Below are 46,460 nucleotides of genomic sequence, written 5' to 3'. Positions count from 1 at the left end.
ACGTTGCATAGGTCGGGTCTCAGTCCAGGGCATAGCGAGTCTCCTCTTCTATGCCAGTTATAACTGTTACCCATGTATCCGGTCTAAAGTGTTACCTATGTTTCCGGTTTGTACCCTTCGCTTACCCGGCCTACGATTGAAAAGGAGACGCTTGCGTCTCCTTTTTTATTGCCACAACCGCCGCTTAATTAATCGATTCAATTCTAATTTCTACGCTTTCTGAAATGCCATTTTAAAATTTGGTATGACAGGTCACAGTTTAGTTGTATGACTTCTACCATATTCTTGCGCTGGATATAAAACATACTTCTGAACATGGACGTCAATCTGTGCTGGCAATTGATTCGCATGGTGAATTTTATCTTTAATCAAAAGAGAATCGTCTATGTTAAGAAGAAAACTGGCAGTAAGCGTTTTATCTTTCTCGTTACTGATGGGGTCTGCGGCGGCGATGGCAAAAACGGTGTTCATCGCTTCAGATGTACACCCGGCTGACTATCCGACCACGGCGGCGGTGATTCACATGGGTGAAAAACTCAGCCAACAAACCGACGGGCGACTGTCCATCCGCATGTTCCCAAGCGGGCAGATGGGCGATGAGAGCACCACGCTCGAGAAAACCCGTGCGGGCGCTATTGATATCCTGCGTGTTTCGATGGCCCCGGTCGGCGGTATCCTTCCTCAGGTGAGCGTCTTCAACATGCCGTTTGTGTTCCGCGATACCGACCATCAGCACAAGGTGCTGGATGGCGATATTGGTAACACGCTGGCCAAAGAGATCTCCGACAGCAACCTCGGCCTGGTCTTCCTTGGCTGGATGGATGCGGGCTCGCGTAGTCTGATCACTAAAAAACCGATCACCAGCCTCGACGATCTGAAAGGGGTGAAGATCCGTCTGCAAAATAACCCGATCGGCCTCGATACCTTTAAAGCACTGGGGGCGAACCCGATCGTCCTGCCGGTGGGCGATGTCTTTGCCAGCCTGCAAACCGGGGTGATCGATGCGGCGGAAAACAACGAGCCGACTTTTGATACTGAAAACTACGTGGTGGCCGGGACCAAATATTTCGATCTCACCGAACACTTTATGATCCCGGAAGTGCTCGCTTTCTCGAAGCGTAAATGGAGCAAGCTCTCGGCGGACGATCAGGCGCTGATCATGAAGCTGGCGAAAGAAGCACAGGCTGAAGAGCGCGTGCTGTGGGCGGACTACGTGGAGAAATCCAAGCAGCGCCTGCAAAGCCAGGGCGTCAAATTCCTTCCGGTCGACAAAAAGCCGTTTGTCGACGCCACTGCACCGGTTCGTGAGAAATACGGTAAGCAGTTCAGCGACTTAATGCAGCAAATTCAGGACACCAAATAATCCACTTCGCGGCAGGCCAGCGTGGGCTGGCCCGCCCGTTTTGATCTGGGGATAACAATGAAAAATTTCTATGTCCTGGTCATGGATGGCGTGTATCGGATCTGCATTTGGCTGTCAGGGATCAGCCTGTTATTTATGACGTTTATCTATCTGGTGGGGATCTACGCTCGCTTTCGTCCCGATCTTCCTGCCTGGCTGGACTTTCTGCCGCACGCGTCGACCAGTTGGCCGGAACCGCTGTCGCAGATCTGTATGATCACCTTCTCCTTTGTGGGGGCGGCGGCGGCCTATCGGGCAGGCAGCCATATTGCGATCACCATGCTGGTCGATCATATCAACCCGACAATGAAAAAGGGGCTGGCGGTGTTTGTCGATCTGGCGATGCTCGCCACCTGCCTGTTTATCATTCACTGGGGGATCATTGGCTGTATGGATGCCTGGGAGGACGTGGTGCCGTCGCTGCCGTTCCTGACCTCGGGGATCACCCACCTGCCGATTCCGCTGGGATCGTTCTTTACGCTGCTGTTCGTGGTCGAAAAAATGCTGTGCGGCCCACAAACGCACCGTGAACTGGTGCAGTTTGGCTCGCCGAAAGTCGGTCACTAAGGAGCGAACGCAATGGACTTAACGCTGATTATTTTTGTCATCACTTTCGTGACGCTGATGGCGATTGGTATGCCAGTGGCCTATGCTGTCGGCCTGACCGCCGTGGTGGTCACCGCCTTCGCCGACTTCTCCCTCGACGGGCTTATCATCACCATTTTCCACAGTACCGATAACGTTAACCTGCTGACCATTCCGTTCTTTGTCTTTGCCGGGGCGATTATGGCGGAAGGGGGGATGGCGCGACGGCTGGTGGATTTTGCCGGGCTGTTTGTTGGTTGGATCCGTGGCGGCCTGTCGCTGGTGAACATCCTCGCCTCGACGTTGTTTGGTGCGATTTCCGGATCGTCGGTGGCGGATACCGCGTCGATCGGATCGGTGCTGATCCCGGAAATGGAGCGCAAAGGCTACCCGCGCTCATTCGGTGCGGTGCTGACCGCCAGCGCCTCGGTGCAGGCGATCCTCGTGCCGCCGAGCCATAACTCGGTGCTGTTTGCTATCGTGGCGAACACCGCGGCGGTGACTATTCCGGCGATGTTCCTCGCCGGGATCATCCCGACGCTGGTGCTGTGCGTGACGCTTATCGTGATGTGCCTGATTGCTGCGCGTAAAAACAACTACCCGAAAGAGGAACGCGTCGAACTTAAGCGCAAGATAAAGATTGCCTCAGACGCCATCTGGGGGCTGATTACCATTGTGATCATCTCCGGCGGTATTCTCTCCGGCTTCTTCACGCCAACGGAGTCCGGGGCAATTGCCTGCGTGTGGGCGATGTTTGTCACCTTCTTTGTCTACCGCGAATACAAGCTTAAGGACTTCCCAAAACTGATTCACCGTACCATCAAAACCGTCACCATGGTGATGGTGCTGATTGCCTTCGCCGCCGCGTTTGGCTCGGTGATGACGCTGGTGGGCCTGCCGCAGGAGATCTCCGCCGCGCTACTGTCATTGTCGGATAACAAGTACGTCATCCTGTTGATTATCAACATTATGCTGCTGCTGTTGGGCTGTCTGATGGACATGGCGCCGCTGATTCTGATCCTGACGCCGATTCTGCTGCCGGTGGTGGTTGAGCTTGGCATCGACCCGGTGCATTTCGGCATCATCATGATGATGAACCTGGGGATTGGCCTCATCACGCCGCCGGTAGGTTCGGTGCTGTTCGTGGCCAGCGCCGTGAGCGGGCAGAAAATTGAGACGGTGGTGAAGGCCATGATCCCGTTCTACTGCGTGCTGTTCATGGTACTGATTATCATCACTTATATTCCAATGCTGTCACTGTGGCTGCCGGGGCGTTTCCACTAAGCCTGGGCGACGTGATTTTTTCGATACTGCAAGGGGGTCTCACCGATCCCCTTTTTAAATGAGCTAATAAAGTAAGTTACCTCAGAAAACCCCACCTGTGCGGCAATCTCGCTCACCGGCAGTACGCTGTGTAGCAGCAGTTCACAGGCGCGGCGCAGCCGAATAGTATTGAGATAATCGTGAATATTCTCGCCCGTCTCAGCGTGAAAACGGCGCGACAGATAGCTACGTGATTTCCCTAATTCCCGCGCTAGCGCGTCGAGGCTGAATTTCTGCCGATAGTTCTCTTCAATCCAGAACATCACTGAACTGGCGATACCGCGCCCGGCTTCCGGCATCTTTTCCTGGGCGGGCGGCAGCATATTGAACAGCGTCATCAGCATGCAGGTGATCTGTTCGGTGCTGAGGCCGGAGGCGTTGGACATACGGGCATACAGGCCGAACAGGTGATCAATATGCGCGTGCTGGTCGGCTAAATCTGCCACAAATGCTGGGCGGCCACGGGCTGAAAGTGCTTGTAAGCGCTGATGATTTTCCGGGAAGTGGCGCAGCAACGTCGCGATGGCGTGCTGATCGACATGGATAATCGTCCGCCGATAACTATCCTGCGCTTTTTCATCGACCATGATTTTATGCAGCGTGAACGGGGGGAAGAAAAAGAGCCTGCCGGGGCGCATGGTGTACTGGCGATTATCGACGATCACTACGCCAAACCCCTCTTCGACATAGAGAATTTCCAGACACTGATGCCAGTGCTGGTAGCGCACGGTATTGGCAAAAAGGCGGCTAAACGACGCCACGGCGTCATTCAGGGTGATCAGCTCCAGATGCTCGGCATTCCAGGACGAAGTCATGTGCAATAAATTTAAATTTTTACCGGGTTAATCTTACTACTAAACCACTGTTTTAAATTTTATCAAGCGGCGGTTCATCGAATGGTATCAGTTGTGACCGGGTTAACATTTCTCAGCCACCCCGATTCTCTATGCTTTAGCCACTTTCGAGGATGGGTAAATCAGGGGGCAGGACAGTGGCGGAAATATCAAAAATATTGTCATCACGACAGGACGTAGCGCAGACGCTGACGGCAATGCTGAGCGCTCTCGATAAACAGTTTCCCGACAACGTCGCGCAGTTCTCGCTGGGTAAAACCTGCGCCCACTACAGCACGGATATTGCGGAAATGGAGGGCTTATCGAGAGCGCTTTGGGGTCTGTTCCCGCTGCAGGCGGGTGGGGAAGCGGTGCCGTTTAGCGACAAATATCTCACCGCGATTAAGCTGGGTACTGACCCGCAAAGCCCATCCTATTGGGGCGAAACCGGGCCCTACGATCAGCGTCTGGTTGAGATGGCGGCTTATGGCCTCGGGCTTGCGCTGCTGCAGGACAAGCTGACCAATCATTTCAGCGCTGCCGAACAGGAAAACCTGCATCGCTGGCTGAATCAAATCACCGATGCCCAGATGCCGGACAGCAACTGGAATTACTTTGCGATTATCGTACAGCTGGGCTTTAAGCGCGCCGGGCTGCCGTATGACCAGGCCGCTATCGACCGTCGCTTCACGATGATGGAAGCCTACTATCTTGGCGGCGGCTGGTACTCCGATGGCCCGGGCCGCCCGAAAGATTACTACATCTCGATGGCGTTCCACTTTTACGGCCTGATTTACGCCACGCTGAACGGGGATGATGACCCAACGCGCGCCGCGACGCTGCGTGAACGTGCCTGCCTGTTTGCCAAAGACTTTATCTACCTTTCCGCCGCCGACGGGGCTTCAGTGCCGTTTGGCCGCAGCCTGACCTACCGCTTTGCGATGGTGGCATTCTGGAGCGGCGTGGCCTTCGCCGGGCTCGACGTCTTCTCGCCGGGCGTAGTGAAAGGCATTATCCTGCGCCACCTGCGCTGGTGGCTGGATCAGCCAATTTTCGATCGCGACGGTATTCTGACGTTGGGGTTCGCCTATCCGAACCTGGCGATGTGCGAAGACTACAACTCGCCGGGCTCACCGTACTGGGCGCTGAAGGTGTTTCTGATCATGGCGCTACCGGAGACGCATGCCTTCTGGCAGGCGGAAGAGATGCCGCTGGCGAGCCTGGCACCGGTACATGCGATTGTTCCCGCTCAGCAGATCCTACAGCACAGCGAAAACTCGCAGCATGTGGTGATGCTCACCTCCGGCCAGCTCGAGCTGAACAACTACGTGAACACCGAGGCCAAGTACACCAAATTTGCCTATTCCACGCGCTTTGGCTTCACCATCGAGCGAGGGCGCTACGGCATTAAGCACGCGGCCTGTGACTCGATGCTGCTGCTGTCGGATAACGATAACTACTGGCGCGGCCGCCGCGAATGCGAGAGCGTTGAGATGCTGGACGGCGCCATCTACTCGCGCTGGCTGCCGTGGCAGGACGTGCAGGTTGATACCTGGCTTATCCCATGCGGCGACTGGCATGTGCGCGTGCACCGGGTGAATACGGCGCGTCGTTTGCAGACGGTGGAGGGCGGCTTTGCGGTGATGAAAGCCGATGCGCAACTGACCGTGCGCCAGAGCCGGGTGAATGCTGCGAACGGGATGAGCGCGGTAGTGGATTTCTCGCCTCACGCCGTGCGCCTTGCCGACAGCGTGATTACCCCGCCGAACAGCAGCGTGATGTTTGCCGAGTGCGCGGCGATTCCGACGCTAGCGGGCGAGATAGCGCCCGGCGAACATTGGCTGTGCTGCGCGGTAGTGGCAAGCGGTCACCACAACGCAACGTTGCCCGCATTACCCACGCTGCACATTGAAAATAATACGCTGAACGTGACGGATAACGTCAGCGGGAAAATAACAACGCTGAATTTTTAACTCTCCGGATATAACAATAAACCGGAATACCTCCTGACAGACTCTGCATCATTATGTTGCAGAGTCTGTACCCCTACATCGTTTTGTCGAGGACCGTATGGAAAAAATATCGTCTACAAACAGACTGGAATATTACAAAATAAGCTCGTTTATATTTTTGTACTTTTTTACCTGGTCGGCCAGCATTGGCCTGTTTGCTATTTGGCTTGGGCAAAAAGCAGAACTCAGTGGCGCGGTGATTGGCACCGTGTTTGCCGTCAACGGTATATTCTCCGTTATCCTCAAGCCTATTTACGGTTATATTCTCGATAAAATTGGCATGAGTAAATATCTGCTCTATTTTGTAGTGGTGATGTCCGCCCTGATGGCGCCGTTCTTTATTTATGTTTACCAGCCGCTGCTGCTTTCCTACACCACCGTGGGGATTATTGTTGGTGCTATTTATCTGAGCTTCGCGTGGTATGCCGGCGTGGCGGCCTGTGAATCTTATGCCGATCGCTACAGCCGCCTGAACAGCATGGAGTTTGGTCAGATTCGTATGTGGGGTTCGCTCGGTTGGGCGGTGGCATCGTCCTTCTCCGGCCTGCTGTTTAATATCTCTCCGGCCTACAACTTTATTCTCGGCAGCGTGGCATCGCTGGTCATGCTGGCGGTGTTAATCAGCCTGAAAGTAGATACTGCAACCAGCAACGCCAGCGCGGTGATTTCGAAGGATAAAATTGTCCTGAAAGACGTGTTCGACCTGCTGAAAAGCAGCAAGTTCTGGGCATTCTGCCTGTATGTGGCCGGCGTGGCGTGGATGATGTTTGTCGCTGAGCAGCAGTTCTCGCGCTATTTCGTCACCTTCTTTAGCGATGTACATGAAGGTAACACCCTCTTTGGCCTGCTGGGTACCGTGCAGTCCGGCACCGAGTTCGTGATGTATATCTTTATGCCGATGTTCGTTAACTATATTGGCGCGAAACGCGGTCTGATTATTGTGGGTGTGCTGGTGGGGGCGCGACTGGTGATTTCCGGCCTATGCGAGTCGCATCTGCTGATTTCCGTGATTAAACCGCTTTACGGTCTCGAAATTTGTCTGCTGCTGGTCTCGGTATTTAAATATATTGCTGAGCATTTCGATAAACGCGTCAACGCTACCATGTATTTATTGGGTTACCAGGCCATGTTGTATATCGGTAACGTCGTGGTCTCTTCGCCGGCAGGTTTATTATACGACCGCATTGGCTTTGAAAAGACTTATATCATCATGGGTGGAATTGCACTGTTCTTTACGCTGATTTCAGCATTCACGTTATCTGCCTGTAAACGTCAGAATCATCGCCAGCCTGCACTTGATGTCGCTGAAAATGGTATTTCTAAATAAGCCTTACTGAATGAAGGAACCGAATATGTTAAACCCTATCGTTGAGGAAACCCTGCGCGAATTTCCGGGTGCTCCCGTTAATCTTCAGACGTTTAACGATGAGCTGTGCTCGGCGCGTAGCCATGTCCTTAAGCTGATTAGCCGTCATTTAACGGATTTCGGTGATAAATTCCCGGGCGAAGCCTGCGTGGACGGTTACTATCCGCTGACCGAAAACGTTGAATGGACGACCAGCTTCTGGACCGGGCAGCTGTGGCTGGCCTGGGAGATGACCGGCGAGGAGAAATACCGGGCGTTGGCAGAGCAGCACGTGCGCTCGTTCGGCCTGCGTATTGCCGGGCGCTGCGACACCAACACGCATGACCTGGGCTTCCTGTACACGCTCTCCTGCGTATCGGCCTGGCGTTTGACCGGTAATCGCGATGCGCGCGGCTTCTCTTTGCAGGCGGCGGAAGCCCTGCTGGAGCGCTTCCATCGTAAAGCGGAAATTATTCAGGCCTGGGGTGTGTTGACCGACCCGGAGCAGGCGGGGCGCATGATTATCGACTGCACCATGAACCTGCCGCTGCTCTACTGGGCGACGGAACAGACCGGCGATCCGCGATTTGCCGATGCCGCGCGCGCTCACGTGCGCCAGTCGGCGAAATATCTGGTGCGTGAAGACGCCTCGACCTACCACACCTACTACATGGACGTGCAGACCGGTGCACCGCGCTTTGGTAAAACCCAGCAGGGCTATGCCGACGACTCCTGCTGGTCGCGCGGGCAGGCGTGGGGCATTTACGGCTTTATGCTGAGCTTCATGTATACCGGCGACAGGGAGCTGATTAGCTTGTCGAAAAAGCTGGCGAACTACTTCCTCAACCGCCTGCCGGAAGACTATGTCTGTCATTGGGATCTGGCGCTGGTCGGCACCGATGCGCTGCGTGATTCATCCTCAGCGGCGATTGCGGTGTGCGGCCTGCTGGAACTGGTGAAGCATCTGCCGACCACCGATCCAGACCGCGAGCGCTATCAGCAGTGGGCGATGGGGATGATGTCGTCGCTGTCGAAGCACTATCTGATGGGCGTGGACGAACCGGGTACCGGCGTGCTGAAACATTCGGTGTATCACTTCGCGAGCGATAAGGGCGTGGATGAGTGCTGTAGCTGGGGGGATTATTTCTATGTGGAAGCGTTGGTGCGCATGACGCAGAGCTGGAAGCTGTACTGGTAAATCGATAACTACCTTTAACACGTAGCCTGGACGAGGTGCGTAAGCACCGACGCCGGGGATGTCCCCGGCGTCACTGCGTTCGGCCGGGCTACGTTCATGCGTCAGTCTTAAACGCCTGACTCCAGAATACGAATGGTCGTATCCAGCACATCGGCTTTCACCGCTTCGCTCCAGGCTTTCATGTGCGGCGTCTGCAGGTGCGCTTCAAGGTGCGCCACGCTTTCCCACACTTCAACCATCACGATAGAGTCCGGTGCGGTGGTCTGGAAGCTCACGTTTGCGGCGTGATCAACCATCGGCGCGTAGCCGTGGCAGCCGTCTTCTTTCAGCACGGTTGGGATAATTTTGGTGAGCTGATCCAGCACCGCCTGACGGTGATGTTGTCCTGGACGAGTACGGATTTCAGCAATAATGGTCAACATGATTAACTCCTTCTAATTCCAGGCTAACAGTTAAGCAAAAATCTTCCCAAGATGCTCGCGGTATTCTGCAACATAACGTGGAACGTCAGGCATTTTAATCACGTCGTTGGTGATAAAGGTCGGCAGCGCTTCCATTCCCAGGAACTGGTTGGCTTTGTGGAACGGCAGGTAAACGCCGTCAACGCCCACGCCGTGGAAGAACTGATCTTTATCGGTAAAGGCTTCCATTGGGGCGTTCCAGGTCAGGGACAGCATGTAGGTTTTGCCCTGAATCAGGCCACCGGAACCATATTTCTTGCTGGCGTCGGAGCGTGTACGACCATCGCTGGCGTACAGAGAACCGTGACCTTCGGTGAATACGTCATCGATATATTTTTTCACGGTCCATGGTGCGCCCATCCACCAACCTGGCATCTGCCAGATAACAGTGTCGGCCCACAGGAAGTTTTGTACTTCGGCTTTGACGTCATAGTCGCCGTCCGCGCGAACCACTTTAACATCATGCCCGAGGTCGCGCAGGTAGGTCTCCGCGACTTCAGTCAGGGTGTCGTTCAGCTGGCCGTTAGAATGGCCGAATTTTTTCGCACCGTTAACAATCAGAATGTTGCTCATTATAAATCCTCAAAAGTTGGCTTTTGAGGGGCATGATACTCGCCTTGCTGTAACGATTAAATGTGCAAAGTGTGCAAAGTCTTTTGCTGAATTAGCAATAATAAACTACCCACGAAGGGTCACTTCAAAGCCGCCGTCGGGGGCATTAGCAAAGGTTGCCGTCATGCCGTGCAGCGTCGCAATGCGCTGCACAATCGACAACCCAAGACCGCTGCCGGTTTCATCCTGCCCCGGCGGGCGATAGAAGCGCTCGCCGATGCGCGCCAGCGCTTCCGGGCTGATGCCCGGCCCGTTATCGCGGACGCTGAAACCGTGGTTGTCGAGCGTCACGTCCACCACGCTGCCCGAAGGGCTGTAGCGCACGGCGTTATCCAGCAGATTACGCACCAGCAGGCTCATCAGCAGCGGTTGGGCGGTGCGGGTGACCTGCTGAGCGTTCAGGTGCAGGCGAATCTCTATGCCGGCTTTTTGCGCGGTGTGGTAGATATCCATCACCGAGGATTGCAGCAGATCGCCGAGATTCACCGGCTGCACGTCCGCTAGTTGCTCCAGCGAATCAAGGCGGGAGAGGGTCAGCAGTTGCTCAACCAGGCGCGTGGCGCGGTCGATGCCCGCATGCAGCTGCATCAGCGCCTTTTGCTGGCTTTCCGGATCGTCCTGCGACAGCTGTGCCACTTCGGCCTGCACCCGCAGTGCGGTGAGCGGGCTGCGCAGCTCATGGGCGGCATCGGAGGTGAAGCGGCGCTCGCGAGTCAGCATATCGTGGATGCGGCGGAACAGCAGGTTGAGCGCGTCCAGCATCGGGCGTACTTCGTTTGGCACGCCGTGCGTATCCAGCGGCTCGCCGGAGTCTGGGTGGCGCTGGCGCAGGGTGCGGGTTATTTTTTTGAGCGGCGCCAGCTCGCGGCTAATCAACAGAATCAACAGCAAAAAGGTGACCGGCAGGGCAATCAGCCACGGCGTCAGCTGACTGGTGATGATATCCAGCGCCATCTCCTTGCGGTAATCCCACTCCTGGCCGACCACGATGCGGTATTTTTTATCGGCGGTGGTCAGCCATAAAAAGCGCCAGCTATCGTCATCGTTGCTCAGCGGGCCATCGTCAAAACCTTCGCGGCGATAGTTATAGGGGATGTACGGCCCGTTCTCACCGTCGTGCAGCACCATCTTGCCGTCGACGGTGTAGATGGCGAACGCCAGCGCGTCATCATCAAGATGCCCGTGTTTGACCTTCTTCGGCGCGCGAATCCACTGGCGTGAGGCGGGCAGGTCGGCGAAGTCCATCGCGCTGATGCGTTTGGCAAACAGCATTTGCTGAGTGTCGAACAGCTTATCCAGCTTGTCGGTGGTCTGCTTCCAGGCGATGACGCTGGCAAAACACCAGGCCACGGCGGAGAGCAGCATAAACAGCAGCGTCAGGCGAACGCGCAGGCTCAGGCGGCGGAACAGGTTCATTGGTCACCCAACGTGTAGCCGATACCGTGGACGGTACGGATAAAGTGGCTGCCGAGCTTGCGGCGCAGATGGTGGACGTGCACTTCAATGGCGTTGCTGGTGACCTCTTCATCCCAGCTATAGAGCTTCTCTTCAATCAGCTTGCGCGGCAACACGCGCCCGGCGTTGCGCAGCAACAGCTCCAGCAGGGCAAACTCTTTCGGCTTCAGTATGAGCGGTTCGTTGTTCAAGGTGGCGGTCAGGCGATTGGGATCCAGTTCCACCTCGCCGTGGCGCAGCACGCTGCTCGGCTGGCCGTGGGCGCGGCGAATCAGCGCCTCCAGCCGGGCGGCGACTTCAATCAGTGCGAACGGTTTGCAGAGATAGTCGTCAGCGCCTAAGCGCAGCCCTTCGACGCGCTGGCTCAGCGCATCACGGGCGGTCAGGATGAGCACCGGTTCGCGGCGGGACTTTTCGCGCCACTCGCGCAGAATATCCAGCCCGTCGATGCCGGGCAGCGTCAGGTCAAGGATCACCGCGTCGTAGGGGGCGCTGTAAAGCGCGATTTTGCCCTCTTCACCGCGGGTAAACCAGTCGATGCTGAAGCCCATTTTGCCGAGCCCGGTTTTGATGCCGTCGCCGATAAGCTTGTCATCTTCCACTAATAAAATGCGCATCTGCTGCTCCTTGCCTGCTGCTCTGTCTACCAAGTAAAGCGCGCCTGTACTGCCTATGTACAGCAATAATAAATCTTTTTTTGCCTTAAGAAGTTGTTAAGAAATGGTGGGTGTAATAGTGCTCATACACCACAAAAGGGAGAACAAATCATGAAGAAACTTGCTGCTATCGCCGCAATCCTGGCCTTGGCTTCTGCACCAGCATTTGCCGCCACTCAGGGCGGGTTTTCCGGCCCGTCTACCACCACGACGACGCAGACAGGCGGCTTCGTTGGCCCTAACGGCACCGTGACCACTGCGGCGAACGCCAAAACCATGCGTGATGACACCTGGGTTACGCTTCGTGGCAACATCATTGAGCGCGTATCTGACGATCTGTATATTTTTAAAGATGCCAGCGGCACCGTGAATGTGGATATTGATCACAAGCGCTGGAACGGCCAGACCATCACCCCGCAGGATGTGGTTGAAATCCAGGGCGAAGTGGATAAAGACTGGAACTCCGTTGAAATCGACGTGAAGCAGATCCGCAAAGTGAATCCATAATCCCCTAAGACTGCGCAAGATCGGTCAGGATTCACTGCGGCCAGGTGGGCAGAATGTCCCGCAAGGAGGCAGTGATGAGTGACTTATTAAGCGCGGCTTATTCCGAACGCCTGCGGCGCGTTTGCGACCACATTGAGCGTCATCTGGATGAGCCTCTCTCGCTCGAGGCGTTAAGCCGGATGGCGCACAGTTCGCCCTTTCATTTCCATCGGCAATTTACCGCCTGGAGCGGCCTGCCGCTGTATCGCTATATCCAGTGGTTACGCCTGCGCCGCGCCTCGTGGCGGCTGGCGTTTAACCCGCAGGATAAGGTTATCGATATTGCGCTGGATGCCGGGTTTCAGAACCCGGAGTCGTTCACTCGTGCCTTTAAAACCGCGTTTGGTCAAAGCCCACGACAGTTCCGACAAACCCCGGACTGGGCGGCCTGGCACCAGCGCGTTCCTAAACTGGCTTTACAGGAGCAGCACGTAATGGACGTGAAAATCGTTGAATTTCCGCAAACCAACGTCGCCATGTTGACCCATCAGGGGCATCCGGATCGGGTGAACGACAGCGCGGCAACCTTTATTGAGTGGCGACGCAGCACCGGGCTTTCGCCGGTGGCGAGCAGCCAGACCTACGGCATTGCCTGGCACGACCCGCAGACCACGCCACCGGAGCAGTTTCGCTTTGATATCTGCGGCAGCGTGTCTGGACCGATACCGGAGAACGCGTTTGGCGTGGTCAACGCTGAGATTCCCGGCGGGCGCTGCGCGGTCTTACGTCATCAGGGCTCGCTGGATTCGCTGTCTGACAGCGTTTGGTCTCTGTTCCGCGAGTGGCTGCCGGGCAGCGGCGAGACGCCGCGCGACTTCCCGGTCTTTTTCCAGTACCTCAACTTTGTCCATGAGGTGCCGGAACATGCGCTGCTGACGGATATTTATTTACCGCTTCGTTAACCGGCTCCCAACCTATCTCACGGTTTGTGACTCAGACCGTGAGATAGGGTATTATCTGCGGCAATATTGCCGTCCGAACGGTCAGCATGCAGATTGAGGATCCACTGTTAATGAGCGATATGGCAGAGCGCCTTGCGCTACATGAATTTACGGAAAACGCCTACTTAAACTACTCCATGTACGTCATCATGGATCGCGCGTTGCCGTTTATTGGCGATGGCCTGAAACCGGTGCAGCGCCGCATTGTTTACGCAATGTCGGAACTGGGGTTGAACGCCACCGCAAAATTTAAAAAATCCGCCCGTACCGTCGGTGACGTACTGGGTAAGTACCATCCGCACGGCGATAGCGCCTGTTACGAAGCGATGGTGCTGATGGCGCAGCCGTTCTCCTACCGTTACCCGCTGGTCGATGGCCAGGGGAACTGGGGGGCACCGGACGATCCGAAATCGTTCGCGGCGATGCGTTATACCGAATCCCGCCTGTCGAAATATTCCGAGCTGCTGTTAAGCGAGCTGGGGCAGGGCACGGCTGATTGGGTGCCGAACTTTGACGGCACCATGCAGGAGCCGAAAATGCTGCCTGCGCGCCTGCCTAACATCCTGCTGAACGGCACCACCGGTATCGCCGTCGGTATGGCGACGGACATTCCGCCGCACAACCTGCGCGAAGTGGCGAAAGCCGCGATTACCCTGATTGAAAAACCGCAGACCACGCTCGACGAGGTGCTGGATATCGTTCAGGGCCCGGACTACCCGACCGAGGCGGAAATCATCACCTCGCGCGCGGAAATCCGCAAAATTTACCAGAACGGCCGTGGCTCCGTGCGCATGCGCGCGGTGTGGAATAAAGAAGACGGTGCGGTAGTGATTACCGCGCTGCCGCATCAGGTTTCCGGTGCCAAAGTGCTGGAACAGATCGCGGCCCAGATGCGTAACAAAAAGCTGCCGATGGTCGATGACCTGCGCGACGAATCCGACCACGAAAACCCGACCCGTCTGGTTATCGTGCCGCGTTCCAACCGCGTGGATATGGATCAGGTGATGAACCACCTGTTCGCCACCACCGATCTGGAAAAGAGCTACCGCATCAACCTGAATATGATCGGGCTGGATGGTCGTCCGGCGGTGAAAAACCTGCTGGAGATCCTCACCGAATGGCTGGCGTTCCGCCGCGATACCGTCCGTCGTCGCCTGAACTACCGCCTCGAGAAAGTGCTTAAACGCCTGCATATCCTCGAAGGTTTGCTGGTGGCGTTCCTCAACATCGATGAAGTGATCGAGATAATCCGTCACGAAGATGAGCCGAAGCCGGCGCTGATGTCGCGCTTTGGCATCAGCGAAACCCAGGCAGAAGCGATCCTCGAGCTGAAATTGCGCCACCTGGCGAAGCTCGAAGAGATGAAGATCCGCGGCGAGCAGGATGATTTAGCCAAAGAGCGCGATCACCTGCAGGCGATCCTGGCGTCCGAACGCAAGATGAGCAACCTGCTGAAGAAAGAACTGCAGGCTGATGCCGAAACCTTTGGCGACGATCGTCGTTCTCCGCTGCGCGAGCGCGAAGAAGCGAAAGCGATGAGCGACCATGACATGCTGCCGTCCGAACCGGTGACCATCGTGCTGTCGCAGATGGGCTGGGTACGTAGCGCGAAAGGCCATGACATTGACGCTCAGGGGTTGAACTATAAGTCCGGCGATAGCTGGAAATCGTCGGTGAAAGGCAAGAGCAACCAGCCGGTGGTGTTTGTCGACACCACTGGACGCAGCTATGCCATCGACCCGATTACGCTGCCGTCCGCCCGTGGGCAGGGCGAGCCGCTGACCGGCAAGCTGACGCTGCCGCCGGGGGCGACCGTCGAGCACATGCTGATGGAAGGCGACGATACCAAACTGCTGATGGCTTCCGATGCGGGTTACGGTTTCCTGTGTACCTTCAACGACCTGGTCGCACGTAACCGTGCCGGTAAAGCGCTGATTTCACTGCCGGACAACGCGCACGTGATGCCACCGGTGGTCATTGAAGACGAGAGCGACATGCTGCTGGCGATCACCTCCGCAGGCCGCATGCTGATGTTCCCGCTGAGCGATCTGCCGCAGCTGTCGAAAGGTAAGGGTAACAAGATCATCAACATCCCGGCAGCGGAAGCCGCCAGCGGTGTCGATAGTCTGGCGCACCTTTACGTACTGCCACCACAGAGCACGCTGACCTTCCACGTGGGCAAACGTAAGATCAAATTGCGCCCGGAAGAGCTGCAAAAAGTGACGGGTGAACGCGGTCGTCGCGGCACCCTGATGCGTGGCCTGCAAAAAATCGATCGCGTTGAGATTGATTCACCGCAGCGCGCTTCGGCGGGCGACAGCGAAGAGTAATATATTTCCCCCGTCGTCAGGCGGGGGAAAAATTACCGTGAAACCGTTGTTAATTCAGCCGTTGCGATTAACAATACCCCTTTGCAGGGGTCTGCAAGTAACAAAGCCCTGTCCGGTCTATATATCCTGTCAGCACCCGTCTGATCGGTATCATTCTAAGTGGTTCAGGGTTCAGAGGACGCTATGCTATTTATTTTACGTGTCATTATTGTCGTCATTTATTGCATCCTGGTATGCATCTTTGGCTGCATCTATTGCCTGTTCAGTCCGCGTAACCCAAAACACGTCGCCACCTTTGGCCATATGTTTGGCCGTATGGCACCGGTGTTCGGTTTAAAAGTTGAAACCCGCAAACCAGCTGACGCGGAGCACTATGGCAACGCGATTTATATCGCCAATCACCAGAACAACTACGATATGGTGACAGCGGCGAATATTGTTCAGCCGCCAACCGTGACGGTCGGTAAAAAGAGCCTGGTGTGGGTGCCGTTCTTTGGTCTGCTGTACTGGCTGACCGGCAACCTGCTGATCGACCGTAACAACCGAGCGAAAGCGCACAGTACCATTGCCGAAGTGGCAGATGCCTTTAAGAAACGCAGAATTTCCATCTGGATGTTCCCGGAAGGTACCCGCAGCCGCGGCCGTGGCCTGCTGCCGTTTAAAACCGGTGCGTTTCACGCGGCTATCGCTGCCGGTGTGCCAATTATCCCGGTGTGTGTGTCGAATACTTCCAATAAGATTAAACTCAACCGCTGGAATAATGGTCTGGTGATTGTGGAAATGCTGGAGCCTATCGACACCAGCGCGTGGGGTAAAGATCAGGTTCGCGACCTGGCAAAACACTGCCGCGAAGTGATGAAGGCCAAAATAGACGAACTGGACCAGGAAGTGGCCCAGCGTGAGTCTGCGGGTAAAGCGTAATTTCTGCTGACGGCGTGGGTGAATGCCCGCGTCGCGGCTGTATTGCTGTTGGGAAAATGATTTCCCGCGTTTGATTTGTCAGTTTTGATGGAGCTTATATGTCACTCAGTCGGCGTCAGTTTATTCAGGCTTCGGGCGTTGCGCTTTGTGCCGGCACCGTGCCGCTGAGGGCACAGGCCGCAGGGAAGCAACCCGCATTGCCGGTGCCTCCTCTGCTGGAGTCTCGCCGTGGGCAACCGCTATTCTTAACGCTGCAGCGTGCGCACTGGTCGTTTACCCAGGGCACGCGCGCCTCCGTCTGGGGCGTCAACGGCCGCTATCTTGGGCCGACGATCCGCGTCTGGAAGGGTGACGATGTCAAACTCATCTACAGCAACCGTCTGACGGAAAACGTCGCCATGACCGTGCGCGGTTTGCAGGTGCCGGGGCCGCTGATTGGCGGCGCGGCGCGCATGATGACGCCAAACGCCGACTGGGCACCGGTGCTGCCTATTCGCCAGAATGCGTCAACGCTGTGGTATCAGGCCAATACGCCAAACCACATGGCCCAGCAGGTATATAACGGCCTGGCGGGAATGTGGCTGGTGGAGGATGAAGTTAGTAAGTCCTTACCATTCCCTAACCACTACGGCGTCGACGACTTCCCGGTCATTATCCAGGATAAGCGTCTGGATAACTTTGGTGCGCCGGTATACGACGAACCGGGCAGCGGTGGCTTTGTTGGCGATACGCTGCTGGTCAACGGTGTCCAGGGGCCCTATGTTGAAGTATCGCGCGGCTGGGTGCGTCTGCGCCTGCTGAACGCCTCTAACTCTCGCCGTTACTCGCTGCGGATGAGCGATGGCCGCGCGCTGCACGTGATTTCCAGCGATCAGGGCTTCCTGCCTGCACCGGTCTCCACCACGCAAATTTCGCTGGCGCCGGGTGAGCGTCGCGAAGTGCTGGTGGATATGACCAACGGCGATGAAGTGTCGATGACCTGCGGTGAGTCCGCCAGCATCATGGAGCGTATTCGCGGCTTCTTCGAACCATCGAGCATTTTGATCTCCACGCTGGTGCTGACCCTGCGCCCAACGGGGCTGCTGCCGTTAGTGACCGATAACTTACCGATGCGCATACTGCCAACGGAAGTGCTGAGCGGCACGCCGATTCGCAGCCGCGACATTCTGCTCGGCGACGATCCGGGTATCAACGGCCAACTGTGGGACCCGCAGCGCATTGATATCACCGCGCAACAGGGCACCTGGGAGCGCTGGACGGTTCGTGCCGATGCGCCGCAGTCGTTCCATATTGAAGGGGTGATGTTCCAGGTTCGCAACGTCAACGGTGCGACGCCGCTGCCGGAAGATCGGGGCTGGAAAGATACGGTCTGGATTGACGGTCAGGTTGAGCTGCTGGTCTATTACTCACAGCCGTCATGGCCGCACTTCCCGTTCCAGTTCTCCAGCCAAACGCTGGAGCTTGCCGACCGTGGTTCTATCGGGCAGATTCTGGTGAACCCGGCGCCGTAATCAAGAACCCCCGGCCGAGCACAGCGACGCCGGGGCACAAACCGCGCTAAAAATTCCCACTTCATTAGTAAGGCGAACGGGCTTATAATCCCCGGCCTTTGTCTATTTTTTTGCCAATTTTTTTCGGAAGCAATATGAGCACTATCTCCCTGATCCAACCGGATCGCGACCTTTTCTCCTGGCCGCAGTACTGGGCCGCCTGCTTTGGGCCGGCTCCGTTTTTGCCAATGTCACGTGAAGAGATGGATCAACTTGGCTGGGATAGCTGCGACATCATTCTGGTAACCGGCGACGCCTATGTTGATCACCCGAGCTTCGGGATGGCGATTTGTGGCCGTATGCTGGAAGCGCAGGGCTTCCGCGTGGGGATCATCGCCCAGCCAGACTGGAACAGCAAAGACGACTTTATGCGTCTGGGGAAACCGAACCTGTTCTTCGGCGTCACCGCCGGCAACATGGACTCGATGATCAACCGCTATACCGCAGACCGCAAGCTGCGCCATGACGATGCCTATACGCCGGACAACGTCGCGGGCAAACGCCCTGACCGCGCGACGCTGGTTTATACCCAGCGCTGTAAAGAAGCGTGGAAAGATGTGCCGGTTATCCTCGGTGGCATCGAAGCCAGCCTGCGTCGTACCGCGCACTATGACTATTGGTCCGATACCGTGCGCCGCTCGGTGCTGATTGACGCCAAGGCCGACATGCTGATGTTCGGTAACGGCGAGCGTCCGCTGGTGGAAGTGGCGCACCGCCTGGCTGCAGGCGAGCCAATCGCGCAGATCCGCGATGTGCGTAACACCGCGATCATCGTCAAAGAAGCGCTGCCGGGCTGGTCTGGTGTTGATTCAACCCGCATCGACACCCCGGGGAAAATCGACCCGATTCCGCATCCGTATGGTGAAGACTTGCCGTGTGCCGATAACAAACCGGTGGCACCGAAAAAGCAGGAAGCCAAAGCCGTTACCGTACAGCCGCCGCGCCCTAAGCCGTGGGAGAAAACCTACGTCTTGCTGCCGTCCTTTGAAAAGGTCAAAGGCGACAAGGTGCTGTATGCCCACGCTTCCCGTATTCTGCACCATGAAACCAACCCGGGCAGCGCCCGTGCGCTGATGCAGAAGCAGGGCGACCGCTATATCTGGATTAACCCGCCAGCGATCCCGCTCTCCACCGAAGAGATGGACAGCGTGTTCGCGCTGCCGTACCAGCGTATCCCGCACCCGTCATACGGCAAGGCGCGTATCCCGGCGTATGAGATGATTCGTTTTTCTATCAATATCATGCGCGGCTGCTTTGGCGGCTGTTCCTTCTGCTCTATCACCGAGCACGAAGGTCGTATTATCCAGAGCCGCTCCGAAGACTCGATCATCAACGAAATCGAAGCCATTCGCGATACGGTACCGGGCTTTACCGGCATTATCTCCGACCTGGGTGGCCCAACGGCCAACATGTACATGCTGCGCTGTAAGTCGCCGCGTGCCGAGCAGACCTGCCGTCGTCTCTCCTGCGTGTACCCGGAAATCTGTCCGCATATGGATACCGACCACACGCCGACGATTAACCTCTATCGCCGCGCCCGCGACCTGAAAGGTATCAAGAAGATCCTGATTGCCTCCGGCGTCCGTTACGACCTGGCGGTGGAAGACCCGCGCTATATCAAAGAGCTGGCAACCCACCACGTGGGCGGCTATCTGAAGATTGCGCCTGAACACACTGAAGAAGGGCCGCTGTCGAAGATGATGAAGCCGGGGATGGGCAGCTATCACCGCTTTAAAGAGCTGTTCGACACCTATTCGAAGCAGGCCGGTAAAGAGCAGTATCTGATTCCGTACTTTATCTCCGCCCACCCAGGCACGCGCGATGAAGATATGGTGAACCTGGCGCTGTGGCTGAAACAGCACCGTTTCCGTCTGGACCAGGTGCAGAACTTCTATCCGTCGCCGCTGGCGAACTCGACCACCATGTATTACACCGGCAAGAACCCGCTGGGTAAAATTGGCTATAAGAGTGAAGATGTGGTGATCCCGAAAGGCGATAAGCAGCGTCGTCTGCACAAAGCGCTGCTGCGCTATCACGATCCGGCTAACTGGCCGCTGATCCGTACGGCGCTGGAGACGATGGGTAAAAAACATCTGATCGGCAGCCGTCGTGACTGCCTGGTGCCTGCGCCAACATTGGACGAGATGCGCGAAGCACGTCGCCAGAACCGCAATACACGCCCGGCGCTGACCAAGCATACGCCGGTGGCGCACCAGCGTCAGACGCCAAACGGCATCAAAAAGCGTCCTAAACCCGCGTCCCGCTGAATTTAACAGGGCTACATTGGGTGGTAGCCCGGCCGAGCGCAGCGACGCCGGGACAGCACTTAAGCCATAAAAAAGCCCGGCAATTCGCCGGGCTTTTGACATTCATACTGCTTCACTTAACCGCCAAACTGGTCCGGATCCGGGCCTAAACGCTTACCCTGATCCAGCTTCGCAATCTCGCTCAGCTCATCTTTATCCAGTCGGAAATCCCAGACGGCAAAGTTTTCGGCAATGCGCGACGGCGTGACCGATTTCGGGATCACCACCAGGCCGCTGTCGAGGTGCCAGCGAATCACGATTTGCGCTGGCGTCTTACCGTATTTATCCGCCAGAGCGCGGATAATTTTCTGGTCAAATACCCCTTCACCACCCTGTGCCAGTGGGCTCCAGGACTCGGTCTGGATTTTATGCGTGGCGTTCCAGGCATTCAACTGACGCTGCTGCATCAGCGGATGCAGCTCAATCTGGTTGATGACCGGTGCGACGCCGGTTTCATCAATCAGCCGCTGCAGGTGAGGCACCTGGAAGTTACACACGCCGATGCTCTTAATCAGCCCCTGTTTTTGCAGTTCAATCAGGCTCTTCCACGCATCGATATAGTGATCGGTTGCGGGAACCGGCCAGTGAATCAGATACAGGTCGAGATAGTCCAGCTGCAGGTGCTCCAGGCTCTCCTGTAGGGCATCCGCCGCGCGGAGATGGGAGTCATTCCACAGCTTGGTGGTGATGAACAGATCCTCACGAGCAACGCCCGCGCTCTTAATCGCTTTACCGACTCCCGACTCATTTTTATAAGCGGCGGCGGTATCAATGGAACGGTAGCCCACCTCGAGCGCTTTATGAATCGCGGTGACGACTTCCTCATTCGTGGCCTGCCATACCCCGAGGCCGAGCTGCGGCATTACATTGCCATCGTGCAGTTTAATCACGGTTGGATGTGTCATGCATTTCTCCTTTTTACGAGCTTATCGGGGCAATACCCCGATAAGGTTTGTAGGATTAAGTCTGGTCGAAATATGCAAAAACGAAAGCTTGCTCGTCGTCTTTCAAGCCGCAGATGCGTTGTCTGCGCCAGCTCACCCCAGTCACTTACTGATGTAAGCTCCTGGGGATTCGCTGTCTTGACGCCTTTCTGCAGCTCGAAATCCTTAGCGCAAGAAACGGAGGGCTCTTAGCGTGCTGCTTCGTAAATACGACGGCTCACGTCCAGGGTAATATCCTGATTTTCACCCAGTTTGGTCATACCGTGTTCTTCGAGTTTTTTCAGCAGCGCAGGGATAGAGCTGCCGTCCAGACCGTAGTCGGACAGGCGAGTTGGCACGCCCATTTGTTCGAAGAAGCTGCGGGTCGCGGCGATAGCGGCATCGATGCGCGCATCGTCAGAACCTTCGGTAATGTTCCAGACGCGTTCTGCGTACTGCAGCAGTTTGGCGCGTTTGGTATCACGTTTTTCATTCCACAGAGCAGGCAGCACGATAGCCAGCGTTTGTGCGTGATCCAAACCGTGCATTGCGGTCAGTTCGTGGCCCAGCATATGAGTTGCCCAGTCCTGCGGCACGCCCGCACCAATCAGGCCGTTCAGCGCCTGAGTGGCAGCCCACATGATGTTGGCACGAACGGCGTAGTTTTCCGGTTCCTGCAGCGCTTTCGGGCCATCTTCAACCAGCGTCAGCAGAATGCCTTCCGCGAAGCGGTCCTGAATTTTGCCGTCAACCGGGTAGGTGACGTACTGCTCTACGGTGTGAACGAACGCATCCACAACGCCGTTAGCAACCTGACGCGGCGGCAGGGTGTAGGTGTAAACCGGATCCAGAATTGCAAACAGCGGCTGAACGTGTGGGGACATAAAGGCGCGTTTGTCACCAGTGGTTTTACGGGAGATAACGGCACCTTTGTTGGACTCAGAACCGGTCGCAGGCAGCGTCAGTACGGAACCCATTGGGATAGCGCTGGTGACGTTGCTGCCGTAGGTTTCCAGAATTTCCCACGGGTCGATGCTGGTATCGTAGTGTGCGGCGGCAGCGATAAACTTGGTGCCGTCCAGTACGGAACCGCCGCCAACGGCCAGCAGGAAGGTGACTTTCTCTTCGCGGGCGATTTTCACCGCGTTCATCAGCGTTTCATAAGATGGGTTTGGCTCAATACCGCCGAACTCCAGCACGTCCAGACCTTGCAGTGCGCTCAGCACCTGGTCCAGCACGCCGGTTTTTTTCACGCTGCCGCCGCCGTAGGTAATCAGTACGCGAGCGTCAGCGGGGATCTGAGCGCGCAGGTTTTCGATAGCACCTTTACCGAACAGAATGCGGGTTGGGGTATGAAGATCAAAATTAAACATTGCTCGTTCCCTATAGTGTGGGTGGAAAAAGAGGGCGGTGAGGGGTCATCGCCGAATGACATCATTGTGGTCTTCGTCGTCGTACCTCTCAATGCACATTTCTGCGATTGTCTTGCCCATTTCTCCATAGCTCTGGAGAAATGCGTTAAACAAAGCCACAATGACAGCGTTGGAAAAGGTACCTGGAGCCCTTGTTGATGAACCGTGAAGAGATCTGTGCGCTGCTGACAGAAAAGATTAAGCAGCTGAAAAATAACGAACAAAACCTGAGAACCTTGCTGCCGGATATTCAGCTTATCTATGGTACTCAGCCAAGCGGGCGCACGCCGGTAATGTATCGCCCGGGCATCGTGTTTCTCTTTTCCGGCTATAAGATTGGCTATATCAACGAGCGCACCTTCCGTTACGATGCCAACGAATATCTGCTGCTGACAGTACCTTTACCCTTTGAATGTGAAACTTTTGCGACCGAGGACGCGCCGCTGGCCGGATTACGCCTGGATGTGGATATTCTGCAGCTACAGGAACTGCTGATGGATATCGGCGAAGACCCGCTTTTCCATCCGTCGTCGATGGCGGAAAGCGGGATTAACTCGGCCACGCTCTCCGAAGAGATTCTCTGCGCCTCGGAACGCCTGCTGGACGTGATGGAGCGCCCGCTGGACGCCCGCATTCTGGGGAAACAGATTATCCGTGAGATGCTCTACCACGTGCTGACCGGGCCGCGAGGCGGTGCATTAATGGCGCTGGTTAGCCGCCAGACTCATTTCAGCCAGATTAGTCGGGTGCTCAAGCGTATCGAGAGCCAGTACACCGAAACGCTCAGCGTGGATCAGCTCGCTGCCGAGGCCAATATGAGTCTGTCGGCGTTTCACCACAACTTTAAGTCGGTGACCAGCACCTCGCCGCTACAGTATCTGAAGACCTACCGTTTGCATAAAGCGCGGATGATGATGGTGCACGACGGGCTGAAGGCCAGCGCCGCGGCGATGCAGGTGGGATACGAAAGCGCGTCGCAGTTTAGCCGGGAGTTTAAGCGCTATTTCGGCATGACGCCGGGAGAGGATGCGGCAAGGCTGCGGGGAATGTAATTTGTAGCTCGGGCGAGGCGTTTACGCCGACCCCGGGGTAGCCTGGAGGCCATTCCCGGCGTCGCGTTGCTCGGCCGGGCTACGAAATATTATGCGTCGCAATACTTCTTCTTAATCACCACTATCACCGTGCCCAGAAGCCCGGCAACCAGCAGGAAGATTGGCAGGATCATCAGGAAAGTCATTACCTGATCTTCATGACGTTTTACAAACGGGATCATGCTAATGGCATAGCCTAAGCTCGTCACCACGCCTACCCACAGCAGCGCGCTCAGCCAGTTAAACACCTGGAAACGGCGATTCGACAGGCCGGAGATACCCGCCATCGTTGGCAGCAGGGTACGCACAAACGCCAGGAAACGCCCCGCCAGCAGCGCCAGCAGACCGTGACGGTCAAACATACAGGTTGCGCGCTGATGGTATTTATCCGGCAGCTGCGCCAGCCAGCCTTTCACCACGCGGGTATTACCCAACCAACGACCCTGAATATAGCTCAGCCAGCAGCCGAGGCTGGCGGCTGCGGTCAGAATGGCAATAGTGGGGACGTAGCCCATCACGCCCTTCGCAATGAGCGCGCCCGCTAATAGCAGAAGGCTATCGCCGGGTAAGAATGAAGCGGGAAGCAGGCCATTTTCCAGAAACAGAGTGGCAAACATGACCAGATAAACGACCCCCACGACGTGCGGATTCGCCAGAGCAGCAAAATCGTGCTGCCAAAGCGCGGCGACAATATCTTGAATAACGACCATGAACATTCCTGTGGAACAGCGTTTTCGCTTATTGTACGCCCGAAAGATTAAGAACACCTTGATCGCGTGCGCAACAAATGAAGCCGCGCTGTCCTGATTTACTGACAACAACGCGGAAACGGTTTACGCCGACGGTGGTAAATCACTTCGGGGACCGACTGTTCTCAACATCGGTGACGCGCCTGACCGACGCATCAAAAACAGTACTAACCCACCCGATAGCCTGGGCTACCGGGCTGAGGCCATGTTACACGATGCGGGCAAATCCTGCCGCTAAATCCGCAATCAGATCGTCAACGTTTTCTAAACCGATGTGGACGCGTACCAGCGTACCGGTGAAATCGATTTTTCCTTCCGGACGAATGCTGGCGAGCTCGGACGGCTGATTCGCCAGAATCAGCGACTCAAATCCACCCCAGGAGTAGGCCATGCTGAACAGCGAGAAGTTATCGAGATAGTTTGCCAGCTCTTCATCATTGAGGTGTTTTTTGAGCACAAACGAGAACAGGCCGCTGCTGCCGGTAAAATCACGCTTCCAGAATTCATGCCCTTTACTGCCCGGCAGTGCAGGGTGGTTCACACGCTCAACCTGCGGCTGCTGTGCCAACCATTCGGCAACCTTCAGGCTGCTTTCATGATGCTGACGTAAACGCACGCCCAGCGTACGCAGGCCACGGCTGGTCATATAAGCGGTGTCGGCGTCGAGCATCTGGCCCATCAGGTAGGCATTTTCGCGCAGTTGCGCCCAGCAGCGTTCGTTAGATACCGCAGTACCGACCATCGCATCCGAATGGCCAATCAGGTATTTGGTGCCAGCCTGAATAGAAATATCGATACCGAAATCGAGCGCTTTAAACAGAACCCCCGCCGCCCAGGTATTGTCGATCATGATGATTGCTTCAGGCGCAACGCGGCGCACGGCGGCAACGATGGCCGGAATATCGTGCACTTCCATGGTGATAGAACCAGGGGATTCCAGGAACACAATTTTGGTGTTGGGCTTGATCAACGCGGCAATCCCTTCGCCGATCATCGGGTCGAACCAACTGGTGGTGACGCCCAGCTTACCGAGAATTTTGGTGCAGAAGTCCTGGCTTGGTTCATAGGCGGTGTTGGTCATCAGCACGTTATCGCCCTGTTCCACAAACGCCAGGATGGTGTTGGCGACCGCTGCCGCGCCGCATGGGAAAAGCGCGCAGCCAGCGCCGCCTTCCAGTTCACACATCGCTTCCTGCAATGAGAAGTGGGTGAGGGTGCCGCGACGGCCGTAGAACAGTTCGCCGTTAGCGCGGTTGTGGGTCGCATGTTTTTTGGCGGCGACGGTGTCGAACACCAGCGAGGAGGCGCGTTGAATGACGCTGTTCACCGATCCCTGAGTGTATTTTTTGCTGCGTCCGGCGTTAACCAGCGCGGTATCGAGGTGCTTGTCTGCCATTTTTTATCTGCCTATTTTTATACGTCTGGATGGCTAAATTAACACGATTGCGCGTGGGATCTACCGTTACCTGCGCGAACAGCAGAAAATTTTGCCAAAAAACCGGCTGAAAACTTTTTTACTGCGTAAGCGCAAGGAAAATAAGTGTGATTTGGGTCAATATGTAAATACTAATGAGAACTACTATCAATTCGACGATGTTTTGATATTATTGTGCTCAGAATTTGTGATTTATGTCCTGGAGATACACAGTGGGTAATAATTTGATGCAGGCGGATCTCTCCGTTTGGGGTATGTATCATCATGCCGACATCGTGGTTAAAGTGGTCATGATTGGCTTGATACTGGCATCCGTCGTCACCTGGGCTATTTTCTTCAGCAAGGGGGCTGAGCTTCTTTCCCATAAGCGCCGCCTCAAGCGCGAACAGAAACTGTTAGGCGAAGCGCGTTCCCTGAATCAGGCGAATGAAATCGCGGCTGCATTTGATGCCCGCAGCCTGAGCACGCAGTTAATCAACGAAGCGCAGAACGAGCTGGAGCTCTCTGCGGGTTCCGAAGATAACGAAGGCATTAAAGAACGTACCGGCTTCCGCCTGGAACGTCGCGTGGCGGCCGTGGGTCGTCATATGGGCCGTGGTAACGGTTTCCTGGCAACCATCGGTGCTATCTCCCCGTTCGTCGGTCTGTTTGGTACCGTATGGGGTATCATGAACAGCTTCATCGGCATCGCCCAGACCCAGACCACTAACCTGGCGGTTGTGGCGCCGGGTATCGCAGAAGCGCTGTTGGCGACCGCGATTGGCCTGTTCGCCGCGATTCCTGCGGTGGTCATCTATAACATCTTTGCGCGTCTGATTGGCGGCTTTAAAGCCAACCTGAGCGACGTTGCGGCGCAGGTTCTGCTGCTGCAAAGCCGTGACCTGGACCTCAGCGCCAGCGGCGTACATCCGGTGCGTACCGCCCAGAAATTACGAGTAGGTTAATGCCCCATGGCAATGCGTCTTAATGAAAATCTGGACGATAATGGCGAAATGCATGATATCAACGTGACGCCGTTTATCGATGTCATGTTGGTACTGCTGATTATCTTTATGGTTGCCGCGCCGCTGGCGACCGTCGATGTCAAAGTGAATCTGCCAGCTTCGTCCAGCCAACCGCAGCCTCGCCCGGATAAACCGGTCTATCTGTCGGTGAAAGCGGACAAATCGATGTTCCTCGGCAATGACCCGGTCACCGACGATAATATGGTGACGGCGATTGATACGCTCACGGAAGGCAAGAAAGATACCACCATCTTCTTCCGCGCGGATAAAACCGTGGACTACGAAACGATGATGAAGGTCATGGATACCCTGCACCAGGCGGGCTATCTGAAGATTGGCCTCGTTGGCGAAGAAACCGTCGCGAAAAAATAAGCATCCCGGATGGCGCGTTCTGCGCCATCCGTTATTATTCCCCCAGTAATATAATATTTCCCTTAAGTCTTATATATTCCAACTCGCTGTTAAATAAAATTAAGTACAACTTAATCTTAGCGATATATTTTTAACAATATAGTGGCTAGCAAGAAATAACCCCTCTACGCTTAATCCTGAACGCTAACAATAATATGACGTGAAATGACACCTGCGCGGGCGGAATATATCATGGCAATAATGACGTTTTGGCAGCCCAACGGGCTGTCTCAGGATCTGTTCTCTTTATCCTCCATTCGCCGCAGAGCGGACCGGCTGCTGATGACGCTGGCCTGGGTGATGTGGGGCGTTTCGCTAGGCGTCGGGGCGATGAACGATAACCTCAGCCTGGCGCTGCTGGCGGCTACGTTGCTTTCGGTGCTGGGCACATTGATGACGCTCCTTTTTCCCGGCAGATTAATTACCCGGCTGGTCTACGCCTTTATTATGATGGCCTATTCTGCGCTGCTTATTCAACTTGGCGGTGGTGAAACCGAATACCACTTCTCGGTGTTTGTATTGCTCTCTGCGCTGCTGGCATGGCGTGACTGGCGGCCATTAATTATGGGCGCGGCCGTTATTGCTGTACATCATCTGGTGTTTAATTATTTACAGGAATATGGCCTGTTTAATATTACCGTATTCATGCATACCGGGCTGGAAATGGTGGTGATGCACGGGTTGTATGTGGTCGCGCAGACGATATTTCTGGTGCTGCTGGCGGTGCGGATGGAGCAGGATGCCCGCTCGGCCAGCGAAGTGGCGAAACTGGCCTCGGTGATTAACCGCGAGTCGGGCTTCCTGACGCTTGAGCGTGATAGCAAAACCAGCCGCTCTCCGTTTGCCCGTACCTTTAGCCTGACGCTGGATGCGATGCGAAATACCCTTGAGCAGGTTAGCGGCAATGTTTCTGAACTGCTGGAGGCCTCCCAAACGCTACTCCAGCGCAACACTGCGCTCTCTGAGCGTACGGACAACCAGGCGCGTTCGCTAGCGGTCACCGCCTGCGCCATGGAACAACTCGCCGGGGCGGCGTCGCTCACCAGCGAGAAGGCCAGCGAAGCGCGGACGCTGGCGGAGCAGGCAAGCGGCGTAGCGCAGGAGGGCGGGGAGAATATTCGCTCGGCGATGGCGTCAATGGCGCATATCCGCGACGAATCGCTGAAAATCAACGGCATTCTTGAGCTTATCGACGGTATTGCCTTCCAGACCAATATTCTCTCGCTGAACGCCTCCGTTGAGGCGGCGCGGGCGGGGGCGCACGGCAAAGGCTTTGCGGTAGTGGCTGCCGAAGTGCGTACGCTGGCGCTGCGATGCGAAGAGGCGGCCCGCGATATCCGCCAGATGATTGCCACCTCCGTCGAGCGCACCCATCAGGGGGCGGAGCAGGTTGAACGGGCGGGGAAAACGATGGCGTCGATTATCAGCAATATCGACAGCCTGCAGTCCTGCGTCGATGTGCTGTTCTCAATGAGCGACCAGCAGAAAACCAGCGTGCTACAGATGAAAGGCAGTATTGCCACCATCGATGCCAGCGTGCAGGAAAATATCCAGCACGTGGCCCAGACTATTCAGGTGGCGCATCAGCAGCAGCGTCATACCGGCGAATTGAAGTCGGCAATTTCCGTTTTCCGCCTGGTGTAAGGTCACAAAAATGAAAGTGGTATGATAAATCATCCAGTTATGTGACAACTTCCGCAGTTGCCAGAAAACGTAATACCAGTACGAAAAATGACAATATGATTGTCTTAGGCATCCTCCTACATTGAAGCCTCTTCAATTCCGGAGGACATTCTCGTGGCAAATGACAGCAAATTGTCTATCGCAGAAAAGCTGGGATATGGCATGGGCGACGCCGCTTGCGGCATCGTCTACTCTTCTGTAACGATGTTTTTGACCTGGTTTTACACGGATATTTACGGCCTCTCCGCTGCGGCGGTAGGGGTGATGTTCCTGGTGACCCGCGTGCTGGACGCCATCACCGACCCGCTGACCGGCATCGTCGCCGACCGGGTTAAAACCCGCTGGGGCCACTTCCGCCCGTGGCTTATCTGGTTTGCTATTCCCTACGCGGTGCTGGCGGTGATGACCTTCACCACGCCCGCTTTTGGCGCTTCGGGTAAGCTGGTTTACGCCTACCTGACCTACACCTTATTGATGCTGTGCTACACCTTTATCAATATTCCTTACTGCGCGCTGGGCGGGGTGATCACCCGTGATGAAAAAGATCGTCTGTCGGCGCAGTCTTACCGCTTCACTATCTCTTCAATTGCCGGGCTGATGGTCTCGGTGGCAACGCTGTTCCTGGTCGATTATCTGGGCAAAGAGGACAAGCAGTTCGGCTTCCAGGCCACTATGGGGATTATGGGATTGATTGCCATCGTGATGCTGGCATTCTGCTTCTTCTCTACCAAAGAGCGCGTGGCGCCTGCGGTTGAGCATCAGGGGAGCATCCGTGAAGATCTGCGTTCGCTGCTGGCCAACGATCAGTGGCGGATCGTGGCGATCATTACCTTCTTCTCCAGTATGGCGGGCGTGATGCGCAGCGCCGCCACGCTCTACTACGCTACCTACCTGATGATGGGCGGCGTGGAGTCCGCGGCAGGTACGGCGATGAAGTCGGCCTTTGTTTCGACCAGCGTGGTCGGTACCATTATTGGCAGCATCGCCGCCGGCTGGCTAGCGAAGCGTTATCGCGCGGTTTCGCTGTTCAAAAATATCAACCTGCTGCTGGTGGCGGTGGGCGTGGTGATGTTCTTTGTGCCGCCAACCTGGCTGCCGGTGGTGTTCCCGCTCTATTTCCTCGTCGGCTTCTTCCACCAGATGTATCAACCGTTTAAGTGGAACATGATGGCCAACGCCGCCGACTACGGCGAGTGGAAATTTGGTCGCCGCATTACCGGTCTTTCCTATTCCGGCAATCTGTTTGCGTTGAAAATGGGCATGGCGGTAGCCGGTGCGGTAGTTGGCTTCTCGCTGGGGCTGTTTGGCTATCAGGCGGGCGTCAGCGAACAAACGCCGATGGCGACGATGGGCATCGTTGGATTGCTGACGCTCGGGCCATCGCTCTCTTACCTGGTGCTGTGGTGGCTGTCTCGCTTCTATAAGCTCGACGACCAGAAAATGGCGATGATTCAACGTGACCTCTCCGCTCGCCAGCAGGCAGGTTTCCCGGCGACAGTCGCAGAACCGCAAGCGGTTGACGGCGAATTGAGTAAAGCCTGAGGAGGGTGAGATGACGCAATCTGAATATCAGAACCCGATTCTGTGCGCAGACTATTCGGACCCGGATATCGTCCGGGTCGGGGATGACTTCTTTATGGTCTCCTCCAGTTTTAACCATATGCCCGCGTTGCCAATTCTGCATTCGACGGATCTGGTCAACTGGCAGATTATCAACCACGTTTTCGACGCGCTGCCGCTGCCGGGCTACGACGAGTATCAGCCGGGAAAAGGCGTATGGGCTCCGTCAATTCGTTGGCATGACGATAAGCTGTGGGTGTTCTTCAGCACGCCGGATGAAGGCATTTTCATGTGCCAGACCAACGATCCCTGGGGTCAATGGAGCGCGCCGCACTGCGTGCAGCCCGCGAAAGGCTGGATTGACCCCTGCCCGTTCTGGGATGACAACGGCGACGCCTGGCTGGTGCATGCTTTTGCCCATAGCCGCAGCGGCATCAAGCATAAGCTGCAGCTGTTTGCCATGTCGCCTGACGGTACTTCTCTTCTGGGCGAAGGGCGTATTATCTATGATGGCAGCTCCGATCAGCCGACGCTGGAGGGGCCGAAAGTCTATAAGCGCGGCGGCTGGTACTACATTTTCGCTCCAGCGGGCAGCGTGGAGACGGGCTGGGAAACCGTGCTGCGCGCCAGCAGTATGACCGGCCCGTGGGAGGCCAGAAACGTCCTGTTCCAGGGCGACACGCCGGTGAATGGCCCGCATCAGGGCGGCTGGGTGGAGCTGGACGACGGTGAATGCTGGTTTGTGCACTTCCAGGATGCTCACCTCTATGGGCGGATTGTTCACCTGCAGCCGATGCGTTGGGAGCAGGATGGCTGGCCGCGTATCGGTGAGCCGATGGGCGATGAAGGGGAAGGGCAGCCGGTGATGCGCTGGGCGCGTCCGACAAGCCTGCCGCCATCGCCGCGTTGCTTGCCGCAAACTGACGATAGCTTCACGCACGGCGTACCGGGCCTGCAATGGCAATGGCAGGCTAACCCGCATGCAGAGTGGCTGCTGCCGGGCAATGACCGCCTCAATTTACGCTGCTGTCCGCTGCCGCAGGGTGAGGATAAAGGCAACTTTTACTGGCTACCCAACCTGCTGCTGCAAAAATTCCCCGCCTGGCAGTTTATCGCCCGGACGTCGCTGACGTTGAACGCGGCGAAAAACGGTGATGCGGGCGGTCTGATTATCTACGGCGAGCGCTACGCGGCGCTGCTGCTGGAGAAACGGGACGGGCAGCATCAGCTGCTCTGGGTGACGGGATGGATGAGCGATGCCGGTATTGTGCGGGAAAGCCGTCAGGTTATCGCGCCGCTGAACGTTGGGACCTGCGAGCTAAGGGTTAGCGTGACCCGAGGCGGTATCTGCCGCTTCGCCTGGCGTGAGCCTGAGGGAAGCTGGCAGTCGGTGACACCCCCGTTTGCGGCGGGCAAAGGTAAATGGGTGGGGGCCAAAGTAGGTCTTGTCGCGCTGACGCTGGAAGCCGCTGCATCGCAGGGAATTTGTGGGTTTGACTACTTTGCGACGGATATTACCGGCTGATCCGGGCGTTTCTCGTCATCTTTATCGAGTTTAAGGATGACGTTGGAAGTCCGGTAGTCGCCATCGGCGAGGCCGCGGCTGATTTCAAGGGTCGCGGTTTCGCGGTGCAGCACATGCTGGTAACTGGCTTCGGTGTGGGCGAGGATTTTATCGCGCAGGTGCGGGTAACGCTCCATCACTTCACACAGCGCGGCACCGAAGATCTCTTCTTTGACCTGATAGGCGTAGATGTCGCGGCGATTCTTCCACTTCATTTTGACCAGCGCGGCGGTGAGCGGCACGGAAGGGTTGGAGATGCGACGACCCTCGGCGTTTTTGTCATCGCGCAGGGCCTGAAGGTTACGCTGCAGGAGCGTTTCGTCGCTTACCGGTTGGCTTAACGATATATTAGCCTGATTAACATCGACAAGTTTCATACTTACTTATCCGTTAAATTATAAAACAGCGGCGTGACTTTTTCCTGCGTCATTAAATTAAGCCAAATTTCATTGCCATTATCATTTATCTCCTGGGTTTTTAACTCAATAATTTGACTTAACTCCAGTGAGGAGATCTCCCCCTGAACAACCAGGTTATTTAGCATAAGGGCAAAGGCTTCAATTTTTGCAACGCGATATAATCTATCCTTAATATGACGATCGCGCTCTTCCAGCAATGGGTTACGTGATTGACCACCGCTTATCAATATCTCATCCTGCCAGTCTGCCAACGAAGCCTTTTCCGGCTCTGCCTGCGTGCTGGCCTTTACCTCCTGAGGCTCGCCGTCTACGGCAGAGATACAGAAGCGGGCTGGGATAAGGGTTTCAGCGATCATATACCTGTCATCTTTCGAATGGCTGGAAAGTGTTTTTTATTATAGTGAGGTTCGTTGACATTATCATGGTGCACTTTTAAAATCAAAAAAAGTGGAGAAAACCATGAGCGGTATTATTTATTTTGTGATGGTGTTGCTGCTACTCACCGCCGTTATTTTAATTTTTCTGTATGGTCAAAATAACGAATCGTCTGATACCAATAATGAAACCGTTACGCCTTTGGCCCCTGCGCCACTCAGCAAAGATGAAGGTGAAAATCATTTCGCCAGCCTGATGAGCAGTATCACCCCGGTGTGGTACTGGCGTATTAATCATGAGTATATCGACTTCCTGCAATCCACCATCAAGCGCATGTCGATAGACGAGTTAAAAGAGACACCTGGGCTGTTCGAAGCGCAGGATCGCTGCCGCAACCTCAACGGCGCGGTGTATGAGTATTATGATGAAATCAAACGTCGCTGCCTCAAAGGCGAGCGCGTTGCGCCGGTCGATCCAGTGGTGGAGAGCTTAAAGCAGTGTTACCAGGAGTTCGCTCACGAAGCTTATCCGGAACTGGTAGGGCTGGTGTGGCCTGACTATCGGCGTCCGTTTATTCGTCCCCATGATGTGTGATTACATCTGTTGTTATGATGTTGCATAGTTGCGATATACTAGGCCGAATTTGACTGACGAACAGGACATTATGGAACGTTTTCTGGAAAATGCGATGTACGCATCGCGATGGATTCTGGCCCCGGTCTACTTTGGTCTTTCGCTGGCGCTGCTGGCGTTATCCCTGAAGTTCTTTCAGGAGATCCTTCACGTTCTGCCGAATATCTTCAGTATGGCGGAAGCGGATCTTATCCTGACGTTGCTGTCGCTGGTGGATATGACGCTGGTGGGCGGACTGCTGGTGATGGTGATGTTTTCCGGCTATGAGAACTTTGTGTCGCAGCTGGATATCAGCGAGCACAAAGAGAAGCTCAACTGGCTGGGTAAGATGGATGCCACCTCGCTGAAGAACAAGGTTGCCGCGTCGATTGTGGCTATCTCTTCTATTCACCTGCTGCGGGTGTTTATGGATGCTAAGAACGTGCCGGACAACAAGCTGATGTGGTACGTGATTATCCACCTGACGTTTGTGCTGTCGGCGTTTGTGATGGGCTATCTGGATAGCCTGACTCGCGGGAAAAAATAGCCTTTCAGCATCCCCGGGGTCGGCGTGAACGCCTCGCCCGGGCTACCTTCCCTGTAGCCCGGCCAAGCGAAGCGCCGCCGGGGTTTGTTACTTATCTGACGACGCCTGCCACAAATTCAACTGCCCATCGGCGACATGCTTGTCAATCTGCGCCAGTTCCTCTGCCGAGAAGCTCAGGTTTTCCAGCGCCTTCACGTTCTCCTCAATTTGCTCCGGGCGGCTTGCACCAATCAACACCGAGGTCACGCGGTTGTCTTTCAACAGCCAGCTTAGCGCCATCTGCGCCATCGACTGACCGCGTTGCTGCGCCATCTCGTTGAGCAAACGCAGGCTGTTGAGATTGCTCTCGCTCAGCATATTCTCCGTCAGGCCGCGCGCCTTTTTCCCTTCCGTCTGCATACGGGAACCTTCCGGAATACCGTTCAGGTATTTACCGGTCAGCAACCCCTGCGCCAGCGGGGTAAAGGCAATGCAGCCAACGCCGTTGTGCTCAAGGGTATCCAGCAGGCCGCTCTTATCCACCCAGCGGTTAAGCAGGTTATAAGAAGGCTGATGGATCAGCAGCGGGATCTTCCACTCGCGCAATAGCTCAACCATCGCCTGGGTGCGTTCGGAAGAGTAGGAAGAGATGCCCACGTAGAGCGCTTTCCCGCTCTGCACCGCCTGCGCTAAGGCCGCGGCGGTCTCTTCCATTGGCGTTTTCTCATCGACACGGTGGGAATAGAAGATATCCACGTACTCCAGCCCCATGCGCTGTAGGCTCTGGTCGAGGCTTGCCAGCAGATATTTACGGGAACCACCGGAGCCATAAGGCCCTGGCCACATGTCGTAACCGGCCTTGGTGGAGATAATCAGCTCATCGCGATACCCGGCAAAGTCTTCCCGCAGCAGGCGACCAAAGTTCTCCTCGGCGCTGCCCGGCGGCGGCCCGTAGTTATTCGCCAGATCGAAATGGGTGATGCCGCAGTCAAAGGCTTTGCGCAGCAGCGCGCGCTGGCCGTCGAGGGCGCTGATATGGCCGAAACTGTGCCATAGGCCGAGGGACAGCGCCGGAAGCTGTAAACCGCTGCGGCCGCAGTAGCGATACTGCATCTGTTGGTATCGGGCTGGGTTTGCATGCCAGGCCATAAGGTCTCCTTCTCTTTTTATTTTGAAACACTGTTCCCAGCGTACTTTTTTTTGTGATGCACGCCCGTTGTGCCGATCACACTGTCATAGATGAGGATGAAAAATACGCGCTTTATTCCTCTTTAGGGGTAGCCCTTAAATAGCGCTAGCCACCGCTCAAAAAATCGCTATATAATTTTATATATAACGATTGAGGGCGTAGAGATGGACAACCATTTTGGCAAAGGGTTAATCGCGGGACTGAAGGCGCCATATGCCGACAGCGCGCAGAAAGTGGTCGGCTTTTGCACCGACTATAAGCGTGGTTTTGTGCTGGGCTTTTCGCACCGTATGTTTGAGAAAACCGGTGACCGTCAGCTGAGCGCCTGGGAGGCGGGGGTGTTGACGCGCCGCTACGGGCTGGATAAAGAGATGGTGATGGATTTCTTCAAAGAGCATGATTCCAGCACTACCGTTCGCTACTTTATGGCGGGCTATCGGCTGGAAGGTCAATAAAACCGGGTGCCAGGCACCCGGCTTTTCATCATGATTGCTGACGCTTGTCTTCGGTATGGGTATCGAAGTCACTGGCGTCATGACGCTCGTGCAGCTGTTCGTTCAGCGGGCCATTCGTACGGTTGACGATACGACCGCGCTTCACGCCCGGACGGCTGGCGATGTCCTGCGCCCAGCGCATCACGTTTTTGTAGCTCTGCGCATCCAGGAACTCATCCGCGCCGTACACATTCCCCAGCACCACGTTGCCGTACCACGGCCAGATAGCGATATCAGCGATGGTGTACTCTTCACCCGCCACGTAGCGCCCGCGCGCCAGTTGCTTATCCAGCACGTCTAACTGACGTTTTGCCTCCATGGTGAAGCGGTTGATGGCGTACTCAATCTTCACCGGCGCGTAGTTATAGAAGTGCCCAAAACCGCCGCCGAGGAACGGGGCTGAGCCTTGCAGCCAGAACAGCCAGTTCAGGGTTTCGGTACGCCCGGCCGGATCTTTTGGCAGGAAGTGACCAAATTTCTCCGCCAGATAGAGCAGGATATTGCCGGACTCAAACACGTGGGTTGGCGGCGTGGCGGAGTGGTCGCTGAGGGCCGGGATCTTCGAGTTCGGGTTCACTTCCACAAAGCCGCTGGAGAACTGATCGCCTTCGCCAATGCGAATCAGCCACGCGTCGTATTCTGCTTCCGTTACGCCCGCCGCCAGCAGCTCTTCCAGCATAATCGTCACTTTCTGGCCGTTTGGCGTGCCCAGGGAGTAAAGCTGGAGCGGATGATGGCCTACCGGCAGCGCTTGTTCATGGGTGGCGCCGGAAATGGGGCGGTTGATGTTGGCAAATGCGCCGCCGTTATTTTGATTCCATTCCCAGACTTTGGGTGGCTGATAGGTGTTCTCTGACATAATCGCTCGCCTTATTTTGATGATGTGTTGAGGTAGTGAAGTTTAGCAGCTTCAGGCAAAAATCCGTGCCGCCCAGACGCTGACATCGTCGCCGCTGCCCAGGTCTGGCTGGACCAGCCCATTAACCATAAAGGTTGGGGAGACGTGAATGCCGTTCTGGCGGGCATAACGTGCATGCCACTTAATCTCTTTTTGCAACTCCGGCTCGGCAAAGGCTTCGGCGAGCAGCACACCGCTATAGCGTTCAATGCGGGTAATAATTTCCCGCGGCGTGGTGTCCATATTCGGCCCGCTGCAGTGGTCGGTAAACTCAAATTCTTCGCGATGGTCGGCGACCGCTTTCATCACCTTGTGCGCTGCGCTTTTGCCGTCAGGCAGCGTGGAAGCGGCCAGAATGCAGCGCACAATCACCCCGGAGAAAAGATGCCACGGCTGTGACTGTAAGCGAATTTTGACGCTGACGTTCTCTTCGCCGACGAGTTCCAGCAGCGCGTCCAGCTTGTTGAAAGTCTTAACGGAAAACGGGCAGGTTGGCTCCAGGAACACCTCAAACGTGCGTGCGCCGTGGCCCCAGACCAGCGGTTGTGCCTGTAAACTCATGTGGACTCCTGATGGTTAAGTGTGCATTTTTCGGATGAATATTTTTGCCCCCGATGGGTCATCCTCGCATACACGGGTGTATGATTAATCCACTTTTGTTGGATTAATTTCAACGTGCGGGCGAGAAAATCGCACGGTATGTTTGAGGAAGGTTCATGAGCAAGGGAAGTACCAATAGTGACGCCCCATTTGGCACGTTGTTGGGGTATGCGCCGGGTGGCGTAGCGATTTACTCTTCAAATTACAGCAGCTTAAAACCGGGCGACATGCCTGATGACGCATCGTTTCGTAGCTACATCGACAACGAATACATGGGCCACAAGTGGCAGTGCGTCGAGTTCGCCCGCCGTTTCCTGTTTATCAACTACGGATTTGTCTTCACCGATGTGGGCATGGCCTACGAGATCTTTTCGCTGCGCTATCTGCGCCAGGTGGTGAACGACGCGATTCTCCCGCTTCAGGCGTTTGCCAACGGCTCCCGCCGTGCGCCGCTCGTCGGCTCTTTGCTGATCTGGCAAAAGGGCGGCGAGTTTAATGAAACCGGCCACGTGGCGGTGGTGACGCAACTGCTGGGCAACAAGGTGCGCATTGCGGAGCAAAATGTACTGCACTCGCCGCTGCCCGCAGGCCAGCAGTGGACCCGTGAGCTGACGCTGGAGGTCAAAGACGGCCACTACACGCTGCAGGACACCTTTGACGACACCACTATTCTGGGCTGGATGATTCAGACCGACGACGCACGCTACGGCCTGCCGCAACCGGCAATTGCCGGTGAAGCGCTGAAGCTTGGCGGAGCGCGACTGGAGAACAACGGTCAGTTTGAGGGCAAATGGCTGGATGAAAAAGATTCGCTCCAGCAGGCCTATATCGCCGCCAACGGTCACGTGATTAACGCCGATCCGTATCAGTACTTCACCATGACCGAAAGCGCTGAGCAGGAGCTGATCAAAGCAACCAACGAGATGCACCTGATGTATCTCCACGCCACCGACAAAGTGATGCGTGACGACAACCTGCTGGCGCTGTTCGACATCCCGAAAATCCTCTGGCCGCGCCTGCGCCTCTCCTGGCAGCGCCGTCGCCACGACATGATCACCGGGCGCATGGACTTCTGCATGGACGAACGTGGGCTGAAGGTTTACGAGTACAACGCCGACTCCGCCTCCTGCCACACCGAAGGCGGCCTGATCCTCGAACAGTGGCTGAAAACCGGCTATCGCGGTAATGGCCACAACCCAGCGGAAGATCTGCTGGGCGAGCTGGTGGGGGCGTGGAAACACAGCCAGGCGCGACCGTTCGTGCACATCATGCAGGACAACGATCTGGAAGAGAATTATCACGCCCAGTTTATGCAGCGCGCCCTTGAACAGGCGGGCTTTGAGAGCAAAATTCTCTATGGTCTGGACGAGCTGCGTTGGGATGCCGCCGGTCAGCTGATTGACGGTGATGGTCGTCTGGTGAACTGCGTGTGGAAAACCTGGGCGTGGGAAACCGCCATCGAACAGGTGCGCGAGGTCGACGAAGACGAATATGCCGCCGTGCCAATTCGCACCGGTAATCCGGATAATGAAGTGCGTCTGATTGACGTGCTGCTGCGCCCGGAAGTGATGGTCTTTGAGCCGCTGTGGACCGTTATCCCAGGCAACAAGGCGATTCTGCCGGTGCTGTGGTCGCTGTTCCCGAACCATCCGTATCTGCTGGATACCGATTTCGAAGTCAGCGAACACCTGGCAAAAACGGGTTATGCGATTAAGCCTATTTCCGGTCGCTGCGGCAGTAATATCGACCTGGTCAGCGGGAACGATCGGTTACTGGATCAAACCAGCGGTAAATTTGTTGATAGAAAAAATATTTACCAGCAACTTTGGTGCTTGCCAAACGTCGCAGGAAAATATATTCAGGTATGTACCTTTACCGTCGGTGGTAATTATGGCGGCACCTGTTTACGCGGTGACGAATCTCTGGTGATTAAAAAAGAGAGCGATATTGAACCGCTGGTGGTAATAAAAGATAAAGAATAAAGGCGAGTAGCCCGGACGAGGCGTTAAACACGCCGACTCCGGGGATGTTCCCGGCGTCGCGTTGCTCGGCCGGGCTACGGTAAAAGAAAGCCTGCAATAAACACAACAACAAGACAGAAAAGGAAATGAATATGCACGATCGGCGACTCGCCGTGCGCGTGGGTGAACTCAAGCCCTCCGCCGTCCGCGAACTCTTAAAACACAGTAAACTGCCCGGCGTGATTTCTCTCGGTGGCGGTATTCCAGCCCCGGAGCTTTTTGATACCGAAGGGCTGGAGCTGGCGGTGCAGAAGGTGATGAGCGAGCGCTTTAACGACGCATTCCAGTACGGTTTGACCGAAGGCTACCCGCCGCTGCGTCAGGCCGTCAGCGAACTGTGTCAGGCGCGCGGTGTGGCTTGCCAGGCAAGCCATGTGTATATCACCTCTGGCTCGCAGCAGTCGCTGGATATCGTGGCCCGTACGCTGCTCGACCCGGGCGATGCGATTGTCGTCGAACGCCCAACCTACCTGGCGGCGCTGCAGGTCTTCCAGTTGGCGCAGGCCAACATCCTGAGCGTCGATACCGACGACAACGGCATGCTGGTAGAGCAGCTTGCCGAACTGCTTTCCACCACTCGCGTGAAGGCCGTTTATCTGGTGCCAACCTTTGGTAACCCGGGTGGTAAAACCCTAAGTGATGACCGTCGTCGTCGCCTGGTGGAGCTGGCGAAGCAGCATGATTTCGTCATCATCGAAGACGATCCGTACGGTGAAATCAGCTTTACCGATGAAGTGCAGCGCCCGCTGTACCAGCATGCGGTAGAGCTGGGCTGTGAGGATCAGGTGGTCTACACCTCAACCTTCTCCAAAATTCTGGCGCCGGGCATGCGCATTGGCTGGATTGTGATGCCGGACTGGCTGGCGCAGCAGACGGTGATCGTCAAGCAAGCCGCCGATTTACACACCAATATGCTGTCGCAGGTGATAACCGCTGAATACCTGAGTCTGGGCCGTCTGGAAAACCAGATTGCGCTTATCCGCGAAGACTATCGTAAGAAGTGTGATGCGCTGGCCGACGCGCTGGAAAGCCGTCTGGGCGAGCATATCGAGTTCAGCCGTCCGAAGGGCGGGATGTTCCTGTGGGCGCGCTTCCGCTACCCGTTCGACACCATGAAGTGGCTGGAAAAAACGCTGGAAAACGGCGTGGTGTATGTACCGGGTGAAGCGTTCTACAACGATAATCCGGATACCCGTACCCTGCGTCTGTCGTACTCGACGGTATCGCAGGAAGGGCTGATGACCGCCGTGGAACGCCTGGCGAAATCACTGTAATCTGCTCTTACTCCGCGCTGAACGTTAGCGCGGAGTCACTTCTCTTATTCCTGGTCAGCCATCCGGTCATCAACCCAGATAAGCATTAGCGAGGCCAGAAAGGCCGCCGCCGCGGTACCCATAAATAACAACATACCCATATCCCGAATTATTCTTCTTATTATTCTGCTAATTCCGCAGCGTGATTATTGCTATCCGTGAGAGTTATTTTAATATCATGCGGGGCGCTGGCGAGGGTAAAGAAACTGTCGGCATCAATATCGAAATTAAGAATAATTTCCTTATATTTCCCGCAGGTAATTAATTCTTTCGCTTCACTAATACTGTTGGCTGTAATGGTAGACATCGTAGGACCCTATTAGAAAACTCAGAAGAAAATAAGAGCTAGCGCTTATCAGATCAACTACTTTTTCCTGGAGTCTTTATCAGATGAAATCCTGATGATGTTAACGGGCAAAAGATAATGTCTGATTTAACTTAAGCCGCAGATTTTCGTTTTAACGTGGCGCATTTCTCCGCTGCAATCCACCCGGATAAGAGCGCTATCTGCTACCAGAAGGGAACCACCCTCTAACCCGTTCATTGTAGGGCGGGCGTACCTCGTGAAGAGGAAATCTTTACGCCAGTGAACTTGCTACCGTATTCCCCATTGAAATTGGGTACAAAATAAGCGGTAAAAATGAGCAATGTCGTTCCAGGTGTAAGCGGCTATCAAGGGCCAGCGGGTGGATGGGGTGCGGTTAAAGCGGTGACTGCCTCGGTGTTTTCACAAAAGGCCGTCGCGCGCGATATCATCGCGATGTTCCGCATGAACCAGGTCAAAGGTTTTGATTGCCCCGGCTGCGCCTGGCCTGACCCTGGCCACCGTTCACCCATGGAGCTTTGCGAAAACGGCGTGAAGGCCGTTTCCTGGGAGACGACCAGTAAGAAAGCTTCCCCGGAATTTTTTCGCCAGCATACGGTGGCTGAACTGTGGCATTACAGCGACTATGCGCTGGAAAACATTGGCCGCCTGACCCACCCAATGAAGTACGACTCTGCAACCGATACCTGGCAGGCGGTGGAGTGGCAGACGGCTTTCGCGGAAATCGGTGAGCAGCTGCGCGGCCTGGCCTCCCCGGAACAGGTAGAGTTTTATACCTCCGGGCGTACCTCCAACGAAGCGGCGTTCCTCTACCAGCTGTTTGCCCGCGAATACGGCAGCAGCAACTTCCCGGATTGTTCCAACATGTGCCACGGGCCGACCAGTGCGGGCCTGACGCCCTCTATTGGCCTGGGGAAAGGCACCGTCGAACTCGACGATTTTGAACACTGCGACCTGGTGATTTGCATCGGCCACAATCCTGGCACCAACCATCCGCGCATGCTCACCACGCTGCGTGAAGTGGCGCAGCGTGGCGCCCGTATCATCTCTATCAACCCGCTGGCGGAAAGGGGGCTTGAACGCTTTAGCTTCCCGCAAAGCCCAACGGATATGCTCAAAGGCCACGCCACCACTCTCAGCAACGAATACTACCAGGTGAAAATGGGCGGCGATGCCTCGCTGCTCAAAGGGATCATGAAAGCGCTGATCGAGATGGATGAAGCCCGTATTTTGCTTGGCCAGGAACCGTGCCTCGACCGCGCGTTTCTGGCTGAGCATACCCACGGCTATCAGGAATTGTATGACGACCTGCACTGTTGTCGCTGGGCGGAGCTGGAACAGGACTCCGGACTGACTCGCAGCCAGATGGAAGACCTCGCCGACCGTTACGACAAATCGAACGCCACCATCATCTGTTACGGGCTGGGCATCACCCAGCACAAGAACGGCACGGAGAACGTGCAGCAGCTGGTGAACCTGCTGTTGCTGAAGGGCAATATGGGCAAGAAAGGGGCGGGGATCTGCCCGCTGCGCGGTCACTCTAACGTGCAGGGCGACCGCTCGGTAGGAATTAATGAAGCGGCGTCAGAGGAATTTCTGCTGCGGCTCGAAGGGCGCTTTAACATCAGCGTCTCTCGCAAACACGGTCGCTCCAGCGTGGAGAGCATTCGCGCCATCGAACGTGGCGACGCCAAAGCGCTTATCTGCATGGGCGGTAACCTGGCAGTGGCGATGCCGCAGCCGCAGCGCACCTTTGAGGCGATGAAAAAGCTCGACCTGCAGGTGCACGTGGCGACCAAGCTAAATCGTTCGCATCTGCTGATGGCGAAACACAACTACCTGCTGCCGGCGCTGGGCCGAACCGAGCGCGATATGCAGGCTAGCGGGATCCAGTCGGTGACCGTGGAAGATTCAATGTCGATGGTGCACGCCTCCTGCGGGGCGCTGAAACCCGCTTCGCGTTGGTTGAAGTCAGAGCCAGCGATTGTGGCGGAGATGGCACGCGCCACCTTGCCGAACTCTCCGGTGAACTGGGAAGCGATGATGGGCGACTATGCGCTGATTCGCGATGCGATTGCCGACGTGATTCCGGCGTTTGCCCACTATAACGCCCGCATTGCTGAGCCGGGCGGTTTCCGTATGGATACGCCTGCCTCTCGGCGTGAGTGGAAAACGTCTACCGGCAAGGCCAACTTTGTGGTGAGCCGCCAGCGCGCCGTGGAGCGAGAGCATCAGCCCGCCGATTCGCTGGTGCTGGCAACATTACGCAGCCACGATCAGTACAACACCACCATTTATGGCATGAACGACCGCTATCGAGGGATCACCGGGCGCCGCGACGTAGCCTTCTTAAGCCAGGCGGAAGCCGACGCGCGCGGACTGGTGGAAGGCGATGTGATTAATATTCAGGCGCTGGACGATAACGGCAAGCCGAGCGAAGGCCGCGCGATGCTCGGCCTGACGGTGGTGGTTTACAGCATGGCGAGCGGTTCGATTGGAGCCTATCTGCCGGAAGCGAATGTGCTGCTCTCATTGGATGCGGTGGACACGAAAAGTCTGACGCCAGCTTATAAGAGCGTGCCGGTACTGATAACCAAAGCATAGGTCGCGCAGACCGTCCTCTCAAAACCAGCCGTCAGGCTGGTTTTGTCGTTTGTAACGATAGCATTGCTTCATGGTAATGAGATTTATTCGCAATAATGCCTTTGCAGTGAAATCTTAAAGATGTATTTTAAATGCATCTTATGAAGCGGAGGTCATTATGAGCCATCTCAGAATTCCAAAAAACTGGACCATCAAACGTTCCACCCCATTCTTTACGAAAGACAACGTGCCTGCTGCGCTGCTCAGCCACCACAACACCGCCGCCGGTATTTTTGGTCAGCTCTGCGTGATGGAAGGGACGGTGACCTACTACGGTTTCGCCAATGGCGAGGCCACCGAGCCGGAGGTTAAAGTGGTGATTAATGCCGGTAGCTTCGCGACCAGCCCGCCACAGTACTGGCACCGTATCGAGATGACCGACGATGCGCAGTTCAACATCAACTTCTGGGCCGAACCTGAATTCTCCGGTGACGAAGTCTACAGCGCGAAAAAATCCTAACCCTGCCGCTTCCCCATCACCGTTGATGGGGAAGCCCTCCCGATAGTGTAAAACGCCATGCTGACATTCTTCACAAACGCGTCGACGCGAGTCGATTACGGCGAGCAGGAGTGCTGCCGCGAACAGCCTTTACTCCACGTTGCCGAATATCAGGAATATCTATACTGCGAAGGACCAGACTGCCCCGCAAGTCACACGGAGCGTCATGCTGACGCTGTATCAATTCGTTAAATCATCAGGGTACTGACATGAAGATTGTCGCTATTGAGGCCAATATTGCCGCAGGAAAAACCACGCTGCTTGACCCCCTGGCTCAGGCGCTATCCGAGAAAACGGGCGTCAGCTGGAAAGTCATTCGAGAGCCGGTGGATGAAGACCCTGTGTTTCTCGAGCTGCTGCAGGTCTTCGTCGAAAACCCCCGCGATGCGGATGCGAGGGTGGCTTTCCAGCTTTATATTACCCGCAGCCGACAGGCGCTTTTACAGGATATTCCAGACGGCAATTACGTAATTGAGCGTTCGCTGTTTAGCGATATCGTGTTCTGCCACGTTAACTTCCTGATGACCGAACAGCCATCGGCCCGCTATATGTCCTATTTCTATCAAATAAAGCATTACCTGAAGTGCTACCCGCAGATTGACCTGGTGGTTTACGTCGACCGGGACGTGGAGTCGTGCTTTAACGCCTGCATGGCGCGTGGCCGGGCGGGGGAGAGCGAATATACGCTGGACTATTTTGCCGATCTTAAAGCGTTTCACGATGCCTGCCTGCCGCAGATTACCCGCCAGTACGGTTCTAAACTGCTGACGCATCGCGTGGAGTCAGGGTTTGCCTGCCCGGAAACACTCGCGGATTCCATTGTTGAAAGCCTGAAATAGCATGTTGAATCTATGCCATGACGCAGCGCCTCCTATGAGATGCTGCGCCTGAGGTCGTTGTTCATTCCCACCGTCTTCTATTCCTCCCTGTCGAAAAGCAGCGCCTATACTCTCATTGGGGCGTTTTATTACCGTAATGACTCCCCAAAATGGATTAAATTGAGTGGTTTAAATTGCTGTGAATCAATAATTGTATTTTTGTTTATTTGTCGTTAATTGATTTAGATCAATTTATTTGAATGTGAAAAATAAGTTAAATTATGAATCTGAACACGCTCTTTACATAAAATTACAAATTGAGTCGCGGACGTATCAGTACGAGCAAAATCTTATTAATGGAAAAATCCTAAAACACGATTATCTATTTCATTGATCTACTTGTTTTTATTAAATAATTGATCGATTAAGACGATCTATATTCCTTTAATCAATTGATTATATCTATCAATAATAATTAATTGATCGTTTTTGACGATATATATTCACTGTGTATATAATTAAACCGAAATTTAGCAAACAGATTTATAGAATCAGGAACTACGGATATTAGATAAAAACTCAGACCAGGACGTTGGGGTAATATATGAGGCAATGTATTATCTCGGATAACAGTTTTTTTCTTTTGGCATTACAGGATGATGATGTTATCCAGGATGGCAACGTTTCAACGATCCACTCTCGGCAATTGCGGTCGAAGTGCTACTTAAGCACATCGGTTCGGGATATCTTCGTTGTTTATATTTCTGATGTTGTAGAGCGACATCGGATACTTAGTTTATTGGCTTCACCGACTTCTCGTTGTCGAATTGTACTGCTATACAAGATGGAAGCGTCTTCCGGGGGCGATTTTCAGGGGCCTTTTCCTTGGCTAGTCTCTGAAAAAATAGGCTTTTCCGATCTTTACTCATGCCTGTATAAGGCGGGTAAATCTATTTACGATCGGAGAGATTTCTCTGAGAAAGAGCTGACTGTTTTTCGCTATCTATGCGAAGGATATTCAGTATCCCAAATAAATAAGCTAGCAGGGTTCAGTGAGAAACATATTTATTATGTGAGGCAGAAAACTAAAAGGATGTTTGGCCTGCGCGGAAATAATGCTGCGGCGCTCTCTTTTTATCTCGATATTTCTAAGCTCAATCGACGGTGGTAGTGCCATTGCTGGTGGTCAGCAATGGCACTATTGCCATGAGCAAGGAAATTTCACTTAAGTAATAAAAAACGTGCCTGGTGATGCTTCCGCTATCACCCCTCATCGCTGTTTTTAACAAAATGAGAATAAGATTCTGGTGATGCTGCCAACTTACTGATTTAGTGTATGATGGTGTTTTTGAGGTGCTCCAGTGGCTTCTGTTTCTATCAGCTGTCCCTCCTGTTCAGCTACTGACGGGGTGGTGCGTAA

The 46,460-nt window shown here is 55.2% G+C and carries 42 protein-coding genes; 27 read left to right on the top strand and 15 right to left on the bottom strand.

Annotated elements, in window-relative coordinates:
- Positions 1-385: 385 nt before the first annotated feature.
- The 3 genes from FHC49_RS23500 to FHC49_RS23490 are packed head-to-tail and all read left to right on the top strand — an operon-like array spanning position 386 to position 3,271.
- Entirely contained in the window at positions 386-1,363 is a 978-nt protein-coding gene (locus tag FHC49_RS23500) for a TRAP transporter substrate-binding protein (RefSeq protein ID WP_185668385.1), read from the top strand.
- Between the two features lie 57 nt (positions 1,364-1,420).
- Positions 1,421-1,969, top strand: a complete 549-nt coding sequence (locus tag FHC49_RS23495; RefSeq protein ID WP_185668384.1) for a TRAP transporter small permease — start codon at positions 1,421-1,423, stop codon at positions 1,967-1,969.
- A 12-nt stretch (positions 1,970-1,981) separates the two neighbouring features.
- On the top strand, positions 1,982-3,271 hold the full coding sequence (locus FHC49_RS23490; RefSeq protein WP_220440993.1) for a TRAP transporter large permease: 1,290 nt from the start codon (positions 1,982-1,984) through the stop codon (positions 3,269-3,271).
- Here FHC49_RS23490 and FHC49_RS23485 read toward each other — a convergent pair.
- The gene (locus tag FHC49_RS23485; RefSeq protein ID WP_220440992.1) at positions 3,268-4,125 is read right to left on the bottom strand and encodes an AraC family transcriptional regulator; all 858 of its coding nucleotides are present in this window, start codon (positions 4,123-4,125) and stop codon (positions 3,268-3,270) included. The two genes, FHC49_RS23490 and FHC49_RS23485, sit on opposite strands and share 4 nt — an antisense overlap.
- A gap of 152 nt (positions 4,126-4,277) precedes the next feature.
- On the opposite strand from FHC49_RS23485, the gene FHC49_RS23480 reads away from it, so the two are divergent.
- The 3 genes from FHC49_RS23480 to FHC49_RS23470 all read left to right on the top strand — a co-directional run bounded on the left by FHC49_RS23480 (position 4,278) and on the right by FHC49_RS23470 (position 8,698).
- Complete coding sequence (locus FHC49_RS23480) at positions 4,278-6,116, top strand: DUF2264 domain-containing protein (protein WP_220440991.1); 1,839 nt, start codon at positions 4,278-4,280, stop codon at positions 6,114-6,116.
- 97 nt (positions 6,117-6,213) lie between these two features.
- On the top strand, positions 6,214-7,482 hold the full coding sequence (locus FHC49_RS23475; RefSeq protein WP_185668380.1) for an oligosaccharide MFS transporter: 1,269 nt from the start codon (positions 6,214-6,216) through the stop codon (positions 7,480-7,482).
- A gap of 25 nt (positions 7,483-7,507) precedes the next feature.
- A complete protein-coding gene (locus FHC49_RS23470; protein ID WP_220440990.1) occupies positions 7,508-8,698 on the top strand; it encodes a glycoside hydrolase family 88 protein in 1,191 nt (396 codons plus the stop codon).
- Between the two features lie 107 nt (positions 8,699-8,805).
- Here FHC49_RS23470 and FHC49_RS23465 read toward each other — a convergent pair whose 3' ends face one another.
- The 4 genes from FHC49_RS23465 to qseB all read right to left on the bottom strand — a co-directional run bounded on the left by FHC49_RS23465 (position 8,806) and on the right by qseB (position 11,843).
- Entirely contained in the window at positions 8,806-9,120 is a 315-nt protein-coding gene (locus FHC49_RS23465; protein WP_220440989.1) for a putative quinol monooxygenase, read from the bottom strand.
- A gap of 30 nt (positions 9,121-9,150) precedes the next feature.
- On the bottom strand, positions 9,151-9,732 hold the full coding sequence (locus FHC49_RS23460) for an NAD(P)H-dependent oxidoreductase (protein ID WP_220440988.1): 582 nt from the start codon (positions 9,730-9,732) through the stop codon (positions 9,151-9,153).
- Positions 9,733-9,837: 105 nt separating this feature from the next.
- Positions 9,838-11,187 carry a quorum sensing histidine kinase QseC gene (gene qseC, locus FHC49_RS23455; protein ID WP_220440987.1) on the bottom strand — a complete coding sequence of 450 codons (1,350 nt, stop codon included), beginning with the start codon at positions 11,185-11,187 and terminating at the stop codon, positions 9,838-9,840.
- Complete coding sequence (gene qseB, locus FHC49_RS23450; RefSeq protein ID WP_185668375.1) at positions 11,184-11,843, bottom strand: quorum sensing response regulator transcription factor QseB; 660 nt, start codon at positions 11,841-11,843, stop codon at positions 11,184-11,186. Before qseB ends, qseC begins: the two co-directional genes overlap by 4 nt.
- A gap of 150 nt (positions 11,844-11,993) precedes the next feature.
- Between qseB and FHC49_RS23445 the strand changes: the two genes are divergently transcribed.
- The 6 genes from FHC49_RS23445 (at position 11,994) to FHC49_RS23420 (ending at position 20,437) form a co-directional block, all read left to right on the top strand.
- On the top strand, positions 11,994-12,389 hold the full coding sequence (locus FHC49_RS23445) for a YgiW/YdeI family stress tolerance OB fold protein (RefSeq protein ID WP_185668374.1): 396 nt from the start codon (positions 11,994-11,996) through the stop codon (positions 12,387-12,389).
- A 74-nt stretch (positions 12,390-12,463) separates the two neighbouring features.
- Positions 12,464-13,330 carry a GyrI-like domain-containing protein gene (locus FHC49_RS23440; RefSeq protein WP_220440986.1) on the top strand — a complete coding sequence of 289 codons (867 nt, stop codon included), beginning with the start codon at positions 12,464-12,466 and terminating at the stop codon, positions 13,328-13,330.
- A 110-nt stretch (positions 13,331-13,440) separates the two neighbouring features.
- Entirely contained in the window at positions 13,441-15,699 is a 2,259-nt protein-coding gene (parC, locus tag FHC49_RS23435) for a DNA topoisomerase IV subunit A (protein WP_220440985.1), read from the top strand.
- A gap of 183 nt (positions 15,700-15,882) precedes the next feature.
- On the top strand, positions 15,883-16,620 hold the full coding sequence (gene plsC, locus FHC49_RS23430) for a 1-acylglycerol-3-phosphate O-acyltransferase (RefSeq protein WP_220440984.1): 738 nt from the start codon (positions 15,883-15,885) through the stop codon (positions 16,618-16,620).
- A 98-nt stretch (positions 16,621-16,718) separates the two neighbouring features.
- Positions 16,719-18,131, top strand: a complete 1,413-nt coding sequence (gene ftsP, locus FHC49_RS23425; RefSeq protein ID WP_185668370.1) for a cell division protein FtsP — start codon at positions 16,719-16,721, stop codon at positions 18,129-18,131.
- A 134-nt stretch (positions 18,132-18,265) separates the two neighbouring features.
- Positions 18,266-20,437 (top strand): YgiQ family radical SAM protein, encoded by a 2,172-nt coding sequence (locus FHC49_RS23420; protein ID WP_220440983.1) that lies wholly within the window; start codon positions 18,266-18,268, stop codon positions 20,435-20,437.
- 116 nt (positions 20,438-20,553) lie between these two features.
- Here the strand turns inward: FHC49_RS23420 and dkgA are convergent, their stop codons facing one another.
- Positions 20,554-21,381 (bottom strand): 2,5-didehydrogluconate reductase DkgA, encoded by an 828-nt coding sequence (gene dkgA, locus FHC49_RS23415; RefSeq protein ID WP_185668368.1) that lies wholly within the window; start codon positions 21,379-21,381, stop codon positions 20,554-20,556.
- Between the two features lie 227 nt (positions 21,382-21,608).
- Complete coding sequence (gene yqhD, locus FHC49_RS23410; RefSeq protein WP_220440982.1) at positions 21,609-22,772, bottom strand: alcohol dehydrogenase; 1,164 nt, start codon at positions 22,770-22,772, stop codon at positions 21,609-21,611.
- A gap of 197 nt (positions 22,773-22,969) precedes the next feature.
- Here yqhD and FHC49_RS23405 point away from each other — a divergent pair, with 197 nt between their 5' ends.
- Complete coding sequence (locus FHC49_RS23405; RefSeq protein WP_220440981.1) at positions 22,970-23,863, top strand: AraC family transcriptional regulator; 894 nt, start codon at positions 22,970-22,972, stop codon at positions 23,861-23,863.
- A gap of 89 nt (positions 23,864-23,952) precedes the next feature.
- Here FHC49_RS23405 and yghB read toward each other — a convergent pair whose 3' ends face one another.
- Together yghB and metC are read right to left on the bottom strand one after the other, a co-directional pair.
- Complete coding sequence (gene yghB / locus FHC49_RS23400) at positions 23,953-24,612, bottom strand: DedA family general envelope maintenance protein YghB (protein WP_185668365.1); 660 nt, start codon at positions 24,610-24,612, stop codon at positions 23,953-23,955.
- Positions 24,613-24,859: 247 nt separating this feature from the next.
- Complete coding sequence (metC, locus tag FHC49_RS23395; RefSeq protein WP_220440980.1) at positions 24,860-26,047, bottom strand: cystathionine beta-lyase; 1,188 nt, start codon at positions 26,045-26,047, stop codon at positions 24,860-24,862.
- Positions 26,048-26,298: 251 nt separating this feature from the next.
- On the opposite strand from metC, the gene exbB reads away from it, so the two are divergent.
- The 5 genes from exbB (at position 26,299) to FHC49_RS23370 (ending at position 32,269) form a co-directional block, all read left to right on the top strand.
- On the top strand, positions 26,299-27,030 hold the full coding sequence (gene exbB / locus FHC49_RS23390) for a tol-pal system-associated acyl-CoA thioesterase (protein ID WP_220440979.1): 732 nt from the start codon (positions 26,299-26,301) through the stop codon (positions 27,028-27,030).
- 6 nt (positions 27,031-27,036) lie between these two features.
- Complete coding sequence (exbD, locus tag FHC49_RS23385) at positions 27,037-27,462, top strand: TonB system transport protein ExbD (protein ID WP_185668362.1); 426 nt, start codon at positions 27,037-27,039, stop codon at positions 27,460-27,462.
- A gap of 231 nt (positions 27,463-27,693) precedes the next feature.
- On the top strand, positions 27,694-29,145 hold the full coding sequence (locus FHC49_RS23380) for a methyl-accepting chemotaxis protein (protein WP_220440978.1): 1,452 nt from the start codon (positions 27,694-27,696) through the stop codon (positions 29,143-29,145).
- 201 nt (positions 29,146-29,346) lie between these two features.
- Positions 29,347-30,726, top strand: coding sequence for a glycoside-pentoside-hexuronide (GPH):cation symporter (locus tag FHC49_RS23375; protein WP_370631789.1), 1,380 nt, complete (start codon positions 29,347-29,349; stop codon positions 30,724-30,726).
- A gap of 10 nt (positions 30,727-30,736) precedes the next feature.
- A complete protein-coding gene (locus FHC49_RS23370) occupies positions 30,737-32,269 on the top strand; it encodes a glycoside hydrolase 43 family protein (protein WP_220440976.1) in 1,533 nt (510 codons plus the stop codon).
- Here FHC49_RS23370 and FHC49_RS23365 read toward each other — a convergent pair.
- Together FHC49_RS23365 and FHC49_RS23360 are read right to left on the bottom strand one after the other, a co-directional pair.
- A complete protein-coding gene (locus tag FHC49_RS23365) occupies positions 32,242-32,685 on the bottom strand; it encodes a cytoplasmic protein (RefSeq protein WP_185668358.1) in 444 nt (147 codons plus the stop codon). The two genes, FHC49_RS23370 and FHC49_RS23365, sit on opposite strands and share 28 nt — an antisense overlap.
- Before the next feature lie 2 nt (positions 32,686-32,687).
- The gene (locus FHC49_RS23360; RefSeq protein WP_185668357.1) at positions 32,688-33,083 is read right to left on the bottom strand and encodes a hypothetical protein; all 396 of its coding nucleotides are present in this window, start codon (positions 33,081-33,083) and stop codon (positions 32,688-32,690) included.
- Between the two features lie 103 nt (positions 33,084-33,186).
- On the opposite strand from FHC49_RS23360, the gene FHC49_RS23355 reads away from it, so the two are divergent.
- Positions 33,187-33,696, top strand: coding sequence for an ESA_00282 family adhesion-associated protein (locus FHC49_RS23355; protein ID WP_185668356.1), 510 nt, complete (start codon positions 33,187-33,189; stop codon positions 33,694-33,696).
- A 70-nt stretch (positions 33,697-33,766) separates the two neighbouring features.
- Positions 33,767-34,261, top strand: a complete 495-nt coding sequence (locus tag FHC49_RS23350) for a TIGR00645 family protein (protein ID WP_185668355.1) — start codon at positions 33,767-33,769, stop codon at positions 34,259-34,261.
- A gap of 87 nt (positions 34,262-34,348) precedes the next feature.
- Here FHC49_RS23350 and FHC49_RS23345 read toward each other — a convergent pair whose 3' ends face one another.
- Positions 34,349-35,389 carry an aldo/keto reductase gene (locus FHC49_RS23345; protein ID WP_220440975.1) on the bottom strand — a complete coding sequence of 347 codons (1,041 nt, stop codon included), beginning with the start codon at positions 35,387-35,389 and terminating at the stop codon, positions 34,349-34,351.
- 204 nt (positions 35,390-35,593) lie between these two features.
- Between FHC49_RS23345 and FHC49_RS23340 the strand changes: the two genes are divergently transcribed.
- Positions 35,594-35,884: a DUF2623 family protein gene (locus tag FHC49_RS23340; protein ID WP_185668353.1), complete on the top strand. Its 291-nt coding sequence runs from the start codon at positions 35,594-35,596 to the stop codon at positions 35,882-35,884.
- A gap of 28 nt (positions 35,885-35,912) precedes the next feature.
- Here FHC49_RS23340 and yghU read toward each other — a convergent pair whose 3' ends face one another.
- Together yghU and FHC49_RS23330 are read right to left on the bottom strand one after the other, a co-directional pair.
- Positions 35,913-36,782 carry a glutathione-dependent disulfide-bond oxidoreductase gene (gene yghU / locus FHC49_RS23335; protein WP_220440974.1) on the bottom strand — a complete coding sequence of 290 codons (870 nt, stop codon included), beginning with the start codon at positions 36,780-36,782 and terminating at the stop codon, positions 35,913-35,915.
- Positions 36,783-36,833: 51 nt separating this feature from the next.
- Positions 36,834-37,382: a thioredoxin gene (locus FHC49_RS23330; protein WP_220440973.1), complete on the bottom strand. Its 549-nt coding sequence runs from the start codon at positions 37,380-37,382 to the stop codon at positions 36,834-36,836.
- Positions 37,383-37,537: 155 nt separating this feature from the next.
- On the opposite strand from FHC49_RS23330, the gene gss reads away from it, so the two are divergent.
- Positions 37,538-39,403, top strand: a complete 1,866-nt coding sequence (gene gss, locus FHC49_RS23325; protein ID WP_220440972.1) for a bifunctional glutathionylspermidine amidase/synthase — start codon at positions 37,538-37,540, stop codon at positions 39,401-39,403.
- A gap of 131 nt (positions 39,404-39,534) precedes the next feature.
- Positions 39,535-40,716: a PLP-dependent aminotransferase family protein gene (locus FHC49_RS23320; RefSeq protein WP_220440971.1), complete on the top strand. Its 1,182-nt coding sequence runs from the start codon at positions 39,535-39,537 to the stop codon at positions 40,714-40,716.
- A 160-nt stretch (positions 40,717-40,876) separates the two neighbouring features.
- On the opposite strand, the gene FHC49_RS23315 is transcribed toward FHC49_RS23320, so the two are convergent.
- Positions 40,877-41,062, bottom strand: a complete 186-nt coding sequence (locus FHC49_RS23315; protein WP_220440970.1) for a hypothetical protein — start codon at positions 41,060-41,062, stop codon at positions 40,877-40,879.
- 333 nt (positions 41,063-41,395) lie between these two features.
- Between FHC49_RS23315 and FHC49_RS23310 the strand changes: the two genes are divergently transcribed.
- The 4 genes from FHC49_RS23310 to FHC49_RS24845 all read left to right on the top strand — a co-directional run.
- Positions 41,396-43,684, top strand: a complete 2,289-nt coding sequence (locus FHC49_RS23310) for an FdhF/YdeP family oxidoreductase (protein ID WP_220440969.1) — start codon at positions 41,396-41,398, stop codon at positions 43,682-43,684.
- 157 nt (positions 43,685-43,841) lie between these two features.
- Positions 43,842-44,183 (top strand): DUF1971 domain-containing protein, encoded by a 342-nt coding sequence (locus tag FHC49_RS23305; protein WP_035892065.1) that lies wholly within the window; start codon positions 43,842-43,844, stop codon positions 44,181-44,183.
- A 248-nt stretch (positions 44,184-44,431) separates the two neighbouring features.
- Entirely contained in the window at positions 44,432-45,061 is a 630-nt protein-coding gene (locus FHC49_RS23300; protein WP_185668346.1) for a deoxynucleoside kinase, read from the top strand.
- Positions 45,062-46,401: 1,340 nt separating this feature from the next.
- The coding region (locus FHC49_RS24845) for an IS1 family transposase (RefSeq protein WP_097491765.1) at positions 46,402-46,460 on the top strand (59 nt) is incomplete at its 3' end.

Source organism: Kluyvera sp. EC_51, assembly GCF_019584505.1.
Lineage (GTDB): Bacteria > Pseudomonadota > Gammaproteobacteria > Enterobacterales > Enterobacteriaceae > Kluyvera > Kluyvera sichuanensis.
This window is presented reverse-complemented; position numbering and strand designations above follow the sequence as displayed.

Coding starts and splice junctions, on each gene's coding strand:
- FHC49_RS23500 (WP_185668385.1), top strand. CDS start 386: ATGTTAAGAAGAAAACTGGCAGTAAGCGTTTTATCTTTCTCGTTACTG.
- FHC49_RS23495 (WP_185668384.1), top strand. CDS start 1,421: ATGAAAAATTTCTATGTCCTGGTCATGGATGGCGTGTATCGGATCTGC.
- FHC49_RS23490 (WP_220440993.1), top strand. CDS start 1,982: ATGGACTTAACGCTGATTATTTTTGTCATCACTTTCGTGACGCTGATG.
- FHC49_RS23485 (WP_220440992.1), bottom strand. CDS start 4,125: ATGACTTCGTCCTGGAATGCCGAGCATCTGGAGCTGATCACCCTGAAT.
- FHC49_RS23480 (WP_220440991.1), top strand. CDS start 4,278: ATGGGTAAATCAGGGGGCAGGACAGTGGCGGAAATATCAAAAATATTG.
- FHC49_RS23475 (WP_185668380.1), top strand. CDS start 6,214: ATGGAAAAAATATCGTCTACAAACAGACTGGAATATTACAAAATAAGC.
- FHC49_RS23470 (WP_220440990.1), top strand. CDS start 7,508: ATGTTAAACCCTATCGTTGAGGAAACCCTGCGCGAATTTCCGGGTGCT.
- FHC49_RS23465 (WP_220440989.1), bottom strand. CDS start 9,120: ATGTTGACCATTATTGCTGAAATCCGTACTCGTCCAGGACAACATCAC.
- FHC49_RS23460 (WP_220440988.1), bottom strand. CDS start 9,732: ATGAGCAACATTCTGATTGTTAACGGTGCGAAAAAATTCGGCCATTCT.
- qseC (WP_220440987.1), bottom strand. CDS start 11,187: ATGAACCTGTTCCGCCGCCTGAGCCTGCGCGTTCGCCTGACGCTGCTG.
- qseB (WP_185668375.1), bottom strand. CDS start 11,843: ATGCGCATTTTATTAGTGGAAGATGACAAGCTTATCGGCGACGGCATC.
- FHC49_RS23445 (WP_185668374.1), top strand. CDS start 11,994: ATGAAGAAACTTGCTGCTATCGCCGCAATCCTGGCCTTGGCTTCTGCA.
- FHC49_RS23440 (WP_220440986.1), top strand. CDS start 12,464: ATGAGTGACTTATTAAGCGCGGCTTATTCCGAACGCCTGCGGCGCGTT.
- parC (WP_220440985.1), top strand. CDS start 13,441: ATGAGCGATATGGCAGAGCGCCTTGCGCTACATGAATTTACGGAAAAC.
- plsC (WP_220440984.1), top strand. CDS start 15,883: ATGCTATTTATTTTACGTGTCATTATTGTCGTCATTTATTGCATCCTG.
- ftsP (WP_185668370.1), top strand. CDS start 16,719: ATGTCACTCAGTCGGCGTCAGTTTATTCAGGCTTCGGGCGTTGCGCTT.
- FHC49_RS23420 (WP_220440983.1), top strand. CDS start 18,266: ATGAGCACTATCTCCCTGATCCAACCGGATCGCGACCTTTTCTCCTGG.
- dkgA (WP_185668368.1), bottom strand. CDS start 21,381: ATGACACATCCAACCGTGATTAAACTGCACGATGGCAATGTAATGCCG.
- yqhD (WP_220440982.1), bottom strand. CDS start 22,772: ATGTTTAATTTTGATCTTCATACCCCAACCCGCATTCTGTTCGGTAAA.
- FHC49_RS23405 (WP_220440981.1), top strand. CDS start 22,970: ATGAACCGTGAAGAGATCTGTGCGCTGCTGACAGAAAAGATTAAGCAG.
- yghB (WP_185668365.1), bottom strand. CDS start 24,612: ATGGTCGTTATTCAAGATATTGTCGCCGCGCTTTGGCAGCACGATTTT.
- metC (WP_220440980.1), bottom strand. CDS start 26,047: ATGGCAGACAAGCACCTCGATACCGCGCTGGTTAACGCCGGACGCAGC.
- exbD (WP_185668362.1), top strand. CDS start 27,037: ATGGCAATGCGTCTTAATGAAAATCTGGACGATAATGGCGAAATGCAT.
- FHC49_RS23380 (WP_220440978.1), top strand. CDS start 27,694: ATGGCAATAATGACGTTTTGGCAGCCCAACGGGCTGTCTCAGGATCTG.
- FHC49_RS23375 (WP_370631789.1), top strand. CDS start 29,347: ATGGGCGACGCCGCTTGCGGCATCGTCTACTCTTCTGTAACGATGTTT.
- FHC49_RS23370 (WP_220440976.1), top strand. CDS start 30,737: ATGACGCAATCTGAATATCAGAACCCGATTCTGTGCGCAGACTATTCG.
- FHC49_RS23365 (WP_185668358.1), bottom strand. CDS start 32,685: ATGAAACTTGTCGATGTTAATCAGGCTAATATATCGTTAAGCCAACCG.
- FHC49_RS23360 (WP_185668357.1), bottom strand. CDS start 33,083: ATGATCGCTGAAACCCTTATCCCAGCCCGCTTCTGTATCTCTGCCGTA.
- FHC49_RS23355 (WP_185668356.1), top strand. CDS start 33,187: ATGAGCGGTATTATTTATTTTGTGATGGTGTTGCTGCTACTCACCGCC.
- FHC49_RS23350 (WP_185668355.1), top strand. CDS start 33,767: ATGGAACGTTTTCTGGAAAATGCGATGTACGCATCGCGATGGATTCTG.
- FHC49_RS23345 (WP_220440975.1), bottom strand. CDS start 35,389: ATGGCCTGGCATGCAAACCCAGCCCGATACCAACAGATGCAGTATCGC.
- FHC49_RS23340 (WP_185668353.1), top strand. CDS start 35,594: ATGGACAACCATTTTGGCAAAGGGTTAATCGCGGGACTGAAGGCGCCA.
- yghU (WP_220440974.1), bottom strand. CDS start 36,782: ATGTCAGAGAACACCTATCAGCCACCCAAAGTCTGGGAATGGAATCAA.
- FHC49_RS23330 (WP_220440973.1), bottom strand. CDS start 37,382: ATGAGTTTACAGGCACAACCGCTGGTCTGGGGCCACGGCGCACGCACG.
- gss (WP_220440972.1), top strand. CDS start 37,538: ATGAGCAAGGGAAGTACCAATAGTGACGCCCCATTTGGCACGTTGTTG.
- FHC49_RS23320 (WP_220440971.1), top strand. CDS start 39,535: ATGCACGATCGGCGACTCGCCGTGCGCGTGGGTGAACTCAAGCCCTCC.
- FHC49_RS23315 (WP_220440970.1), bottom strand. CDS start 41,062: ATGTCTACCATTACAGCCAACAGTATTAGTGAAGCGAAAGAATTAATT.
- FHC49_RS23310 (WP_220440969.1), top strand. CDS start 41,396: ATGAGCAATGTCGTTCCAGGTGTAAGCGGCTATCAAGGGCCAGCGGGT.
- FHC49_RS23305 (WP_035892065.1), top strand. CDS start 43,842: ATGAGCCATCTCAGAATTCCAAAAAACTGGACCATCAAACGTTCCACC.
- FHC49_RS23300 (WP_185668346.1), top strand. CDS start 44,432: ATGAAGATTGTCGCTATTGAGGCCAATATTGCCGCAGGAAAAACCACG.